Annotated in this window: 51 protein-coding genes, 1 tRNA gene and 1 pseudogene; 25 read left to right on the top strand and 28 right to left on the bottom strand. The window is 62.2% G+C overall.

The genetic code is table 11. From position 1 onward, the window contains the following. Positions 1-49 precede the first annotated feature (49 nt). The 15 genes from MU846_RS10845 to aspS form a co-directional block, all read right to left on the bottom strand. A tRNA-Lys gene (locus MU846_RS10845) sits at positions 50-124 on the bottom strand. A gap of 65 nt (positions 125-189) precedes the next feature. Continuing rightward, entirely contained in the window at positions 190-867 is a 678-nt protein-coding gene (queC, locus tag MU846_RS10840) for a 7-cyano-7-deazaguanine synthase QueC (RefSeq protein WP_246952610.1), read from the bottom strand. A gap of 25 nt (positions 868-892) precedes the next feature. Further along, positions 893-1534: a 7-carboxy-7-deazaguanine synthase QueE gene (gene queE / locus MU846_RS10835; RefSeq protein ID WP_246952608.1), complete on the bottom strand. Its 642-nt coding sequence runs from the start codon at positions 1532-1534 to the stop codon at positions 893-895. 58 nt (positions 1535-1592) lie between these two features. After that, positions 1593-2405 carry a tol-pal system protein YbgF gene (ybgF, locus tag MU846_RS10830; RefSeq protein WP_246952606.1) on the bottom strand — a complete coding sequence of 271 codons (813 nt, stop codon included), beginning with the start codon at positions 2403-2405 and terminating at the stop codon, positions 1593-1595. A 21-nt stretch (positions 2406-2426) separates the two neighbouring features. Then, positions 2427-3008 (bottom strand): peptidoglycan-associated lipoprotein Pal, encoded by a 582-nt coding sequence (gene pal, locus MU846_RS10825; RefSeq protein ID WP_246952604.1) that lies wholly within the window; start codon positions 3006-3008, stop codon positions 2427-2429. Positions 3009-3049: 41 nt separating this feature from the next. Then, a complete protein-coding gene (gene tolB / locus MU846_RS10820; protein ID WP_246952876.1) occupies positions 3050-4315 on the bottom strand; it encodes a Tol-Pal system beta propeller repeat protein TolB in 1266 nt (421 codons plus the stop codon). Positions 4316-4338: 23 nt separating this feature from the next. Further along, positions 4339-5103, bottom strand: coding sequence for a cell envelope integrity protein TolA (tolA, locus tag MU846_RS10815; protein ID WP_246952601.1), 765 nt, complete (start codon positions 5101-5103; stop codon positions 4339-4341). Next, positions 5103-5531: a protein TolR gene (gene tolR / locus MU846_RS10810; RefSeq protein ID WP_246952599.1), complete on the bottom strand. Its 429-nt coding sequence runs from the start codon at positions 5529-5531 to the stop codon at positions 5103-5105. The genes tolA and tolR overlap by 1 nt, the downstream gene beginning before the upstream one ends. After that, positions 5531-6223, bottom strand: coding sequence for a protein TolQ (tolQ, locus tag MU846_RS10805; protein ID WP_246952597.1), 693 nt, complete (start codon positions 6221-6223; stop codon positions 5531-5533). Before tolQ ends, tolR begins: the two co-directional genes overlap by 1 nt. 43 nt (positions 6224-6266) lie before the next feature. After that, the gene (gene ybgC, locus MU846_RS10800) at positions 6267-6689 is read right to left on the bottom strand and encodes a tol-pal system-associated acyl-CoA thioesterase (RefSeq protein WP_246952595.1); all 423 of its coding nucleotides are present in this window, start codon (positions 6687-6689) and stop codon (positions 6267-6269) included. A 16-nt stretch (positions 6690-6705) separates the two neighbouring features. Beyond that, a complete protein-coding gene (gene ruvB / locus MU846_RS10795) occupies positions 6706-7740 on the bottom strand; it encodes a Holliday junction branch migration DNA helicase RuvB (RefSeq protein ID WP_246952593.1) in 1035 nt (344 codons plus the stop codon). 64 nt (positions 7741-7804) lie between these two features. Beyond that, a complete protein-coding gene (gene ruvA / locus MU846_RS10790; RefSeq protein WP_246952591.1) occupies positions 7805-8425 on the bottom strand; it encodes a Holliday junction branch migration protein RuvA in 621 nt (206 codons plus the stop codon). After that, on the bottom strand, positions 8422-8940 hold the full coding sequence (ruvC, locus tag MU846_RS10785; protein WP_246952589.1) for a crossover junction endodeoxyribonuclease RuvC: 519 nt from the start codon (positions 8938-8940) through the stop codon (positions 8422-8424). The genes ruvA and ruvC overlap by 4 nt, the downstream gene beginning before the upstream one ends. A 270-nt stretch (positions 8941-9210) precedes the next feature. Continuing rightward, positions 9211-9951 carry a YebC/PmpR family DNA-binding transcriptional regulator gene (locus tag MU846_RS10780; protein WP_246952587.1) on the bottom strand — a complete coding sequence of 247 codons (741 nt, stop codon included), beginning with the start codon at positions 9949-9951 and terminating at the stop codon, positions 9211-9213. 68 nt (positions 9952-10019) lie between these two features. Beyond that, on the bottom strand, positions 10020-11795 hold the full coding sequence (gene aspS, locus MU846_RS10775) for an aspartate--tRNA ligase (RefSeq protein WP_246952585.1): 1776 nt from the start codon (positions 11793-11795) through the stop codon (positions 10020-10022). Positions 11796-12151: 356 nt separating this feature from the next. On the opposite strand from aspS, the gene MU846_RS10770 reads away from it, so the two are divergent. The 9 genes from MU846_RS10770 to MU846_RS10730 all read left to right on the top strand — a co-directional run bounded on the left by MU846_RS10770 (position 12152) and on the right by MU846_RS10730 (position 24355). Continuing rightward, positions 12152-12601, top strand: coding sequence for an HU family DNA-binding protein (locus MU846_RS10770; protein ID WP_246952583.1), 450 nt, complete (start codon positions 12152-12154; stop codon positions 12599-12601). A 249-nt stretch (positions 12602-12850) separates the two neighbouring features. Further along, on the top strand, positions 12851-14107 hold the full coding sequence (locus MU846_RS10765) for an ABC1 kinase family protein (protein WP_246952581.1): 1257 nt from the start codon (positions 12851-12853) through the stop codon (positions 14105-14107). Positions 14108-14157: 50 nt separating this feature from the next. Beyond that, a complete protein-coding gene (locus tag MU846_RS10760) occupies positions 14158-14451 on the top strand; it encodes a PA4642 family protein (RefSeq protein ID WP_246952579.1) in 294 nt (97 codons plus the stop codon). 222 nt (positions 14452-14673) lie between these two features. After that, positions 14674-15897 carry a hypothetical protein gene (locus MU846_RS10755; protein ID WP_246952577.1) on the top strand — a complete coding sequence of 408 codons (1224 nt, stop codon included), beginning with the start codon at positions 14674-14676 and terminating at the stop codon, positions 15895-15897. Positions 15898-15901: 4 nt separating this feature from the next. After that, positions 15902-16519 carry a class I SAM-dependent methyltransferase gene (locus MU846_RS10750; RefSeq protein ID WP_246952576.1) on the top strand — a complete coding sequence of 206 codons (618 nt, stop codon included), beginning with the start codon at positions 15902-15904 and terminating at the stop codon, positions 16517-16519. Between the two features lie 261 nt (positions 16520-16780). Continuing rightward, the gene (locus tag MU846_RS10745) at positions 16781-18019 is read left to right on the top strand and encodes a sensor histidine kinase (protein ID WP_246952574.1); all 1239 of its coding nucleotides are present in this window, start codon (positions 16781-16783) and stop codon (positions 18017-18019) included. Beyond that, positions 18016-18585, top strand: a complete 570-nt coding sequence (locus tag MU846_RS10740; protein ID WP_246952571.1) for a response regulator transcription factor — start codon at positions 18016-18018, stop codon at positions 18583-18585. The genes MU846_RS10745 and MU846_RS10740 overlap by 4 nt, the downstream gene beginning before the upstream one ends. Before the next feature lie 314 nt (positions 18586-18899). After that, on the top strand, positions 18900-20612 hold the full coding sequence (locus MU846_RS10735) for an autotransporter assembly complex protein TamA (RefSeq protein WP_246952569.1): 1713 nt from the start codon (positions 18900-18902) through the stop codon (positions 20610-20612). Between the two features lie 8 nt (positions 20613-20620). Then, positions 20621-24355 carry a translocation/assembly module TamB domain-containing protein gene (locus tag MU846_RS10730; protein WP_246952567.1) on the top strand — a complete coding sequence of 1245 codons (3735 nt, stop codon included), beginning with the start codon at positions 20621-20623 and terminating at the stop codon, positions 24353-24355. A gap of 92 nt (positions 24356-24447) precedes the next feature. Here the strand turns inward: MU846_RS10730 and MU846_RS10725 are convergent, their stop codons facing one another. Continuing rightward, positions 24448-24867: a PaaI family thioesterase gene (locus MU846_RS10725; RefSeq protein ID WP_371738881.1), complete on the bottom strand. Its 420-nt coding sequence runs from the start codon at positions 24865-24867 to the stop codon at positions 24448-24450. A gap of 117 nt (positions 24868-24984) precedes the next feature. Between MU846_RS10725 and MU846_RS10720 the strand changes: the two genes are divergently transcribed. Then, positions 24985-26700 (top strand): proline--tRNA ligase, encoded by a 1716-nt coding sequence (locus MU846_RS10720; protein WP_246952565.1) that lies wholly within the window; start codon positions 24985-24987, stop codon positions 26698-26700. Positions 26701-26842: 142 nt separating this feature from the next. On the opposite strand, the gene MU846_RS10715 is transcribed toward MU846_RS10720, so the two are convergent. The 3 genes from MU846_RS10715 to MU846_RS10705 all read right to left on the bottom strand — a co-directional run bounded on the left by MU846_RS10715 (position 26843) and on the right by MU846_RS10705 (position 29697). Next, a complete protein-coding gene (locus tag MU846_RS10715) occupies positions 26843-27727 on the bottom strand; it encodes an RpnC/YadD family protein (RefSeq protein WP_246952563.1) in 885 nt (294 codons plus the stop codon). A gap of 528 nt (positions 27728-28255) precedes the next feature. Next, positions 28256-28558, bottom strand: a complete 303-nt coding sequence (locus tag MU846_RS10710; RefSeq protein WP_246952561.1) for a hypothetical protein — start codon at positions 28556-28558, stop codon at positions 28256-28258. A 116-nt stretch (positions 28559-28674) separates the two neighbouring features. Beyond that, positions 28675-29697, bottom strand: a complete 1023-nt coding sequence (locus MU846_RS10705) for a DUF4062 domain-containing protein (RefSeq protein ID WP_246952559.1) — start codon at positions 29695-29697, stop codon at positions 28675-28677. A gap of 275 nt (positions 29698-29972) precedes the next feature. Between MU846_RS10705 and MU846_RS10700 the strand changes: the two genes are divergently transcribed. After that, the gene (locus tag MU846_RS10700) at positions 29973-30722 is read left to right on the top strand and encodes a ParA family protein (protein ID WP_246952557.1); all 750 of its coding nucleotides are present in this window, start codon (positions 29973-29975) and stop codon (positions 30720-30722) included. Positions 30723-30804: 82 nt separating this feature from the next. On the opposite strand, the gene MU846_RS10695 is transcribed toward MU846_RS10700, so the two are convergent. From MU846_RS10695 to MU846_RS10680, 4 genes are all read right to left on the bottom strand, one after another. Further along, entirely contained in the window at positions 30805-32478 is a 1674-nt protein-coding gene (locus tag MU846_RS10695) for an acyl-CoA dehydrogenase family protein (RefSeq protein WP_246952555.1), read from the bottom strand. Beyond that, entirely contained in the window at positions 32429-33094 is a 666-nt protein-coding gene (locus MU846_RS10690) for a TetR/AcrR family transcriptional regulator (protein WP_246952553.1), read from the bottom strand. Before MU846_RS10690 ends, MU846_RS10695 begins: the two co-directional genes overlap by 50 nt. A gap of 407 nt (positions 33095-33501) precedes the next feature. Further along, positions 33502-35154: a chaperonin GroEL gene (groL, locus tag MU846_RS10685; RefSeq protein ID WP_246952551.1), complete on the bottom strand. Its 1653-nt coding sequence runs from the start codon at positions 35152-35154 to the stop codon at positions 33502-33504. A 58-nt stretch (positions 35155-35212) separates the two neighbouring features. Then, positions 35213-35503 carry a co-chaperone GroES gene (locus tag MU846_RS10680; protein WP_246952549.1) on the bottom strand — a complete coding sequence of 97 codons (291 nt, stop codon included), beginning with the start codon at positions 35501-35503 and terminating at the stop codon, positions 35213-35215. 347 nt (positions 35504-35850) lie between these two features. Between MU846_RS10680 and MU846_RS10675 the strand changes: the two genes are divergently transcribed. From MU846_RS10675 to MU846_RS10625, 11 genes and pseudogenes are all read left to right on the top strand, one after another. Beyond that, a complete protein-coding gene (locus MU846_RS10675) occupies positions 35851-36609 on the top strand; it encodes an SDR family oxidoreductase (RefSeq protein ID WP_246952547.1) in 759 nt (252 codons plus the stop codon). Positions 36610-36686: 77 nt separating this feature from the next. Further along, complete coding sequence (locus MU846_RS10670) at positions 36687-36977, top strand: MGMT family protein (RefSeq protein WP_246952545.1); 291 nt, start codon at positions 36687-36689, stop codon at positions 36975-36977. A gap of 80 nt (positions 36978-37057) precedes the next feature. Beyond that, positions 37058-38434 carry an AmpG family muropeptide MFS transporter gene (locus tag MU846_RS10665; protein WP_246952542.1) on the top strand — a complete coding sequence of 459 codons (1377 nt, stop codon included), beginning with the start codon at positions 37058-37060 and terminating at the stop codon, positions 38432-38434. Beyond that, positions 38431-39306, top strand: a complete 876-nt coding sequence (locus MU846_RS10660; protein WP_246952540.1) for a ketopantoate reductase family protein — start codon at positions 38431-38433, stop codon at positions 39304-39306. Before MU846_RS10665 ends, MU846_RS10660 begins: the two co-directional genes overlap by 4 nt. Before the next feature lie 123 nt (positions 39307-39429). Beyond that, the gene (locus tag MU846_RS10655; protein ID WP_246952538.1) at positions 39430-41445 is read left to right on the top strand and encodes a TonB-dependent receptor plug domain-containing protein; all 2016 of its coding nucleotides are present in this window, start codon (positions 39430-39432) and stop codon (positions 41443-41445) included. Then, positions 41442-41999, top strand: a complete 558-nt coding sequence (locus tag MU846_RS10650) for a cob(I)yrinic acid a,c-diamide adenosyltransferase (RefSeq protein WP_246952536.1) — start codon at positions 41442-41444, stop codon at positions 41997-41999. The genes MU846_RS10655 and MU846_RS10650 overlap by 4 nt, the downstream gene beginning before the upstream one ends. Next, positions 41992-42390, top strand: coding sequence for a YkvA family protein (locus tag MU846_RS10645; RefSeq protein WP_246952533.1), 399 nt, complete (start codon positions 41992-41994; stop codon positions 42388-42390). The genes MU846_RS10650 and MU846_RS10645 overlap by 8 nt, the downstream gene beginning before the upstream one ends. Before the next feature lie 87 nt (positions 42391-42477). After that, entirely contained in the window at positions 42478-43788 is a 1311-nt protein-coding gene (locus MU846_RS10640; protein ID WP_246952531.1) for an ATP-binding protein, read from the top strand. 147 nt (positions 43789-43935) lie between these two features. Next, positions 43936-44649, top strand: a complete 714-nt coding sequence (locus tag MU846_RS10635) for a response regulator (RefSeq protein ID WP_246952529.1) — start codon at positions 43936-43938, stop codon at positions 44647-44649. After that, positions 44603-44984, top strand: a pseudogene (locus tag MU846_RS14760) (transposase); the annotation flags it as partial. The gene MU846_RS10635 and the pseudogene MU846_RS14760, both read left to right, overlap by 47 nt. A 633-nt stretch (positions 44985-45617) precedes the next feature. After that, entirely contained in the window at positions 45618-46022 is a 405-nt protein-coding gene (locus tag MU846_RS10625) for a hypothetical protein (RefSeq protein WP_246952527.1), read from the top strand. Positions 46023-46395: 373 nt separating this feature from the next. Here the strand turns inward: MU846_RS10625 and aceF are convergent, their stop codons facing one another. The 5 genes from aceF to MU846_RS10600 all read right to left on the bottom strand — a co-directional run bounded on the left by aceF (position 46396) and on the right by MU846_RS10600 (position 55185). Next, the gene (gene aceF / locus MU846_RS10620) at positions 46396-48135 is read right to left on the bottom strand and encodes a dihydrolipoyllysine-residue acetyltransferase (RefSeq protein ID WP_246952525.1); all 1740 of its coding nucleotides are present in this window, start codon (positions 48133-48135) and stop codon (positions 46396-46398) included. A gap of 29 nt (positions 48136-48164) precedes the next feature. Continuing rightward, on the bottom strand, positions 48165-50864 hold the full coding sequence (aceE, locus tag MU846_RS10615; RefSeq protein ID WP_246952522.1) for a pyruvate dehydrogenase (acetyl-transferring), homodimeric type: 2700 nt from the start codon (positions 50862-50864) through the stop codon (positions 48165-48167). Positions 50865-51228: 364 nt separating this feature from the next. Continuing rightward, positions 51229-52077, bottom strand: coding sequence for a regulatory signaling modulator protein AmpE (locus MU846_RS10610; RefSeq protein WP_246952520.1), 849 nt, complete (start codon positions 52075-52077; stop codon positions 51229-51231). Then, entirely contained in the window at positions 52074-52640 is a 567-nt protein-coding gene (gene ampD, locus MU846_RS10605) for a 1,6-anhydro-N-acetylmuramyl-L-alanine amidase AmpD (RefSeq protein ID WP_246952518.1), read from the bottom strand. Before ampD ends, MU846_RS10610 begins: the two co-directional genes overlap by 4 nt. A 226-nt stretch (positions 52641-52866) precedes the next feature. Then, positions 52867-55185: a DUF1631 domain-containing protein gene (locus tag MU846_RS10600; RefSeq protein ID WP_246952516.1), complete on the bottom strand. Its 2319-nt coding sequence runs from the start codon at positions 55183-55185 to the stop codon at positions 52867-52869. Between the two features lie 291 nt (positions 55186-55476). On the opposite strand from MU846_RS10600, the gene nadC reads away from it, so the two are divergent. From nadC to MU846_RS10585, 3 genes are all read left to right on the top strand, one after another. After that, positions 55477-56346: a carboxylating nicotinate-nucleotide diphosphorylase gene (gene nadC / locus MU846_RS10595; protein WP_246952514.1), complete on the top strand. Its 870-nt coding sequence runs from the start codon at positions 55477-55479 to the stop codon at positions 56344-56346. 173 nt (positions 56347-56519) lie between these two features. Then, complete coding sequence (locus MU846_RS10590; protein WP_246952512.1) at positions 56520-56663, top strand: hypothetical protein; 144 nt, start codon at positions 56520-56522, stop codon at positions 56661-56663. Between the two features lie 305 nt (positions 56664-56968). Further along, positions 56969-57346: a glycine zipper family protein gene (locus MU846_RS10585; protein WP_246952510.1), complete on the top strand. Its 378-nt coding sequence runs from the start codon at positions 56969-56971 to the stop codon at positions 57344-57346. The last annotated feature ends 325 nt before the right edge of the window (positions 57347-57671 follow it).

Below are 57671 nucleotides of genomic sequence, written 5' to 3'. Positions count from 1 at the left end.
GGCCGGAAACAACAAGGGCCCGCATGACTGCGAGCCCTCTGGAATTTGTTGGTGGGTCGTGATGGATTCGAACCATCGACCAATTGGTTAAAAGCCAACTGCTCTACCACTGAGCTAACGACCCGCCGAAAGAGGCGCAAATGATACTAATTTTTTACGGGATGACAAGGGTATCGTGAAAACTTTTATTCATTCACCCGAAACATAGCGCGTCGGATCGGCCACCGAAGCGGCTGCAAAGCCCGCCCGGCGCAGCCGACAGCTGTCACAGCGGCCACAGGCACGCCCTTGTTCATCGGCCTGATAACACGACACCGTGAGGCTGTAATCCACCCCCAACGAGGTGCCGGCGCGGATAATCTCGCCTTTGCTGAGATCCAGCAGCGGCGTTTCGATCAGCGGGGCACGGCCCTCGACGCCCGCTTTGGTGGCCACGGCGGCCAACGCACGGAAGGCATCGATGAACGGCGGGCGGCAATCCGGGTAGCCGGAATAATCCACCGCGTTGATGCCGATATAAATCGCGCCGGCATCCAGCACCTCGGCCAGGCCCAGTGCCAGCGAGAGGAACACAGTGTTGCGCGCCGGCACATAGGTGATCGGAATCCCATCGCTCTCTTCTTCCGGCACGGCCAGGCTGCTGTCGGTGAGTGCCGAGCCGCCGATGGTGCCCAGATCAAGCCGGATCACGCGATAGCTGGCGGCGCCGAGGCTGCTGGCGACTCGTTCGGCGGCGTGCAGCTCGGTGTGGTGGCGCTGGCCGTAATCAAATGCCAGTGCATGGCACTGGTAACCGGCCTCGCGGGCCATCGCCAGGCAGGTTGCAGAATCCAGCCCGCCCGAGAGCAGGACAACAGCGTTCTTCATGGCTCACCTTGTCAATAAACACCGCTCAGCGGCCGCGCGCATCTTCCCAGAGCAGCTTGTGCAATTGCAGTTGAAAACGCACCGGCAGGCGATCCTCAAGTATCCACTGGGCGAGCTGCGCCGGGGGTAGTTGCCCCCAAACAGGCGAAAACAGCACATCGCTGACACGTTCCGCCAGTTGGTGCTGATCCAGCTGCATGCGCGCCCAGTCGTAATCCCGGCGGCTTGCCAGCACGAACTTGACCTGATCGCTCGCCTTGAGCAGCTCGATGTTGCCCAGCCGGTTGTTGTGCATTTCTCCCGAATCGGGAGCTTTGAGATCCATCACCACGCTGACCCGTGGATCGACCCCGGCAAGATCCATGGCGCCGCCGGTCTCCAGGCTGACGTCATAACCGGCATCGCACAGTTGCGTCAGCAGTGGCAGGCAGTTGGGCTGCGCCAGCGGCTCACCGCCGGTCACTGTCACGTAGTGCGCACCGTGGCTGGCCACTTCCGCGAGAATATCGGTCAGTGTACGGCGGCTACCGCCCTGAAAGGCGTATTCGGTATCGCACCAGACACAGCGCTGCGGGCAACCGGTGAGGCGCACGAACACGGTCGGGCGCCCGACACTGCGGGATTCTCCCTGCAGGGAATGAAAGATTTCGGTGAGGCGTAATTCCACGATGTGACCGGCCGGCTTATCTGACAGAAGCGGCCATTCTAGCATACCGCGGTGGCCTTCACTTCAGCTGGTCGAGCATCCCCTGTGCCAGACGCGCCTCCGAGGTACCCTCGTATTGCTGCACGATCCGGTTGAGCGTAACGCGCGCCCGGTTGGTGTCGCCCGACTCCGCCTGCAATGTGGCAAGTTTGTAGAGCGCGGCAGGCACCTGGCTGTGATCGGGGTAATCATCCACCACTGTCTGGAACTGCTTCATGGCGCCGGCCCGGTCGGGTGTCGCCTGGCTACGATAGATTTCACCAAGCCAGAAGTGGGCGAACGGCCGGAATTGCCCTTGCGAATAATCGGAAAGATATTGCTCGAAGGCCTTGCCGGCCTCTGGAAAGTCTCGTGCCAGCAATTTTTCACGCGCCGCAGCATAGGCTGCCCGGTCGCTTTCAGGGCTGGCACCGTTGGCGCCACTGGCGCCGCTGCCATTGGCCTGCTCGGTGGCATCGGCTGCCGCCTGGGCAGTGGCGGATTGATCCAGCGAAGCTTCGGCCACCGCATTGATGCGGGTATCCAGATCCACGTAGCGTGCGCGTTCGGCTTCGCGGCCGCGCTCAAGCTCATGGCGCAGTTCCTCGATCTGCCCCTGCAAGCGTTGCAGCTCTTCTTCATATTGCTGCATCTGCTGCATCAGCATCATCACGCCGCCCTGGGGTTGTGCCGACAGATCCCGGGGTGACGCATCACCCCGGTTATCGGTAGCCGCCGACGACTGAGGCCGGGGATAAACCCGATCCTCGACCGTCAGCGGGCCGGTGGCGGCCTGCGCCTGCGCAGCCCCCGCCACCACCCCCAGCAGAAGGCCTGTAAGAAGGCGTTTCATGCCGGTTACACTTGCCATGCCTTACGGACGGCCAGAGGTGTAGTTCAGCTCGACACGGCGGTTTTTGGCCCAGGACAGCTCATCAGAACCACGTGCGGCCGGCTTCTCTTCGCCATAGGAAACCGTTTCCAGCTGCGATGCAGAGACACCCTGTACACGCAGGAACTGCTCTACCGCCTTGGAACGGCGCTCGGACAGAGCCACGTTATACTCGCGGGTGCCGCGCTCATCGGTGTGGCCTTCCAGGCGCACACGGGCATTGCGGTTGCTCTTCAGGTGGCTGGCGTGTGCACGCAGGGTGTCAAACGCGGCAGCCGGTACTTCCGAGCGATCGAAAGCAAAATAGATGATGCGGGAATCGGTGGTGCCGTCGTAGTGCGACGGGTGGTTGTGATAGTTCTCGGCGGTCAGCGGAATATTGCTGTAGTCCGGGCGCGTCGGGCGCTGCTGGATAACCGGCTCGGTGGTGGCTGGCGGTTGCTGCTCGACCACAGGCTGAGTGGTCTCATAGGTGTCTTCTTCGGTGGGCTTGCTGGAGCAGGCGGCAAGCATGGCTGAGGCCAGCAGAGCCACGAACAGTTTATTGAAAGTTGTGAGGCGCATGACAAAAACTCCTGTTGATTCCCATGAGATGTTAGATCCTTTCAGAGAAACGGCGACCACGCCGGCTCTCTGACTTCCCCTTCCTTCGATGGCAGGTTCACTTTGACGCGGCCATCGATGGATACGGCCTCGAGGACTCCAGTGCCACCCTCTTGCGTGCCATAAATTATCATAGTTCCATTGGGCGCAACACTGGGCGACTCGTCCATATTGGTACCGGTGACCACATTGAATGTGCCCCGTTTCAAATCCTGCACACCGATCTGGAAGCCACGATCAGTGCGATGCACGAACACCAGATGCCGTCCGTCGGGTGTAATGTCCGGGCGCGCATTATAACGCCCCTCGAACGTCAGCCGCCGCACACTTTTATCGCTCAGATCCAGACGATAAATCTGTGGCCCGCCACCTCGGCTTGAGGTGAAGATCAGCGAGCGGCCATCCGGCAGCCAGCGCGGCTCGGTATCAATGGCGCGGCTGTTGGTCTGCCGTGTGAGTTGCCCGCTGGCCAGATCCAGTGTGTAGATCTGCGGGTTACCATCTCGTGACAACGTCAGCGCCAGCTGCGCACCATCCGGTGACCAGGCCGGAGCGCCATTGATACCGCGCTCGCTGGAAACCACGCGCCGCTGCGAGGTGGCCAGCTCATGCACATAAATTTTCGGCAACCCATCGCTCTCAAACGACACATACGCCACATGGCTGCCGTCCGGTGACCAGGACGGGCTCATAATCGGCTCGCGGCTACGCAGGATCGTTTGTGCCCGATGCCCGTCAGCGTCTGCATATTGCAGTTGAAACGGGTAATCGTCACGCTCGTTCACCGTGACGTACAAAATCTTGGTGCTGAACGCGCCCTGAATACCGGTCAATTGCTCAAACACACGATCCGCGATCGAGTGCGCCACATCTCGCAACTGACCCCGCCCGGCGGTATAGCTGGCACCAAGCAGGCGCGCCCCGCGTGCCACATCGTGCAGCTCATACTCAATGCGGTATTCGCCTTCGCCCTGCGGCTGCACACGTCCGAGCACCACGTAGTCGGTCTTCATCACGCGAAAATCGCGCCAGATGATATCCTCACCACGCGACGGACGGCTGAGCAGATCGCCCACCGGCAACGGGCGAAACTGGCCGCTGCGGTGCAGATCCGCCGCCACGATGGCGGCCACGTCTTCAGCCGGTTGCCCGCCGCTGGCCTGAAACGGCACCACCGCAATCGGCACCGCATCATCCCTGCCCTGGGTGATCTCGATGACCAGGCTGGCGTGCGCCAGCGGTGTGCCCATCAGACTCAGCCATCCCATGACGATAATAGCTATCCACTGTCTCACAACCGCATATCCTCCGGCCGGAACAAAAAGGTGAATTCACGAAATTTTTCGAACGCCGCGCCGTCCGGCACCGGCAGCCGACCCGCATTTTTGACCGCTGCAACGGCTGTTCTATCCAGTGCCGCATCCCCGCTTGATTGCTGTAACGTGACACTGAGCACATCCCCGCCCGGGGCCAGCCTCACATTGAGTTTCACCTCCATACCATTGCGGGCGCTGGGCGGGCGTGTCCAGCGGCGCCCTACCGTGCTCTGGATAGCGGCCACATATTCTGCCGTTTCCGGGTCTGCTTCCAGACTGTCGCTGTCGCTCTGGGCGGGCTGCGGTGTCTGCTCGCTGGCGGCCTGCCGCTGTTCCGCGCGGGTGACTTCTTCCTGCGCCAGCAATTCGGTCAGATCAGGCTGCTCGAATGAGGGCGCAGGTGGTGGCGGCGTCGGAGCAGGCTGCGGCGCCGGTTCGGGTGCAGGTGCCGGCGCAGGCTTTGGCGCCGGTGTCGGCGCAGGCTTGGGCGGCGCAGGCTTCGGCGCAGGCGGGTCGGGCCGGGGCGGGGGCGGTGTGGGCCGGGGCGGCGGTTGCGGCGCGGCAGGCTTTGGTGCCGCAGGCTGCGGCCGCTCCAGCACCACCGCCTGTATATGCGGTGGCGCAGGTTTCGGGCGCCGCAGCTCCGGCGTGCCGGCCCAGCTGAACATCACCAGCCCGACCACCAGCAGGTGCAACAGCACCGACACCCCGACGGCGGGCAGCCCGTCACGCCAGTTCATCAGCGACCTGTCTCCGGCGGCTCGGTGACCAGGCCCAGTCGCTCGACGCCCGCACCCTGCAACGCCGACATCAGTTCTATGACTCGTCCATAGGCCACATCGGCATCACCTTCGACGAGAAATTGCGTTTGCGGCGCGTTACGCCGGATGCGCTCCACATGCCCGCGCACGGTGTCCAGTGATGCCGAACTTTGTTGGGATTCGCCTACGTTGATGAAGTAGCCGCCATCGCGCTTGACGGTAAGCACCACCGGTTCGTCATCGGTGGTGATCGGCTGGCTGGAGGTTTTCGGCAATTCCACTTGCAACCCCTGGGTCATCATCGGGGCGGTAATCATGAACACCACCAGCAGCACCAGCATCACGTCGATATAAGGCACGACGTTGATATCTGCCACCAGCTTGCGCGGCGCCCTTACCTTGACCATCAGGCGCCTCCCCGGCCGTGGGCCTGCCGATGCAGCACTGCGGAAAACTCTTCGGCAAACATTTCACATGCGCCCACCAGTTCGTCGGTAGCCGCCGCAAAGCGGTTATAGGCGACCACCGCCGGAATGGCGGCGAACAGCCCCATGGCCGTGGCGATCAGTGCTTCGGCAATCCCCGGCGCAACGACGGCCAGCGTGGCCTGGCTGACATTGGCCAGTGCTCGAAACGAATTCATGATGCCCCACACGGTGCCGAACAGGCCGATATAAGGGCTGGTGGAGCCCACTGTGGCCAGAAACGGCAAGGTACGATTGAGCCGCGACTGTTCCCGTTGCAGTGCCACGCGCATCGCACGCTGCGTGCCTTCCATCACGGCATCTGCATCGCGGGATGTTTTCGAAAGGCGCACAAATTCCTGAAAGCCGGCGCGAAAAATGGCCTGCTGCCCCGAGGCTTCACCAGGCTCCTTCTTGACTTGCTGATACAGCGAAGCGAGATCTTCGCCTGACCAGAAACGCGCCTCGAACGCGGCCCCGGCCCGGCGGGCACTGCCGATCACGCGCCAGCGCGTCCAGATCATCGTCCAGGACATCACCGACAGCACCACCAGCAGCAGCATGACCAGCTGCACGACCAGCCCGGCTCCGCTGATCAGGCTCCATATGGACATGGCGTCCGAGTCCAGTTGCATCTACCCCGTCTCCTTCGCTGTTCGCCTTGTGTGGCGGTTATGGTCAGCTTTCATGCTGCATGGCCTTTCGCAGCGCATCCGGTAACGCCCGTGGGCGCAGTGTCGAGGCGGTGACACAGGCCACCTTGATGCGCCCTTCGCACAACAATTCATCGCCCCGCCAGATCTGTTGCAGAAAATCGATGCCTGCTCTGCCGACGCGCTCCGCCAGTGCCGTGGCTTGCAACGCATCGTCTATGCGCGCCGGCCTGAGATAGCGCACCGTGCATGAATGCACCACAAACTGGAAATCGTCATGCGCCAGGCCGTAGTGCTGAAAACCAAGCGAGCGCAGCCATTCTGTCCGCGCTCGCTCCATGAATTTCAGATAATTGACGTAATACACGATGCCACCGGCATCAGTATCCTCGATGTAGACCCGCACGGGCAGGCTAAATTCCGGTGATCTGTGCGTGGCGTCGCTCATAATGTTGAAAACTGTGTTAAACGTCGAACAGTTCGCCGGCACCGGGCGATGACGGCGGGCGCAGCCCGAAGTGTCGCCAGGTGTGTTGGGTGATCTGCCGGCCACGGGGCGTGCGGTGGATGAATCCCTGCTGGATCAGATAAGGCTCCACCACATCTTCCAGCGTGCCGGCATCTTCGTTCAGCGCTGCTGCCAGGCTATCCAGCCCCACCGGCCCGCCGTCGAATTTTTCCATCATCATGCGCAACAGCCGCCTGTCTGTGCCATCGAGGCCGTGCGCATCGACCTCCAGCATATCCAGCGCCGCCCGCGCAATCTCTGCGGTAATGCGCCCATCGCCACGCACCTCGGCATAATCACGCACGCGACGCAGCAGGCGGTTGGCGATCCGCGGCGTGCCTCGGGCTCGGCGCGCCACTTCGGCAGCGCCATCGGCCTCCACTGGCAGGCCCAGAATATCGCAGGAACGTTGCACAATGGCGGCAAGATCTTCCACTGAATAGAACTCCAGCCGCTGCACAATACCGAAGCGATCACGCAGTGGTGCCGTCAACAGCCCGGCGCGGGTGGTGGCGCCGACCAGCGTAAAGGGCGGCAGATCAATCTTGATCGAGCGCGCCGCCGGCCCTTCGCCGATCATGATATCCAGTTGGTAATCTTCCATTGCCGGATAGAGAATTTCTTCCACCACGGGCGAGAGCCGATGAATCTCGTCGACAAACAGCACATCGCCCTGCTCCAGATTGGTAAGGATCGCTGCCAGATCGCCAGCTTTTTCCAGCACCGGCCCGGAGGTGCTTTTCAGTTCCGAGCCCATCTCGCGGGCGATAATATGTGCCAAGGTGGTTTTGCCCAGGCCGGGCGGGCCAAAAATCAGGGTGTGATCCAGCGCCTCGCCACGCAAGCGCGCAGCGTCGATGAATATTTCCATGCGTTGGCTGACTTTCGGCTGGCCGCGATAATCCGCCAGACTGGAGGGCCGGATGGCGCGATCCAGCTGCTCTTCTACGCCGCTGCCAGCTTCGGCGGATATCAGTCGTTCAGTGTCCATGGGTGCTGCCTTTCATGAGCGTCATGGGCGTCGAGTCGCAAGGGGCAAAAAAGAGCAAAGCGTTTCAGCGCGCCAGGTGCCGCAATGTGCTGCGAATCAACTCGGCGCTGTCCAGTGCGCTGCGCTCGGCATCATCCATGCCAGCCGTTATTTTCGCTACCGCCTGCTCCGCATCCTTGCCGCGATAACCCAGCGCTTCGAGCGCCGCAACGGCATCGGCCAAGGGCTGCGATGCCGACGGCGCCACTACCACACCCGGCCCCGGCGCAGGCGCACCATCAAGCCGGTCGAGGCGATCGCTCATTTCGATCAGCAGCCGCTCGGCTGTTTTCTTGCCGATGCCGGGCACGCGCACCAGCGAACGGGTGTCCTGCTCCTGAATACAGCGCACCAGTCGCTCGGCCTCGATCCCGGAGAGAATCGCCAGGGCCGTCTTCGGGCCGACACCGTTGACCTTGATCAGCGCCCGAAACAGCTCGCGCTCGAACCGATCCACAAAACCGTACAGCAACTGTGCATCTTCGCGCACCACCATATGCGTGTGCAGCACAATTTCGCTGCCCGGCGCGTGCTGCTGATAGAAGGCCGTCATCGGTGCCTCCACTTCATAACCTACCCCGCCCACTTCCACCAGCAACCACGGCGGGCGAGCGTCCAGCAGGATGCCTCTCAGTCTTCCGATCATCGAATTCTTCTTCTGCGAATGGCGGTAGCGCCGGCCATGCGAGCCAGGCTGACGCGCATGTGAGCGTGGCAGATGGCGATGGCGAGGGCGTCGGCAGCATCTGCCTGCGGCGCCTTCGCCAATCCCAGCAAATAACACACCATTTGCGCCACCTGCTGTTTTTCCGCACCGCCAGAGCCGACCAGCGCCTGTTTCACCTGGCGGGCGGAGTATTCAAATACGGGTATTCCATGCTGCACGACCGCCGCAATGGCAGCGCCGCGTGCCTGCCCGAGCTTGAGGGCGGAATCGGCGTTGCGGGCCATGAAGACTTTTTCGATTCCCACTTCCACCGGCGTGTGGCTGCCCACCACTTCATTGAGCTGTGCGAAAATCTGCCCAAGCCGGGGCGCGATCTCTTCGCCCTGCGTGGTGATGGTGCCACAAGCGACAAAGTGGCACTTCTGGCCGATCTGTTCGATCAGGCCATAGCCGGTGAACCGGGAGCCGGGGTCAATGCCTAGGATGCGCGTCATGCGGCATTGATACTCAACTTATGGACAGTATGCAAGGAACACATCCGTCAGCGGGCGAAACAGTTACCGCGCACAAGGCGCGAGCAGGAGCGCCTACTATAATATGGCGCTGCGGCGCGCCACCATAATACTGACCAGTGCTGACCAGTGCTGACCAGTGCTGGCCAGTGCCGGCAGCGGCCGATCTGCCCGGCACCATGCGCGCAAACTGTCCCTGCGGGCCAGCCACGGCCGCCAGTAACCCCCCGCCGCTGGCTTATCCTTCCCGACCTACCCTTCGAAGTCGTCTGGAAAACGCACGTTGGTATAAACGTTCTGCACGTCATCCAGGTCTTCCATGTGATCGATCATCTTCATGATCGTGGCGGCGGTATCACCATCCACCTCGGCTTCGGTGCTCGGGTGCATGGTGACCTCTGCATCCACCGGCGCAAAGCCCGCCGCCTTGAGCGCGTCCACCACTTCACCGAAGCTGCCGTCCGGTGTCGTGATCACGGTAATGGAGCCGTCGTCATCCACTTGCACATCTTCGGCGCCGGCTTCCAGCGCCGCTTCCATCAAAGCTTCTTCGTCGGTGCCCGGCTCGAACAGGATCTCGCCGCGCTTGCTGAACAGGTACGCCACCGAGCCGTTGGTGCCCAGGTTGCCGCCGTGCTTGGTAAACGCATGGCGCACATCGGAGACGGTGCGATTGACGTTGTCTGTCATGGTTTCCACCAGCACAGCAACACCGGCCGGGCCGTAGCCCTCATAGGTGATCTCGCTCATGTTGCTGGTGTCATCGTTGCCGGCACCGCGCTTGATCGCCCGATCAATGGTGTCGCGGGTCATGTTTGCAGTGAGGGCTTTGTCCACCACCGCTCGCAGGCGCGGATTGTCGTTAGGCTCCGGGCCGCCCAGCCGGGCGGCGACGGTGATTTCCCGGATCAGCTTCGTGAAGATCTTGCCCCGCTTGGCATCCTGAGCTGCCTTGCGGTGCTTGATGTTCGCCCATTTACTATGCCCGGCCATAACAACCTCTGCTTCCTGTCACTGAAATGCTTGATGAAAAACGGCCCGCATCGGCGGGCCGTTGACGCTTACTCGCCCTTGCGCTCGTCTTTGCGCAAGGCGATTCCCAACTCTCGCAGTTGGCGATTGCCGACCTCTGCCGGCGCCTGCGTCAGCGGGCAGGCCGCGGTCTGCGTTTTCGGGAAGGCGATGACATCGCGGATCGAATCACTGCCTGTCATCAGCATCACGATCCGATCCAGGCCAAATGCCAGGCCACCGTGCGGCGGCGCACCGTACTTCAGCGCATCCAGCAGGAAACCGAATTTCTCCTCGGCCTCTTCATCGGCAATGCCCAGCGCCTTGAACACCGCACGCTGCATGGCCGGCTCGTGAATACGGATCGAACCACCGCCCAGCTCGGTGCCATTGAGCACCATGTCATAAGCGCGCGACAACGCAGCACCCGGATCGGCCACCAGTGCCTCGGCGTCACAGGAGGGCTGTGTGAACGGGTGATGCAAGGCTGCCCAGCTGCCGTCATCGTCCTGTTCGAACATCGGGAAATCCACTACCCACAGCGGCGCCCAGTCGCCCTGCACCAGGCCCCGATCATGGCCCACACGAATGCGCAGTGCGCCGAGGGATTCGTTCACGATGCGGGCTTTATCGGCACCGAAAAAGATCAGATCGCCGGTCTGCGCGCCGGTGCGCTCAAGGATGCCGGCGATGGCTTCATCGGTGAGGAATTTCAGGATCGGCGATTGCAGGCCATCGTGGCCGGCCGCCAGATCGTTCACCTTGATATAGGCCAGCCCTTTGGCACCGTAGATGCTCACATATTTGGTGTAGTCGTCGATATCCTTGCGGCTGAGATCGGCGCCGGCGGGCACCCGTAGCGCGGCAACGCGACCTTTCGGATCGTTCGCGGGGCCGGAAAACACCTTGAAATCCACCCCGGCCAGCAGATCACCGATGTCGATCAGCTCCAGCGGGATACGCAGATCGGGCTTGTCGGAACCGAACCGGCGCATGGCCTCGGCAAACGGCATACGCGGGAATTCCGGCAGCGTCACATCCAGCATTTCGCGGAATACGGTACGCACTACGTCCTCGGTGATCGACATGATGTCCTGCTCGTCAACAAATGACGCTTCCAGATCGATTTGCGTGAACTCGGGCTGGCGGTCGGCACGCAGGTCTTCGTCGCGGAAGCATTTGGCAATCTGGTAGTAGCGATCAAAACCGGCCACCATCAGCAACTGCTTGAACAGCTGCGGCGATTGCGGCAGCGCAAAGAAGCTGCCCGGGTGGGTGCGGCTGGGCACCAGATAATCCCGAGCGCCTTCCGGTGTGGCTTTGGTCAGGATCGGCGTTTCCACATCCATGAAGCCGTGCGCTTCCAGCGCTTGCCGCACCACTGCGGTCAGGCGCGAGCGAAAGCGGAAGTTGGCCAGCACTTCCGGGCGGCGCAGATCAAGATAACGGTACTTCAAGCGCACTTCTTCGCCCGCTGCCGAGCGCTCATCCAGCTCGAACGGCGGCGTATCAGAGGTATTGAGCAATGTCAGGCCGGTGCCGAGCACTTCGATATCGCCGGTTTCCATACGGCTGTTGCGCACCGCTTCATCACGCAGCCGCACACGCCCCTGCACCTGTACCACATACTCATTGCGCACCTTGTCCGCACGAGCGAAGGCTTCTTCGGTATCCGGATCGAACACCACTTGCACCAGGCCGGCGCGGTCGCGCAGGTCCAGAAAAATCACACCACCGTGATCCCGGCGCCGGTGAACCCACCCACACAGGGTCACCTGCTCCCCATCGTGGGCAGCCCTCAAATCTCCGCAGTAATGGCTTCGCATAACGTCTGTTCCACTGAATCGTTCGGGCTCGCCACGGCGCCAGACGGCCGGGCGCGGAAAGGCGGCTAGTATATCCATTCACCCTGCCGGCAGCCATGCCGGCGCAATGACAGCCGCCCATTCGGCCGAAAGCGGCCCTCAAACAGGCAAAAACATCAAAAAGCCTTTGAAAATGGGGGCAAACTGCTTGCTGCCGTGCACACCTTCGCATATAAAAGGCCCAGAACACGCGGCTAGCGGCCCAGTGGCAGCAGCTGCTGTGGTGACGGCGCGGCACGCAAGCGTCATCAGCGCCAACTGTTCGCACGGAACCATACCAATTATCTCGGATGAACCAGACAGGGGTACCCAGACCAATGGCTGCAAAAACGAAAGCTGCTGCTGCGAAAAAACCGGCTGCGAAACCAGCTGCCAAGAAAGCACCGGCCAAGGTAGCTGCAAAGGCAACACCCAAGAAAGCCGCCGCGCCCGCCGCACCGCGCAAGCTCAAGGCAATCACCGAGCCGATGAGCAAAACCCAGATCACCGCCACGCTCGCCGAATCCACCGGCCTCACCCGCAAGCAGGTCACGGCTGTTTTTGACGAGCTGTCGAATCTGATCGGTGCGCATGTTGCCAAAAAGGGCGCAGGGCAATTCACCCTGCCCGGCCTGCTGAAAATCAACACTGTCAAGAAGCCCGCCACCAAGGCGCGCAAGGGCATCAACCCCTTCACGGGCGAAGAAACCACCTTCAAGGCCAAGCCGGCCAGCATCGTGGTGAAAGTGCGCCCGCTGAAGAAACTGAAAGACATGGCTGCCAGCTGATTAGCCTGCGCACCTTGAACAAAGGCGGCTTCGGCCGCCTTTTGTTTGCCTGCCGAATGTGCCGGCCAGCACCGCCGTTACCGCCTCGCCTGATGCCCCACCCAAGCCCGACAACCTGTGCCGGCTCCGCTGCGCGGCACGGCTCGCGACAGTGCGCACGATAATATATGTCGCTCGCCGGCGCGCTTGGACATGCCCCGGCCCTTGTGTCATAAAGGGCGGCCTGACCGGGGAGTTCAGATGTCTGCCATGACCGCACCGACTGTGCCCAGTACGCCACGCCTGCTCTGGCGCGCACGGGGGCGCTATGCCCGCGTGCTGGTCGCTTGCCGTCATATCCAGCAAGCGCTGTGGCAGCATCGCGATCTTTTGCGCAGCAAGGATGAACAGCAGCGGCTCCCCCTGCACGCCGACATTGCGCAGGCGCTGGCGGCGCTGTGCCGACATAACGGCGGTGCCTGGATCAAGTTTGCACAGTTTCTCAGTTGCCGCCCCGACCTGCTGCCTCCTGCGTACATCGAGGCGTTCGCGGCGCTGCGCGAAGATGCGCCGGCGGCTCACTTTGATGACGTGCAGCCTTGGCTGGAAGAGCTGCTGGGCAAGCAATGGGCCAGCCATTTCAGTGCTTTCAATATTATTCCCGTGGCCTCGGCATCTATCGCTCAGGTGCACCGCGCCCGCCTGAAGGACGGCACCGAGGTTGCCGTGAAGCTGCAACTGCCACGCGTGCAGGCCGAATTCACTCAGGATGCTGCCGCGTTACGCATGATTGCGCGGCTGCTGGCGCCGCTGTTTCGTGAAATCGACCTGCGCCAGATTGCCGAACAGCTGATCCGCACCACCGAGCGGGAGCTGGATTTCACCGAGGAGCTGCATCATCTGACTGCGTTTGCCGCCCTGCCACACGCGGCCGGCATCCGCGTGCCGAAAGCATTTCCCGCGCTATGCAGCCAACGCCTGCTGGTGACGGAGTGGATTCCGGGTGACAGCCTCTCCCATGTGCTGGCGCACTCGCCCCGGCGCGCAGCCACGCTGCTCACACGGTTGCAGGAAAGCACCTTGCAGCAGGTGCTGGAGTTCGGTCTTTTCCATGCCGACCCGCACCCCGGCAATTTCATTGCCACGCCGGACGACGAGCTGGCGATCCTGGATTTCGGCGCAGTCGAGCAACTCAGCGCCAGCGAGCGCGGGCATTACACTGCGCTGTTGCAACGGCTGCTGGGCCATAGCAGCGGCCCCCTGCTACCGCTGTTCGAGGCAGCCGGCTTCCACGGGCTGGAGGAGGCGCACCTGGCACAGCTCTCCGACGCACTGGTGCGTGCCCATACCACTGACAGCACGCTGGTCGGCAGTTTGCGCGCATTGCTGGACGAATTTCGCCGGCTGAATCTGGTCATCCCCGACCCGTTTGTGGCCATGGTCAGGGTGCTGATTGTGATCGGCGGGCTGACCACGCGGCACCAGATTCCATTCCAGTGGCCAGCGGGGCTCGCCGGGCAGAGTTGAAACTCCGGCCTCGCCCCGGAGATAATCACGCCCCCGAGCAGGAGGACACGATGAGCGAACGCAAAGACAAGAAGAAGGTGATCGGCGAGCCGATGACCGACGACCAGATCAGGATTTTCCTGGATACCCAGCCTGAAGCAGGCGTCGATACCGATTTCCATGTACTGCTGCGCGCCTACCGCAGCCTGCGCGAAGAAGATTTCGAGCGCTTCATCGGCTTTTTCGTTGCCAACGGCGGCAATCTGCAAGCCCGCGACCCGGCCGGCCGAACGCTGGCAGACATCATTTCCCGCCATACCCAGGCGACCGCCTATCTGCATGCCCTGGGGCACCAGAGCAGCTGATTGCTCACCGCCCGGCACTGCGCAAGCCCCAACATCCGCAGTGCCGATCGCCTCGCCCGAGTTTCTCGACCCGCCACCCGCCCGCTCGCCTGTCGCCTTGTGAGCGCTTTTCCGCCCGCCCGCTGTTCAAGTGCTGCCTGATTATGGCAAGGTTCAGTCTTGGCAACTTGCCTTTTGGTTTCACATAACAACAAATCTCATAACCAGAATAAGAGCCCGATCATGACCGTTACCCATGTTCCCGCCAGACCATTCTGGCTTGTGATATTGCTGACCTGTTGGCTTGGAGCGGCAGCTCACGCTTTCGACGACGAAGGCAATCTGGACGAAATGGATGAAGTCCGGCCGGGGGAACTGAGCTATGAAGATATCCCTGTCGATGACCGTATCTTCGAACGCCCCTGGACATCGGTGCCCTTCAACACCGCTTTTTTCGACTACACACCTGAAGAAATCGAAGCGCGCTGGGACGAGCTCATGGCCGGCATCCGGGCGCCCTTCCCCTCACCCGGATACCTGGAATACATGATTTCCAATTACCCGGAAATCGTCGAAGGTGTCGAAGCGTTCAACGGCGACTATGAGGAATTCAGCCGCCGTAACATCCACGTCTGGCGGCTGTTCCTGCGCGGGGATCTGCAACAGGCCCGCGAGGAAGGCATTCAGCTTGGTGTGATGGGGTTGTACCCGGCCATGTTCGCGCAAACGCTTTATGCGATTTACCTGAGCGAGCGGCAAACCGAGAAATACATGATGCTGCAGGATGTCGCCAACCGGGTGCGTGACAACTTCCATCTGCTTGATCGCGCCGAGAATGATCCCATTGCTGCCGAGCTGGTGGCGTTCACCAAGCTGGGGTACGCCTACGCGCTGGGGCGTATTGCCGAAGAATCACCGGTGCCGGTGATCGTGTTTCGCCGCTATATCGGCAAGATCAAGGGCGGTGCCGAAGAGGTGGTGGACCTGATCCCGGATCATCCACTGGGCCACGCTTTCCGCGCCGGTGTCGATGCCGGCATCATGCGCCGCGTCGGCCGCGCCACCGGTCGCATCACCTATGGCGCCCGCAGTACCGTGGTAGATGAATCATTCAGAAAAGCGTTCGAGATGGCGCCGGATATCCCGATTCTCAACTATGAATACGCCAACGCGCTGATCTACATGAGCCGCAAGCGAGATCTGGAACTTGCCTACGAATACCTGGATCGCGCCACGCACTTCACGCCGCAGTGGTCGATGGATGCGCTGGATACCATGTACGCGTTCAAACGCCTGCAGGAAGTGCGCCTGTTCGACCAGCATTACCGCAGCTTCCGCGCTTTCGAGCGCCACCGCCGCCGGTTCAGCCGCGTCACCGATCACAATCTCACCAACGTGCTGTCGCCGCCGCTGACGATGGATATGATGGAAAACCCGGAGCAATACACCTTGCCGCCATTGGAGTAACACTGTGGGCTGGTACGAGAACCATGTGTTTCCCCCGTTGCTGGACTGGGCCACGCGCCCGCTCCAGCGCACCCGCACCGAATTGCTGGCCGGCGCACGGGGCCGCGTGCTCGAACTCGGCGTCGGCACTGGTGCCAATTTCGGCAGCTATACTCGCGCTGCCACGGAAATTCACGGCATCGAACCCACGCCCGCCATGCTTGCCAGAGCACAGCGCAAGGCGGCATCCCTGCCTGAGCCACAACGCTTCACGCTGGTGGAGGCAGGCGCCGAAGCACTGCCCTACCCGGACGCACACTTCGATACCGTGATCGCCTGCCTGGTGTTCTGCACCATTCCCGATGCCGAAGCGGCGGCGGCAGAAGCCGCACGAGTGCTGCGCCCGGATGGCCAGCTGCTGGTGCTGGAACACGTCGCCAGCCACCGGCCGCTCATCAATCGGCTGCAACGGGGCATCAATCCGATATGGCGCAAACTCGCCTGCGGCTGCGAACTCACGCGCGATACCGCCGCACTGTTGCGCCGCCACGGTTTCAATCTCGACAACACGCGCCATTGGCAGCACCCGGCGCTGCCGGGGCTGATGGCCCAGGTGCTTTATGGCCGCGCCATGCGCGGCTAGCAGCGCTGTGCTGGCTGGTTAGCTGGTTAGCTGGTTAGCTGGTTAGCTGGTTAGCTGGTTAGCTGGTTAGCTGGTTAGCTGGTTAGCTGACAACAGGATAGGGCGCTGCCAAGATAACGCCATGTAGCTACGCCATGCGCGACCCACACGACACCCTGCGCGAGCGACTATACGAAGGGGCAATTTGCCGCACCCGTCTGGCGCACAAGCACACTCACCACCGCTACAATAGGCCACCAATTCCGGGCAAGAGAGCAGGCCATGACCCCCAGCTGGCAAGATCCTCGTACCTGGCGGCGGCGCCTGGTATTTCTGCGTGGCAGCCTGGTCACGCTGCTGGCGCTGCTGTATCTCGTCGCAGACTGGCACGCCGCCTCCCCCCTGCCCACTTTTCAGGTGGGCTTGTGGCTGGCCTTGCTGTGGCTGCCCTCGGTGGTCTTCCTGCTCACGCGCAACCGCCCGCCGCGCTGGCAATGGTGGCTGTGTGGCATGGAAGTGCTGGTCGATCAACTGCTGTTTCTTGCGCTGCTGCACCAGCTCGGCGGCTCCGCCAACCCGCTGGCGTTCTACCTGCTGCTGCCGGTATTGATTGGCGCGCTGGCGTTGCCATCCGCGGCGGCCGGCTTGCAGGTCGTGGTGGCGATCAGCGGCTACGGGCTGACCTTGCACTGGCATAACGTGCCCTATCACCATCCGCACCTGCACGCACTAACCAACGAGATTCACCCCGATCACGGGCTGGGCATGTGGCTTGCCTTTGCTGCCGTTGCCGTGGTGCTGACACTGCTGGGCCAACTGCTGCGGCAAGCACAGCAACGTGAGCAGCGCAGCCAGGGGACCGCACTCACCCTCGCCTTGCAGCGCGAGCGCATGTACCAGATCGGCGCCACGCTGGCCGACCGGGCGCATGAACTGAATACCCCGCTTTCCACCTTGCTGCTGATCAGCGAAGGCCTGGCAGAAGATCCGGCACTTCCGGAAAGCCGCCGCAACGATGCCCGCCAGATCGGCGAGCTGGCACGCCGCATCAGCATCTTGTTACGGCCCACGGCCCCGGACAGTGCCAGCCTGGCGCAACCACGGCGCTTGTCCACCCTGTGTGAAGAAGTGGCGCTGACACTGCGCCACCTGGCACCGACGCTGACTGTGCGCTGGCAAGGGCCGGCCGACCCGGCGCTGGCGCAAAGCAGCAGCTGGCAACGGGTGCTCGCCAATCTTGGCTACAATGCCTGTGACGCCGGTGCCAGCACATTGGATATCGCCTGCGTACAAACCCAGAGCGGCTGGCTCATTCAGATCAGCGACGATGGCCCGAGGCAGCCCGGCCAGCCCGGCCGGGAAGGGCTGGGCATTGGCCTGGCGCTGGTGGAAACCAGCCTCGCCGCACTGGGCGCCACTCTGGAGCTGACCTTCGAGCGCCAATGGACACAAGCACGCATCCAGCTGCCCCGGATATCGGGGGCACAGCCGGCGCCGGATTCACAGGGAGAGCCCGCGTGAGCACACCGCAGATGCTGATCATCGAGGACGACGACGCGCTACGCGACCAGTTGCAACGCGCGCTTGGCAGCCGCGGTTGGCTGTGCCATGCGGAAAACAGCGTGGCCAGTGGCCTGACACGCCTGGCCACCTTGAGCCAGCTGGACGCGGCGCTGCTGGATCTGAACCTCGGGGCCGACAACGGCCTGGCCCTGATCGAACCAATCCTGGCGCGCTTTCCCCGTTGCCGTGTGCTGATTCTGACCGGCTATGGCTCGATTCCCTCGGCGGTCGCCGCCACGCGACGTGGTGCCCATAATTACCTGACCAAGCCCGCCAGCCTGGCCGATATCCTCGCCGCACTTGATCAGGACACGGCGCAGCAAACGCCCGATCTTCCCGATGCGCCGCCCTCGCTGGAACGGCTGGAATGGGAACATATCCAGCGCGTGCTGGACGAACATGAGGGCAATATATCGGCCGCCGCTCGTGTGCTGGGCATCCACCGCCGCACCCTGCAACGGCGCCTTAAAAAACGCCCCAGCCCCAGCGATTACGCCCGCGACCGGAATCCGGCAAGCTCTTGAGCCCTGTACCTGCCGGCTGCCGACAGCTAGCGCCGAGCGCATAGACCCCGGCCTCCAGCAACGCACAAGTCGGCGGGCAGCGCGTGAGCGGCAAGGCGCGGCAGGCCCGCCGAATCAATTTTTTACCGTTGTCGCAACTGAAAAGCTGATACTTTGTCTCAGATGACTAGAATGGCCTTGGCGCTTCAGGTGCAGCCGGAAACGCCATTTCGGTGCCCCGGTTCGGGCACGCACTCGGGCATGATCGGCTTCGCGGGCTTGGCATGATTCGGTTTTTCAGACACATAGTCCGCGGCAGCGCAGCACCCTCTGTCGTGCTGCGAGGCATGTTGGTGCTCGGCCTGCTGTGCGTGTGCGCGAGCGCTCGCGCCGCCAGCCCGACGTTGCAGCTCAATGGTGTCAGTGGCGAGCTGCAAGACAACATCCGTGCCCATGTGACGATCAGCACCGAAGCCTGCGAGCTCGCCAGCTGGCGCGAGCGGGCGACCGTGCGCAATGCGCGACGGGCCGCTGACAACGCCCTGCGTGCGCTGGGCTATTATAGCGCCGAAATTCAGGCCGAGCTGATCCGCGCCGACGGCTGCTGGGCAATTCGGATGAACGTTGCCGCCGGGCCTCGCGTTACTGTTACCGAAGTGCTGGTCAGCGTCACCGGCAGCGCCGAGCAAGACACCGCTTTTCGCGATGCGCTGCGCAATCCTCTGGTGCGCCCAGGTGATCCGCTGCGCCATGATCTCTACGAGCAGATGCGCGGCACTCTGACTCGCCTGGCAGCCGATCGCGGCTACTTCGAGAGCCAGTGGCGTGCACACCGGCTGGAGGTGGATATCCCGCGTCAGCAGGCTCGCATCGTGCTGCATCTGGAGAGCGGCCCGCGCTATCAGTTCGGTGATGTGACGCTGGAACAGGACGTGCTCAACGACGATCTTGCCGCCCGCTTCATTCCGTTTTTGCCGGGCGATCCGTACGACAACCGTGAGCTGATCAGCTTGCAGCAAGCGCTCAACAGCAGCGGCTACTATGGCAACGTACGCATTCGCAGCGAGCCTGACAGCGCCGAGCGCCGCGTGCACGTAACCGCCGTCACGACCGCGCGGCCGCGCCATGGTTATCTGGCCGGGATCGGCTTTTCCACCGACACGGGGCCCCGGCTGCGGCTGGGTTACGAAAACCGCCGCGTCAATCGCGCCGGCCACCGCTATAACGCGGAAGTGGAAACCTCGCCAGTGCGCACCACCGCCGGCCTCAATTATGAAATCCCGATTGATCCGGCGCGTGAAAAAATCTCGCTCTCCGGCGGCTATCGCACCGAAGACACCGACACCAGTTTCAGTGAACGTTACCGGCTCGGTGTGGCGCATCAGATCGAGCTCAATTCCGGTTGGGTGGCGACTACTTCTCTGGAATTCGAACGTGAGCATTTTACGGTGGCGGACGTGCGCGATCGCACCGACCTGGTGATGCCCGGCTTCGAGCTGGCCCGCACGCGTTCCGATCACCCGATCTACCCCCGGCGCGGCTGGCATCTGGGCGGCAAGGTGCGCTTTGCGGAAGAAAACTTTCTCTCCAGCGTGACCTTTGTGCAGTTTCGCGGCCGTGCCCGCCTGATTTTTCCGGCCCTTGGTGGCCGCATTCTCACCCGCGCCGATCTGGGCGTGACCGAAGCCGACGAGCTGGTCGAATTGCCCACCTCGGTGCGGTTTTTTGCCGGCGGCGACGCCAGCGTGCGTGGCTACGCCTACGAGAGCCTGGGCCCGATCAATGATGATGGCGAAGTGATCGGTGGCCGCCACATGTTCACCGGCAGCATCGAATACGATTATCTGTTCCTGCCTAGCTGGAGCGTCGCTGTGTTTGCCGACGGCGGCAATGCGTTTGATACCGTGGACAGCTTCGAGCCCGTCTACGGTTTCGGTATCGGCATCCGCTGGCGCTCCCCCATTGGCCCGATCCGGCTTGATGTAGCCCGGCCCACGGATCACAGCGACAATTTCCGCATCCACGTCAGCATGGGGCCAGACCTGTGAGCGCGGCAATGATCCGCTTGTGGTTGCGCCGGCTGCTGATACTGGCAGGCATCCTGGTGTTGCTGCTGGTGATCGCCCTGCCGCTCGCGCTGGGCATCGCCATGTCCCGTGAAGCAGGCAGCCGCTGGCTGCTGGTGCAGGCCGCAGCCTATGCGCCCGGCGAGCTGCACATGGACAGCGTTCAAGGTACTTTTTTGCGCGGGCTGGATGTGTACGGCGTGCATTACCATCTGTCGGCCGTGACGATTGAAGCCGACCGGCTGCAACTGGCGCTGGCGTGGCCTGCGCTATTACAGCGCCGCGTCAACGCCACGGTACTGAAAATCGACGCATTGGCGATCACGATGCACGGCACGGAAACAGAGGCCACCCCGGCGGACGACACGCCGTTCGGCCTGGCCGATCTGCCCGATATCCGCTTGCCTGTGGAGATCGCCATTCCGGCTGGCGAGGTCAACGGCTTCACCTTCACGCCCGCCGGCGGCACGCCGATCCGGCTGGATCAGATCCTGCTGGCGGGCAGCACCAGCGCCGATCATCAGTTGCACCTGCAGCAATTGCTGGCACGCCAGGGCGATTATCATGCCTCGCTCAATGGCCGGCTCGGACTGCTTGGCCCGTTCCCGCTCGATGCCTGGCTGGACTGGCAAGCGCCGCTGCCTGCGGCGGCGGCCGAGGCGCTGGGCACCACCGAATCTGCCCACGGCGAAGCCCGCTTGCAGGGTGATGCCGCCACGCTGCGCTTGCGCCACCGCCTGCGTGCGCCACTCGCGCTGGAAACCGAAGGCCAGCTGGCGCCGTTCGCTGCACCGCTACGGTTTGAACTGGCCAACCAATGGGCGCCCTTTACGCTGCACCTGCCGCCCGGTTCTGACGGTGCTGCCACGGAAGAGCCGGGCATTGAAGGAACGATCACCGAAAACACCGGTACGGAAAGCGCTCACACGGACGGAGAAGACAACGCAGGTAGTGAAGGCAACGAAGACAAGAACCCCGAAGACAGCAACCCTGCCCGCACCCTGGCCGTAGCGGGCGGCACTCTGGCGGTGGCCGGCTCACCCGATGCCTACCAGCTCCAGCTGGCCAGCGGCACTCAATTGCCCGACCTGCCCGCGCTGACCTTCACGCTGGCCGCCGAGGGCTCCACTCAGGGCTTGCAAGTGCAAGAGGCCACCGTGCAGGCCGGTCAGGCCACCGCGCAGCTACGGGGAGAGATCGAATGGGCACCGCTGCTGCGCTGGGATCTGGCCCTGGCCGTGCAAGAGTTCGATCCCTCACTCATTCTGCCCGAGCTGCCCGGCACGCTGGCGCTGCGCGCTCAGACGCAGGGCCAATTGCGCGAAAGCAAGCTGGCCCTGGCAGTAGAGCTTAAGCACCTCAGCGGCACCCTGCGCGGCCAGCCCGTCGGTGGCAGTGGCAGCGTTGCCCTGAGCGACACCATGGCGCTGGAGAGCGACCTGCAACTGCGCGCCGGCCGCAACCGCGTCAGCCTGCGTGGCCGCGCCGCCGAGACACTGGATATTCGGCTGGATATCGTCGCCAACCAGCTCTCCGCGCTGTGGCCCGGCTTGCGTGGCCAACTGCATCTGGACGGCCGCCTGCACGGCACACGCGCCCTGCCCCGGCTCGATGCGACCGCTAACGGCCAATCGCTGGGCTTCGGCGCTTGGCAACTGGCCCGCCTGGCACTTCAGGCCGGGGCCAGCGATCCGCTGAACGAGGAGGCTGCGCAGCTTGATCTGCACCTGACGCTCGATGACCTGCAACACGGCACCGAGACGCTGCTCGATAGCGCCGAGCTGCGTGGCCGGGGCAGCGCGGCCGATCACCGCCTGCACTGGCAGCTCAGCGCGCCGGGTGACGGTCTCTTCAATCCGAGCTCCAGCGCTCTTTCCAGCACTAACTCCAGCACAGGTTCCAGCAGTCTCTCCGGCGCCGTGCAAGGCGCGCTGCACGATCTGCGCGCCTGGCAAGGCCAGCTGCAAAGCCTGGCCATCGACAATCCACTCGCTGGCCAATGGCAGCTGGAGCAGCCCGCCGCGCTCGCGCTATCAACCAGCGCCGCGCAACTGGCCCGCGCTTGCCTCGTTTCCGACGGGGGGCGGCTGTGTGCCGAGGGCCAATGGCAGAGCGACGGTGCCAGCCAGGCGCGGCTTGATCTCGACACCATGCCGCTGGCGTGGCTGGCCCGCGCCCTGCCGGACGATGCCGCCGCGATCGACGGCAGCCTGAGCCTGCACGCCGAATATCACCGCCAACGTGGCGGCCAGGCGCAGGCCGGCAGCGCACGACTGACCATCAGCCCCGGCAGCCTCACGCTTGCCAGCGGCGACGACGATCCGTATCAGATCCGCTGGCAGGGGGCGGATATCACCGCCACCCTGGAAAACACCCGCCTTGATGCACGCGCCACCCTGCATCTGGATGACGACAACCGCGCCCAGGCCCGGCTCGGTGCCGCCCTTGCCGGCCCGCAAACCCGGCTGGACGGCGCGCTGGACATTCTGGTCGATGAACTGCGCTGGCTGGAATTGTTTATCCCGCAGGCCCGACAGATTACCGGCCGGATACGCGGCAATCTGGTGCTCGGCGGCACCATCGCCGCCCCGGTTTTCAGCGGCCAGTTGCGGCTGGAACAAGGTGGCACGGAGATCCCCGATCTCGGCCTCGCCCTGACCGATCTCAACCTGCTGGTAGGCGCCCGCCCGGACGGCACCCTTGACGTCAGCGGCGCTGTCCGCTCCGGCCCCGGCCAGCTCGGCATCTCCGGCACCCTGGCCACCCGTGGCCCCCAGCCCTGGCCGTTGCAGCTGGCCATTCAGGGCGAGCGTTTCCAGGCAGTGCAGACACCGGAGGCCCGTGTGCTGATCAACCCGGATATCACCGTCGAGCTGCGCGGCAACCAGTTGGTGATCCGGGGCGATATCCTCGTGCCGGAAGCGCAATTCGAGATCAACACGCTGCCGCAACAGGCCGTCACCACGTCCAGCGATGAAATCATCGTCTCCGAAGATATCGAGCAAACCTCGCCCTGGGATATCGACACCGAAGTGACGGTCCGGCTGGGTGAGCTGATTACCTTCGAAGGCTTCGGCCTCAGTGCCCGCTTCGGCGGTGGTGTCCGCATCGAAGACAAACCCGAGCGCAGCACGCGGCTCACCGGCGAAGTGCGCATTCTTGACGGTCGCTACCGCGCCTACGGGCAGAACTTGCGTGTCGAGCGCGGCACACTGATCTTCCAGGGCGCCCCCGACAACCCCGGCCTGGATATCGTCGCCGTGCGCACCATCCCTGCCTACGATGTGCGTGCCGGGCTGATCGTCGGCGGCACCCTGCAAGACCCGCGCTCCCAGGTGTTCTCCGAGCCGGCCATGGAAGAAACCGAAGCCATGGCCTATCTGCTCACCGGCCGGCCGCTCAATCGCGCCTCCGACAACGATGCCAACATGATCGTGCAGGCCATCGCCCGCTACGGCATCGAGCGCGGCGAATTCATCACCGATCGTCTCGGCCAGACTCTGGGGCTGGAAGTGGGCGTGGATACCGAAGGGGAATTCGAAGACACTGCCCTGATGCTGGGCAAGCAGCTTTCGTCACGGCTTTACCTGCGCTACAGCGTTGGCCTGTTCGAGGCTCTTTCCACCGTCATGTTGCGGTACACCCTGACCAGCAGCCTGAGCCTCGAAACGCGCTCAAACGCAGAAGAACAGGCCATCGATCTGATTTTCCGTACCGAACGGTAGCCACCGGCACATCAAGGCAGCGGCACGTGCGCGAGCAGCACCAGGCACAGGCCGGCTCTTCTGCACAGCCGCGCCAGCCTCATGCGGTATGGCTAGCCGCTGGCAGGGAGCGCGTAAGTGCCGGTCACATGCGCTACCGGCTCCTCCTCCCCCTCGCTGTAAAGCCACACCTCCAGCACCACCGAGCGGCGCCCGAGGCGGATGATATTGCACTCCGCCAGCAAATCCCGCGGCGCGGGCCGACGCAGAAAGTTGATATTCAGGTTCTGCGTGACGGCCATTTCCAGCCGCCCCAGTTGCCCGAGGATCGCCGCATACATGGCGGCATCCGCCAGCCCCATGATCGTCGGGCCGGACAATGTTCCGCCCGGACGCACCGCCGAAGCGCGGAACGGCTGCCTGACTGTCGCCTTGCCGCCACCTGCCTGCTCCACCTGAATCCCGGTTTCGGCGGCCGCCGGCAAGCCATTCACAATCAGCTGCTGCACCGCTGCTGCATCCAACGCCATCATTGTTCCCCTTCTGCAAACTGCCCCGCATGATACCCGCCCGCCCCGGCCTGCACACTGTGCTAACTGCCCGCCAGTGCTTACAATGGCCGTTTTTCACCGACCTTCAGGAAACTGTGCATGCGTGCCTCCCGTTATCTGCTTGCCACCGTCAAGGAAACACCCGCCGACGCCGTGGTGATCAGTCATCAGCTCATGCTGCGTGCCGGCATGATCCGCAAGCTGGCGTCAGGTCTATACAGCTGGCTGCCAACCGGCCTGCGCGTATTGCAAAAGGTAGAGCAGATCATCCGCGAAGAAATGAACAATGCCGGCGCTCAGGAAGTGCTGATGCCGGTAACGCAACCGATCGACCTCTGGGACGAATCCGGTCGCGCCAGCAATTTTGGCCCGGAGCTGCTGCGCTTTACCGATCGCCATGGCAACGGCTTCTGCCTCGGCCCCACCCATGAAGAAGTCATCACCGATCTGGCGCGCAACGAGCTGCACAGCTATAAACAGCTGCCGATGAATTTCTACCAGATCCAGACCAAGTTCCGTGATGAAACCCGGCCACGTTTTGGTGTCATGCGCTCGCGTGAATTCATCATGAAGGACGCTTACTCCTTTCATCTGGATCACGCCAGCCTGGAAGACACCTATCAGATCATGTACGACGCCTACTGCCGCATCTTTGATCGGCTCGGCCTGAATTATCGTGCCGTGGCCGCTGATACCGGCTCCATTGGTGGATCCGGCTCCCACGAGTTCCATGTGCTGGCGCAATCCGGCGAAGACGCCATCGCCTTTTCCGATTCATCCAGCTATGCCGCCAACGTGGAGCTTGCCGAAGCCATTGCCGAGGGCGAGCGTGCGGCGCCTGAAAAGCCGCTTCAGCTGCAAGACACCCCCGGCGCCAAAACCATTGCCGATCTGGTCAGCCAGTTCCAGCTGCCCATCGAGCGCACGGTGAAGACGCTGGTGGTGGCCGCCAGCGAGGCAGCCGGCGGCGGCCTGATCGCGCTGCTGGTGCGCGGCGATCACGAACTCAATGAGCTGAAGGCAGAAAAGTTGCCTCAGGTGGCTGCCCCGCTGCGCTTTGCCACCAATGAGGAAATACGGGAAGCCATCGGCGCCGGCCCCGGCAGCCTGGGCCCGCTCAATCTGCCCATTCCTTGCCTGGCCGATCGCAGCGTGGCGGTGATGAGCGATTTCACCGCTGGCGCCAATATTGATGGCAAACATTATTTCGGTATCAACTGGGAGCGCGACCTGCCGCTGCCCGACACCGCCGATCTGCGCGATGTAGTGGAAGGCGACCCCAGCCCGGACGGCCAAGGGCGCCTGACCATCAAGCGTGGCATCGAAGTCGGCCACATCTTCCAGCTGGGCACCAAGTATTCCGAAGCATTGAAAGCCACCGTGCTGGATGAGAACGGCAAGAGCCTGCCGATGCCCATGGGTTGTTACGGCATTGGCGTCACACGAGTTGTCGCCGCTGCCATCGAACAGAACTTTGATGAGCGCGGCATCATCTGGCCCGAGGCCATCGCGCCGTTCCAGATCGCACTGATTCCGGTGAATCTGAAGAAAAGCCCACGCGAGCGCGAACTGTGCGAGCAGCTCTATCGACAGCTCACCGAAGCGGGCTTCGAGGTGCTCTATGATGACCGCGAAAAAGAACGGCTGGGCGTGAAGCTTTCGGACGCGGAACTGATCGGCATTCCCCACCGCGTGGTAGTCGCCGAACGTGGCCTGGATGACAACACCGTGGAGTATCGCGCCCGGCGAGAGAGCGAGAACACACTGGTCGCGCCCGATGCCATCGTTCAGTTCCTGCGCGATCGGCTAAAGTAATGCTCGCGCATTGAGCACCGGCGGTGGGCGAGCATCTGCGGTGGGGCAAGCGCTTGTGGTGGGTAAGCCTCTGCGGTAGATAAGCTCCTGCGACAGACAAGCCCCTGCGGCGGGTAAGCCGACCGGCTACCCGCTGCACACCTCAACTGTCGCGCCGCAGGCGCTGCACCTCATCCAGCGGCAGCCCTGTGGCTGCGGCGATGGCTGTATCGTCCAGCGCGGTCATGCGCATCAGGTTGCCTGCTGTTTCGCGCCGGGCGCGCAGGCTCCCTTCCTCCATGCCTTGCTCCATGCCGCGCCGGATGCCCTTTTCCAAGCCGATGGATTCGTATCGCTCCGCAAATCCCGCCATGACACGGCCCTCCTCCTGGTAGTATTGCTCGAAAAGCGTCCGCTCATTATTGGTAAGCTCGGCATAAATGTCGATAAACGCAAAATACTTGACGCGCCTGTCCGGGTGCTTCTCCAGGCTGGCAAGGCCACGGATGGCGCTGGCATACATGGCCAGCTTCAGTTCCGGTGGCCAGCGCATGTTCAGCAGGTTGAGCCTTGCCACCAGATTATTGCTGTTCACATACTGCTGCCCCTCAAGCTCCGGCAATACACAGCGGATATAATTTACCGTTATATAGTCGCGGATCTCGTTGCCGAGGATGATTTGCGCAGGCACTTTGCGTGCCTGCCGCAGAAACACCACCACCGGCACCACTCGGTCTGTCTTCAGCAGCTCCGCCAGTGACAGGCAATATCGCCCCAGCTTGTGAACCGAAAATCGTGCCGGGTCGGTATGCTGCTCCACCACGAACAGCAGGGCTTCGCGTCTGCCGTCCGGGCACTCCAGCAACAGCGGGATATCCAGTTCCAGAAATCGATCGCTGAGCCGGTCCTTGAGCTGTTCTTCCCGCAGCGGCGTGAATACCACCCCGTCGTCAAGGCAAGCAGCCTGCTCCGGCGCAAACAGCGCCCGTGCCTCGCGCGGATAATCCAGCACGAGATTCTTGAAGTTCTGATCATGACTGCTTGGCATTGCGCCCCGTCCCTGGCCGCTGACAAACCCCGATACTGACGCCACACAGACGGTTCGTCTGTCAGCCAGACCGGACAAAGCGCGTAAGAGAATGCCGCAGAGAAACGTATGAGATTGTCCAACCGACGAAAGAGCTGAATAGAATACGGCCGCACCGCCATCCTGCCTACACGCTGCCGACCCCATGCGGCAGTGCCCACAGGAGATACCGGGAAAACATGCCCGCCGAGCAGAAACAGCCACGCAAGCACTTTTTTAGCCCTTCTCCCCGTGCAGAATAGCCGCAGGCTCACTCTTCGGACCAGCCTGCAGCTGTTCTGCGCTTCGCGTGTCCCACAAGGAAGAGGAGAGCAAAAAGAGCGGTTTTTGGACAACCCGTTGGTGCTTTCGCGGATATCGGAAAAGCCTCCACAGAAATCGACGATGAACCTTTTATAGCCCCTCTCCCCTTGTGGGAGAGGGGTTGGGGAGAGGGGGGAGATTATGGCAGGAAATATATACCCGGCACCTGATCTGGAACGAAACTGGCTAGCGCTCGGAATCTTTCTTCTGTGTATTTTTTATGGAAATTTCTACTGAAGATAATTTAAAGCAATACAACATGTAGCTGGCATCGTGAAAGCTGAAAATCCATCGCCCCCTCTCCCCCAACCCCTTATTCGCTTCGCTCACTCTTCGGGCCAGCCTGCGGCTGTTCTGCGCCTCGCTTGTCCCACAAGGGGGGAGGGGAGCAAAAAATATCGGTATTCTGGACAACCCATTGGTGCTTTCGCGGATATCGGAAAAGCCTCCACAGAAATCGACGATGAACTTTTTTGCATCGCCGCGCATGCCTGATCCGGAAACGATGATTCTTGCAATCAACAGGCGTGCACACGGCCTCGGCTCCAGCCGGGATAGCCATCACAAGATAACCACATCACAGGATAGCGAGGCGTAGACGAAACCTAGCGCTTGCGCACCAGCAGTTGTGTCATGGTCTGGTCGCCCAGCGGGGTCAGTTGCCAGCTCACCGTATTTTGCCCCGGCGGACGTGGGCACTTGCGGATCAACCCCAGCGCACGCAGCTGCACCTTCACCTGATTGAAACTTTCTGTCTCAAGCGCGATATTGCGCACCGCGTGAGCTTTCGGCATCGACTGTTGCACGTCGGCGAGCGCCCGGCTGGCGAGCGCTTCTTCAAGTGCTTCACGCATTTCCGCCTCCGAGACTTCCTGCAGCATCTGCGGCGCCAGGCAACCGATAATCGCATCCCAGCTCATTTGCGTCTGCGCTGCCCCGGCCTTGCAATCGCCCTTGATATAGATATCGCACCGGTAGCGCAGTGCCACGGTGTCGGCGCCACGTGCCAGGGTTTCCAGCGGCGGCCGATAGCCGGCCACCAGCTCCTCTTTTTCTCGCTCCAGCTCGGCGACGCGCTGCGTCAGCCGCTGGACTTCAAGCCGCGTCATCGCTTCCGCGGCCTCGCCTGCGCGCACCCAGCCGCTGGCAGGATGCTTGATCACCATTTGCGCCATCGCCTTGCGGGCGACATCACCAAGATCGTCAGGGCTATGCCAGAACCGGGTCAGGCACTTGTTTTGCAGCAGTTGACGAAAATCATTGAAGCGCACCTCGCCCTCGCGGGTGGGCTCACGCTGCTCCGGTGGCAGGAAATCAGGGGAATCATGCAGCAGCGCCAGCATCGGTTTGCCCTTGGTCGCGGCGTAGACGAATTCCCGGTGGGTATACGACAGCCCGATCGGCGACAACGAACCGTAGCGGCCACCCACCAGCACCAGATAGTAATCACACTCGTTGATCACCTTCTGGATCGCTGGCCACTGGCTGTCCGCGCCGCCAGAATGCAGCTCCATGCCAGTCGGTATCATGCCCATGCCCAGCAGCGAGAGCAGCAACGACTGCCGCGCCTCCTGCAAATCCGCGTAGGTCGAGCTGATAAACACCTGATATTTGCGTTCGGTAGTCAAACGGGCCCGGCTCCTGTCCGAGTAGCCTGTTGTCGAGGCAGAGTGCGCCGGCCAGCGCGCTTGTCACCGGCGGCGCCAGCATTGTGCCAGAATCATGCGGCGCGGTACCGGAGCCATGCATCACCCCACGCAGCGCGCCAACCGGCAAGCAGTGTAACGCAGTGGCTCGGGCCGGGCGAGCCGCCGCCTTTGCCCCCTCCAGCGCAGCAAGGCACTATAGGCTCCTGTTTCTGAGCCCTCTGCCCCTGCGGGGAGCGCTGCGAACGGAGATCAGCATGAAAACGGTTGCCTTCTACAATCTCAAGGGTGGAGTGGGCAAGACCTCCGCCGCCGTCAACATTGCCTGGCATGCGGCGCGCTGGAAGTATCCTACGCTGCTGTGGGATCTTGATCCTCAGGGCGCAGCCAGCTTCTACCTCGGCGTGGAGGGTGCGCGCAGTTACAAGGCCGGCTCACTGGCCAGCGGCCGGCAAGCCGCCAGCAGCCTCACGGTGCCCACCCGCTGGCCGGGGCTGGATGTGATCCCTTCCGATATCACCCTGCGCAATCTGGATATCAAGCTCGCCGAAGCCGGTGGCGGCAAGCAGCGCCTGCGCCAGTTGCTGGCGCCCCTCAAAGCTGAATACAGCCTGGTGCTGCTGGATTGCCCGCCCACGCTCAGCCCGGTTGCCGAGCATATCTTCGCCGCCGCCGATTACCTGATGGTGCCCGTCATCCCGACGCATCTGTCTGTGCGCGCGTTTCAGCAGGTGCTTGATTGGGTGGAGCAGAAGCAATATCGCCGCCTGGAAGTGGTGCCGTTTTTCAATATGGTCGACCGCCGCCGCGTGCTGCATCTGGAGATGCTGGTCAAGCGGCCGGCAGTGATGCGCAACGGCCTGCAAACCTCCATTCCTTACGCGACGCACATCGAGCAGATGGGTGAACATTGCGCCCCGGTCGGTGAGTTTGCCCCGCACACACCCGCCGCACGTGCGTTTCGCAATCTGTGGTTCGAGATGGCAGACAAGCTACAGCTTCAGTGATGGTTCTGCTCGAAAACCGTTGCGGGCGCCCGCGAACGGAGCACTGCACCAGCGTGGCGTCCATGCCGCCGCTGGCGCGGGCTCAGGCATCCTGACGGCCGCGCTCGATAATGGTGCGTACATCCAGGCCACGCGGCAGGGTGCCGTACTGTCGATCGCCCAGGCCGCCGAGTCGCGAGGCAATAAAGGCTTCTGCCACGGCACTGTTGCCCGCTTGTACCAGCAAACCCGCCTGCATGGTCAGCGCCAGCTGATCCACCAGATGCCGGCCGCGATATTCCGCCTCGTCCAGATCAACGAACTCGTCCTGCAAGGCTTTTACCGCACGATCAAGGCGTGCATCCGCACCGGCACTTTTCGCCAGCTCCGCAAACCAGGCATCCAGCACTGCGGGGGTTTTGCCTACTGCACGCAGCACATCAAGCGCCTGCACATTCCCCGAGCCTTCCCAGATCGCATTGATAGGCGCGTCCCGGTACAGTCTCGGCAAAATGCAATCCTCCATCACGCCGTTGCCACCGATGCACTCCATCGCCTCATAGGCATGATGCGGCGTGCGTTTGCAGATCCAGTACTTGCCGACTGCCGTGCCCAGGCGCATCAGCAGTTGCTGTTGTGCATCGTCCAGATGATCCAGCGCCTCGGCCATGCGCAAGGTGATCGCCAGCGAGCCTTCCAGCTCCAGCTGCAAATCCGCCAGCACATTCTGCATCAACGGCTGATCGATCAGCGTTTTGCCAAAGGCGCTGCGGTGCGCAGCATGGTGAATCGCCTGTAGCGTTGCCTGCCGCTGGCTGGCCGCCGAGCCGATCATGCAATCGAAGCGCGTCATCGCCACCATCTCGATGATGGCCGGCACGCCGCGCCCTTCTTCACCCACCATCCAGCCCAGTGCTCCACGCAGCTCCACTTCCGACGACGCATTGGAGACGTTGCCCACCTTGTTCTTCAGGCGCTGCACCTGCACCGGGTTCTTGCTGCCGTCCGGCCGCCAGCGCGGCACCAGAAAGCAGCTCAAGCCACGCTCGGTTTGCGCCAGCATCAGGAATGCATCGCACATCGGCGCCGACAAAAACCACTTGTGGCCCACCAGCTCGTACGCTTCGCCCGGCCCACCGGCACCCAGCGCATAAGCACGCGTAGTGTTGGCGCGCACATCCGAGCCGCCCTGCTTCTCGGTCATACCCATGCCGATCGTCAGCGCCTGCTTTTCCATATGCGGCACGTTGCGCGGGTCATAGTCTCTGGCGTGCACCTTGCCCAGCCACTGCTCGGCAATGGCAGGCGTCAGTTGCAAGGAGGGCGTGGCCGCAAAGGTCATCGTCACCGGGCAGCAGTGGCCGGATTCCACCTGGCTGTGCAGGTAGTATTTCGCCGCTCTCACCACTTGGGCACCCGGCCGGGGATCAACCCATGGGCTGCTGTGCAGGCCCTCGGTAAGCGCCAGCTTCATCAGTTCGTGATAAGCCGGGTGATAACGCACCAGATCAATGCGATGCCCGAAGCGGTCATGGGTATCGAACTGCGGTTTGAATTCGTTGGCGCGGTAGCCCCACTCGATCACATCGGGCCGGCCGCACACCTCACCGTAACGCTGCAAATCCGCTTCGGCCCAGCTGCCGCCATGCCGCGCCAGCCCTTCGCGCAGCGCAGTATCGCCGGCAAACAGATTGTGGTTCTCCAGCGCTGTGCTCTGGTTGAATACCTCATGCGTGGCCGCGAGCGCGTCCGGGCGCAAATCCATCGGTTTGGTCATGATCATTCTCCTGTTCAGCCAGCCTCGCACCCGTGGCGCGCAGGCAAAAAAGTGTCAGTTCGTGAATCACCGGCTCATCGGCTTGATGATCCGCCAGCGGGCCGACCAATGCCTCCGCCAGCGCACCGACCAGCGCCGCAGCCGCCAGGCGCGTCGGCTGAGGCGGCAGTTCACCAGCACGCAGCCCCGCAGCAATCACCTGCTCGAACAGCTCGGCATAAGCCGCCCGATAGCGCAGGCGCTCCGCATCCACTGCCGGATCAACTGGCTCGGCAATCAGGCCCCATGCCAGCCGGGGCGCACGCAATGCCCGGCGGGCAAAGCAGCCGATGGCTGCTCGCAGGCTCGCCACCGCATCCGGCTGGCCTGCCAATGCCGCCGCCACCGCTGCTACCTCGCGCTCCGTTGCACGGCGAAATACCTCCGTGGCCAGCTCATCCTTGGCGCGGAAATAACGGTACACCGTCCCCACACCCATGCCCGCTCGTGCCGCCAGGGCCTGCACCGTGAGCGCAGCAAAACCACCCTCGCGCACCAGCGCCTCGCCGGTGGCAAGCAGCAGCTCCCGCTGCGCCGCCTTGTGCTCCCTGACCTTGCCTGTTTCACGGTACGCCATAGCTGAATCCATATTCACTTCTTGGCCAAGTGAATCACGATTCAGCCCTATGGAGCAACTAGTTCACGTGCCACTGGCGCACCTCAAGCGGACGCGAGGACGCAGAACAGCCCAGTTCGCCTCGCTGCGACGGATTCTGTGCCGAGCACCGCAGCGACGTGGCAGCTGCTCTCTCGGTGGCGCGGCCATTGGCGGAGCTGCCAAGCGTTGCTGTGGCGCGGCCGCAAGGTTGCACCGTGGTCATAAAGGCGTGCCAGAAGGGAGCCGAACACGGCCAGAGAAAGGGAAAAACGGGGCAAAAACAGGGGAAATCGGCAAAAAAGAAAGCCCCGCGAGGTTCAGCTCGCGGGGCTGTCTGACGGCGCCTTGCGGCGCCGAGGGAGCGGTATGACCGCGTAGCAGGGCGCTTACATCATGCCGCCCATGCCACCCATGCCGCCCATACCACCCATAGCGCTCATGTCCGGCCCGCCTTTGTTATCTTCAGGCTGGTCGGCCACCATGGCTTCGGTGGTAATCATCAGGCCCGCGATGGACGCAGCGGCCTGAAGCGCGGAACGGGTCACCTTGGCCGGGTCGATGATGCCCATGTCGAGCATATCGCCGTACTCACCGGTGGCAGCGTTGAAGCCGTAGTTGCCGTCGCCGTTGCGCACGGTCTGCACCACAACCGAGGCTTCTGCACCGGCGTTGCTGGCGATCTGGCGCAGCGGTGCTTCCAGCGCACGGATTGCCAGAGCAATACCCACGTTCTGGTCTTCGTTGTCACCTTTCAGGCCAGCGATATTGGCCAGTGCGCGCACCAGCGCCACACCACCGCCCGGTACCACACCTTCTTCCACCGCTGCGCGGGTTGCGTGCAGGGCGTCGTCAACGCGGGTCTTCTTCTCTTTCATTTCCACTTCAGTGGCTGCGCCAACCTTGATCACGGCCACGCCGCCTGCCAGCTTGGCCACGCGCTCTTGCAGCTTTTCGCGATCGTAGTCAGAGGTGGATTTCTCGATCTCGGCGCGGATCTGCTCAACGCGCGCCTTGATGTCACCTTCGTTGCCAGCGCCGCTGACGATGGTGGTGTTTTCCTTGTCGATGTTGACCTTCTTCGCGGTGCCCAGATCTTCCAGGGTAGCGCTTTCCAGGCTCAGACCGACTTCTTCGGAAATCACGGTGCCACCGGTCAGGATAGCGATATCCTGCAACATGGCCTTGCGACGATCACCAAAGCCCGGCGCTTTCACTGCCGCGCACTTGATGATGCCGCGCATGGTGTTCACTACCAGCGTGGCCAGCGCTTCGCCTTCAACGTCTTCAGCGATAATCAGCAGCGGCTTGCCTGCTTTGGCAACGGCTTCCAGCACCGGCAGCAGCTCGCGGATGTTGGAGATTTTCTTGTCAACCAGCAGCAGGTAGGGGTCTTCCAGTTCTACCGCCATTTTTTCCTGGTTGTTGATGAAGTACGGGCTGAGGTAGCCGCGATCAAACTGCATGCCCTCGACGACTTCCAGCTCGTTCTCAAGGCTGGTGCCCTCTTCAACGGTGATCACGCCTTCCTTGCCCACTTTTTCCATGGCGTTGGCAATGATCTGGCCGACGGAGCTGTCGGAGTTGGCGGAAATGGTGCCCACCTGCTCGATGCCTTTCGAGGTTTCGCACGGTGTGGACAGCTTTTTCAACTCGGCAACCACGGCGGTGACTGCCTTGTCGATCCCGCGCTTGAGATCCATCGGGTTCATGCCGGCAGCAACCGACTTCAGACCTTCGTTGACGATCGCCTGCGCCAGCACGGTGGCGGTGGTGGTGCCGTCACCGGCTTCGTCGTTGGCTTTGGAAGCAACTTCCTTCACCATCTGCGCGCCCATATTCTCGAACTTGTCCGCCAGCTCGATTTCCTTCGCGACGGAAACACCGTCTTTGGTGATTACCGGCGCGCCGAAGGATTTTTCCAGCACCACGTTACGGCCTTTCGGGCCCAGCGTTACCTTGACAGCATCAGCCAGAGTGTTGACACCACGCAGCATGCGCTGGCGAGCTTCGTCACGAAACAGAACTTCTTTAACGGCCATCTCAAATTCCTCAACTTAAATTCGGGGGTATATACGGCAACAGCTGAAACGTGCCGGATCAGCCTTCGACAACGGCCAGGACTTCGCCCTCGCCCATGATCAGCAACTCTTCACCATCGATCTTGACGGTGTTGCCGGAGTACTGGCCAAAGATCACCTGATCACCCACCTTTACGTCCAGCGGCCGGACATCACCGTTCTCGGCGATCTTGCCCTTACCCACGGCCAGCACTTCACCACGGGCCGGCTTTTCAGCCGCAGAACCAGGCAGCACGATGCCGCCAGCGCTCTTGGTTTCTTCTTCAGCGCGGCGAACCACGATGCGGTCATGCAAAGGACGGATTTTCATTGCCTCTGTTCTCCTGTTGAGGTTCAAGCAAGTTGCAGTTTTCAGTGGCAGCCTGGAAGCGCGCCGGCCTGTCGGCCCTGGCACTCTCCCCGACCCAGTGTTAGCACTCTCTATGAGCGAGTGCTAATCATAGTAACCCGCCTCGGTGAGTCAAGAGGGCCGGGCCTCGCCTGCCGCACCGGGCAGCTGCGCTGTAGGTAGGGGCGGCAGCGCCACTTTTCAAGAGGCCGCCGGGGGCGGGCATCTGCTTTGCTGCGGGCGCGGTTGGCAATGTCATTGCAGGCCCGCGCCACAGGCCGCCATAATGCGGCCACCCTAAACATGCTGTTTAACGAGGAAGCCAGCCGATGGACGTGAAAGACAAGGTCATCGTAGTGACAGGGGCCGGCCGTGGCCTGGGCCGTGCCATTGCCACAGGGTTTGCCCGCCAGGGCGCCAAGCTCGCCTGTGTGGATCTGAATCAGGCCGATATCGACGAGACGGTAAACCAGTGCAAGGCCGCTGGCGGTGATGCCCGCGCTTATCTCGCCAACGTCGCCAAAGAAGAAGACGTGATCCAGCTGTTCAATAATGTCGTGGCGGATTTCGGCAGCCTGCACGGGCTGGTCAACAACGCCGGCATCACCCGCGATGGCCTGCTGGTGAGAGCCAAAGACGGTGAAATCAGCACCATGAGCCTGCAACAGTGGCAAGCGGTGATCGACGTCAACCTGACCGGGGTGTTCCTGTGTGGCCGCGAAGCCGCCGCGCACATGATCCGCCTGGGTGTCGAGGAAGGCGTGATCGTGAACATCTCGTCGCTGGCCCGCCATGGCAGCTTTGGCCAGAGCAACTATTCTGCCGCCAAGGCCGGCGTAGCGGCCATGGCCGAGGTGTGGGCCAAAGAGCTGGCACGCTATAACATCCGCACCGGTGCGGTCGCGCCCGGCACCATCAACACCGACATGATCGCCGCGATGAAACCGGAAGCCCGCGACCGGCTGGTGGGCGCTGTGCCGCTCAAACGCCTGGGCGAGCCGGAACACATTGCCATGAGCGTGCGGTTCATTTTCGAAAACAGCTATTTCACCGGCCGCTGCATCGACACGGACGGCGGGCTGCGCTAGGTCAGGCGGCGCCAGGCCAAGCCGCAGCCAGGCCAAGCCGCAGCCAGGCAAAGACGCACCGAGCAGAGACGCGACAGATGGAAACAGGCTCCTTCGAACAGGCGGTGTGGCAAATCGTCGGCGCCGTGCCACCGGGCCGTGTGTGCACCTACGGCCAGGTTGCGCAACTGGCCGGCTATCCGCACCATGCACGGCACGTCGGCCGTACGCTGGCGCGGCTGCCGCCCGGCTCGAAGCTGCCGTGGCACCGCATAGTGCGCGCCGATGGCCGCCTGCCGCTCGGTGACGAACAGGCCACACGGCTGCGTCGGGAAGGCGTGCCGGTGCTGGCCGGCCGCGTACGGCTGACCCTGCTCGGCTGGCCGTGACCGCCCGCGCACAGGCATACTTGGCGGCTTGTGCTGCTCTTTCCATGTCTTTCTTTCGCCCCCTGTGCTGAAGGCTGCCGATGCGACCTCGTTTATTCCCCAACCCTGCCAGCAGGCTGAAAGGCTATTTTTCGCGGCGCATGCTGACGCTGCTGGCACTGGGGTTCGCCAGCGGCCTGCCGGCGCCCTTGGTGTTTTCCAATCTGTCGCTCTGGCTGCGGGCGGAAGGCGTCAGCCGCACGGACATCGGCCTGTTCGCGCTGGCAGCCACCCCCTATGCCATCAACTTTCTCTGGGCGCCATTGATCGACCGCCTGCGCCTGCCCTGGCTGACCGATGCCCTGGGCCAGCGCCGTGCCTGGATTCTCCTGAGCCAGCTATTGTTGATGCCGGCGATCTTGTGGATGGCGTTGACCTCGCCTGCGGATCACCTGTTCATGATGGCGGTGGCAACATTGATGGTCACCACCGTCAGCGCCACCCAGGATATCGGCGTGGACGCCTACCGCATTGACGTGCTGGAGGCGGATCAGCTTGCCACCGGCTCATCTGTGGCGATCTGGGGCTGGCATCTGGGCGGCACCGTGATCGGCGGTGCGGGCGGGCTTTATCTCGCGCACGCCTTTGGCTGGAGCGTGGCGTATCAGGTGCTCGCATTAGCAGTGCTGATCGGCATTGTGGCGACCCTGCTCGGCCCCCGGCCGGCGGTGCGCGTAACGGCCGCCATCAGCGACGAGGAAGCGCGCACCCGCGCACGTTTTGCGCAAACCATGCCGCCCCGCCGTGCGGCGGTGATGGCCTGGTTGCACAACGCCGTCATAGCACCGTTTGCGGAATTCGCCCGCCGCGATGCCTGGGTGCTGATTCTGGCTTTCATCTTTTTGTTCAAATTCGGCGACGCCATGCTCGGCCGCATGTCCGGTGTGTTTTATCAGGAGCTTGGTTTCGAGCTGGATGAAATCGCCGATGTCGCCAAGCTGTATGGTTTTGCCGCCAACATGCTGGGCGTCATGGCGGGCGGCCTGCTTGCCCATCGCCTTGGCTTTCTGCGGGCGCTGTTCGTGGCCGGGCTGCTGGCCGCCGCCACCAACCTCACCTATTCCGCGCTGGCCATGGTCGGCCAGGAGCGCTGGATGCTGATGATCGCGGTGATCTCGGACAACTTCACCGGCGGCCTGGTAACAGTGGCGTTCGTGGCCTATATCTCCAGCCTGTGCAACGTCGCCTACACCGCCACGCAATATTCCCTGTTGTCCTCGTTGGGCAATCTGTCACGCATCTGGCTCTCCGCCTCCAGCGGTTATCTCGTTGACCGCCTTGATGGCGACTGGGCACTGTTTTTCATCATCACCGCCGCACTCGCTCTGATAGGCCTGCCGCTGCTGTGGCTGCTGATCCGCCGCTTCCCCCTGCCCGCCGACGCTGCGCAGCCCGGCGCCGTGAGCCCGCGACCATGAGCCTTCACTGGCATATTCTCGGCGCCGGCAATCTCGGCACACTGGCAGCGTTCTATCTGCGCCAGGCGGGTTTTTCCATGTGCCTCGCCGGGCGCCCGGAGGCGCCACGCCGGCTGACATTTCCCGACGGGCGCAGCCATGATCTGCTCCTGCCCGGCGATGACGGCGCGCCGATTCGCTATCTGATTCTGGCCACCAAAGCCGCACAAAGCCTGCCGGCGTTGGCGCCGCTGCGACCACGGCTCGGCACCGGCACCACGCTGGTTCGCTTGCAAAACGGCCTGGGCAGCCTCGACCATCTGCCGCCGCCACATCCCCACATTATCGACGCCGTGGCCAACAGCGGTGCCTGGCGCGAGCCGCTGCCCGGCGGTGGCGAACACATCCATCTGGCGGCCGAAAACACCACCCTGCTAGGTGATGGCCACTCGCAACCGCCGAGCTGGTTTGGCACGCTGGCCGACCATTGGCCGCAATTGAGCTGGCGCCCGGATATCCGCTTGCAACAATGGCTGAAGCTGTCACTCAATGCCGTCATCAATCCACTGACCGCACTGTATGATTGCGACAACGGCGCACTGCTGGCCGATAGCCGCCTGCAACCACGCTTTGGCGCCCTGGCAGAAGAAATCGACGCGCTCGCCCGCCACCTGCTGCCCGAGTGGCCCGGCGAGACAGCTGCCCGGGCGCGAGCGCTGGCACAGGCCACGGCCGGCAACACGTCATCCATGCGCGCAGACGTACGCGCCGGGCGCGCCACCGAGATTCACTACATCAACGGCTATCTGTTGCGCCAGGCCGAACAGATCGGCATGGCACTACCGGAGCACCAGCGAATCGTAGCGGAAATCCTGGCGCTGCATCGACCCTGATCCGCCAACGACTCTGCTACCATTGCACGCCCGGTTGTTGGCCACAGCGAAGCGGGCTTTAATCGCTCATAGCCTCATCGACTTTCACCGGCCGCCCCGCGCAGCCTGACGAGGAATTACAGGATGTTCACACCTGCAGCACCCTTTCCCTTCCGGCCTGTTGCGGCCTTCGCCCTGGCCGCCACCGTCATCAGCACACCCGCCCAGGCCGAAGCGCCCGGCCAGTTGCAGCCGGTGCACGTCAGTGCCTCGCGCACCGGCGAGCAGACCGCGCGCCTGCCCGCCGGCAGCGTGGTGCTGACGCAAGACGACATCGCCCGCCTGCCGGCCCGCGATCTGGCCGAGGTGCTCGATACTGTCGGCGGCCTGCACGCCACGCGCTACTACGGGCTGGGCGACAGCCGGGTTGCCGTGGGCATGCTCGGTTTCGGCGAGAATGCCACCGCCAACACGCTGGTGCTGCTCAATGGCCGTCGCCTGAACGATGTGGATCTGACCGGTGTCGATTTCTCGGCCATCCCGCTGGCGATGATCGAGCGCATCGAAGTGATCCCCGGCAGTGGTGCAGTGCTATATGGCAACGGGGCGTCGGCCGGCATCATCAATATCATCACCCGTGAAAATCCCGACACCGGCGGCGGCATCAGTGTTACCGGCGGCAGCTTTGACACACGCATCGGCGATGCCTGGGGCGCGGCCAGCAATAGCCGCAGCAGTATTCTCGGCAGCGTGCGGGCACACAACAGCGACGGCTATCGCGACAATAACCGCATGCAGCAGCGCTCCGCCTTTGCCGACCTGCGCCACCGCCTGGACGACACCACCTTTTACCTCACCGCACAGGCCGATACGCAAAAACTCGGTATCCCCGGCGGGCGGCTGGTCAGACCCGGCGTCACCAACGAATTTCGCGATGACCCGGAAGGCACTGCCACACCGCTGGACTGGGCCGAACAGGATGGCGTGTATGTGATGCCGGGCGTCGTCATCCATACGGAGGCGGTCAATATCCATCTTGAAGCCGGCGCACGCCGCAAGCGGCAGGAATATTATTACGACTTCAGTGGCGCCCCTCATTATGGTGAAACGGAAATCACCGGCATGAGCCTCACACCCCGCTTGACCGGCACCGTGCAAACCGGCCCGGTGCGCCACGACTGGACAGCAGGCTGGGAGCTTTATCACAGCGACTATGAATCCGACACCGCGGACAGCCCGGCCAATATCGGCAACCCCACGGGCACCAAGGATATCGAACAGCGCATGGAAGCCTGGTATGCCCAGAGCACCAGCCAGCTGACCGATACACTGCATCTCACCGCTGGCCTGCGCACGGAAAAGCTCACACAACAGACCGAAGAAACATCCCAGTTCGGTAACGGCGCCGAACGCACCAGCGATCGCTATGAGATCTATGAAGCGGGCCTGACCTATTTCCCGGCGCCGACGCTGGCGCTGTTCGTCAGCGGCGCCCGCAACGCCCGTGTGGCCACAGTAGACGAGCTCTCGCCAGCGTTTGGCCTGGGCACCCTGCGCCCGCAAACCGGCAAGCTCTACACCACCGGGCTACGCTGGCAGGAAGGGCCGCAACGCTCCGCGCTCACCTATTTTCGTGGCCGCTACGAAAACGAAATCATTTATGACCCCGGCGCCGGGCCCTCTGGCGGCAACGTGAATCTGGACGACGATACCCGCCGTGACGGCTTTACGCTCAACAGCCAGTGGGCACTGGACGATGGCCTGTGGCTGACATTCAACGCCACCCTGCAACAAGCGCGCTTTGTAAACGGCCCCTACGCCCGCAACGATGTGCCCGGTGTGCCGCGCCGCAGCGGCTACCTGCAATTCGACTGGCGCGCACTGGACTGGCTGCAATTGAGCGTGGCGCAGCGCTATGTCGGCAAGCGTTATATCGGTAATGATCTGGCCAACAATTTTGGCGAGCGGCTACGCAGCTACCGCTGGACAGACCTTTCCGCAACCGCCCGTTACCAGCAATTTTATCTGCGCGCAGCCGTGCACAATCTTCAGGATCGCAACGTCACGGATATTGCGTTTCTCGATCCCACCGGCGCGAGCTACACCACCTACCCCCTGCCGGGCCGGCATTACATGGTGGCAGTGGGAGCCGAGTTTTGAGCACCGACAAGCACCGCATCAGCCGCGTTACCACCCGCACCGGCGATGGCGGCGAAAGCGGCCTCGCTGATGGTTCGCGCCATTCCAAGGATGCGCCGGTGTTTGCTGCCATGGGCGATCTGGATGAATTGAACGCTGCGCTGGGCGTGCTGCGCAGCCATGCCTTGCCGGCTGATCTGGATGCCCCGCTCGATGAAGTGCAGCAACGGTTGTTCGATCTCGGCGCCGAGCTTGCCGTGCCCGGCATGCTACGGCTGACGGATGGCGACCCGGAAACGCTGGAGCACCACGTCAATGCGCTCAATGACGAGTTGCCGCCGCTCAAGGAATTTGTCTTGCCCGGTGGCACACCGGCAGCGGCCTGGTGCCATATGGCACGCACCATCGCCCGGCGCGCCGAGCGGCAGCTGGTGCACCTGCACCACACTGTGCCGCAAAACCCCGCCAGCATTGCCTATCTCAATCGGCTCTCGGATCTGCTGTTTGTCCTCGCCCGTGCCCTGAACCTGCGGCACGGCCACCCGGAAACCCTGTGGCGCAATCCTCATGGCTAAGATCAGCTCACTGCTTCGCACCCGTTTCCTGCGCTTCCGCAAGGAAGTCATCGTGTTGTGGTATGCCTTCCGGCACCCGGCCACCCCTGCCTATCTCAAGGGCCTGAGCGTGCTACTGGCACTGTATCTGCTCAGCCCGATTGATCTGATCCCCTTTGCGGTGCCGATTCTCGGCCTGCTGGATGATCTGATCATCGTGCCCATGGGCGTGAGCTTCGTGGTGAAAAGACTGCCCGCGCCCGTGCGCGAACAATCCGAGCAACAGGCCACCCGATGGATCGGCCAATATGTGAAGCGGCCACTGCTGTTTGCGCTGGGCGTGCTGCTGGCACTGCTGCTGTTCTGGGCCGGCGTGTTCTGGCTGATCCTGCATTTCTGGTTCGGTGCCTGACGACCAATATGAAAAAACTGTGCAGGCCCGCCCGGCCTGCCAGTGCTGCGCTATCATGCTGGCACTCTCGCCTGATTGAGCGTTGCCATGCACAGCATCCGCACCCGGCTTTTTCTCGTTCTCTCTGCCACCGGCATGTTTCTGGTGCTGGCCGCTGCCGCGCTGTATCAATTCAGTTTCGAGCACGCCTTGCAGGATTACCTTGAAAAGCGAGAGCGTCACCGGCTCACGGAATTCAGCGAGCGCCTGAGCGAGTATTACCAGAACGCTGGCGGATGGCCTGCCGGCGCCGAGACGCCACCACCGGGGCTGCGCGTGCCGCGACATATGGTGGTGCTTGACGAGCAACAACGCCCCATTGCCGGCGCGCTGACGCCATCTGCCGAGATCAGCTACCTGCCTATCGAGGCCAGTGGCCGCATTGTCGGGCAGCTGGGTTATCGCCCACGTTCCGACGTTTTCACCGATGGCATCGATCGCAGTTTTCAGGCGCGGCAGTGGCACACCTTGCTGCTCACCACCTGCATCGCCCTGCTGGTGGCGCTGCTGGGCTCCTGGATCATCTCGCGCTATCTGGTGCAGCCGCTTACCGCTATCGCGGCGCTGTCGCGGCGCATGGCCAACGGCGATTATTCGCGCCGGCTGGATACGCAGCGGCGCGATGAACTCGGCGCCCTCAGCCGCGACATCAACCATCTGGCCGCCAACCTGGAAGATGCCGCCCTCGCCCGCGACCGCTGGCTGGCCGATATTTCACACGAGCTGCGCACGCCACTGGCCATCCTGCAAGGCGAAATCGAAGCGCTGGTGGACGGCATCCGGCCCGCAGACCCGAAGCGCCTGGCCTCGCTCCACCATGAAATCCTGCACCTGCGCCGGCTGATCGATGATCTGCATGATCTGGCGCTGGCGGATGCCGGCACACTGCGCTACCGCATGGCCTCACTGGATCTGGCCGAGCTGATCGCCGAGCAGGCAGCCGTTTTCCGCGACAGCTTTCGCCAGCGCGAGCTGACCTTTCAGGCCCATGCAGGCACGCCCTTGCCCATCAACGGCGACGCCACACGCCTGCGCCAGCTACTTGCCAACCTGCTCCATAACAGCACCAAATACACCGACCCCGGCGGCCAGGTGCGCCTTGCCGCGCAACGTAACGGCACCGAGATCGAACTGACGCTGGATGACAGCGCACCGGGCGTGCCGGAAGACGCTCTGGAGCGCTTGTTCGATCACCTGTTTCGATCAGAAAGCGCTTCCCGCAATCGCGGCTTTGGTGGCTCCGGCCTGGGCCTGGCGCTGGCGCGCCGCATTGTCGAAGCACACGATGGCCAGATCAGCGCCAGCGCCTCGCCGCTGGGCGGGCTGCGCATCAGCGTGCGGCTCCCGGCCAGTCGATAACTGCGCGGGTCGCCGCCTTGAATATTGCAAACGCTCGCAACGCCAAGGTGAGACGAATCGATGCGTCCGATGGAAGAACCGAGGAAAGACGCAACGGAAAAATGCGACGGAAACCGGCACTAACAAGTTGCGAAAAAAGGGAACGCCATGAGCAATCAAATCCTGATCATCGAAGACGAGCCCAAGATCGCGAGCCTGCTGTCGGATTACCTGCAACACGCAGGCTACCAGGCCACGGCCTGCCACACCGGCGAGGACGGCCTGGCCCTGTTGCGTGACCAGCCTTTCGACGTAGTGCTGCTGGATCTGATGCTGCCCGGCATGGACGGGCTGGAAGTCTGCAAGCAGCTGCGGCGTTTTTCCAACGTGCCAGTCATCATGATTACCGCCCTCGTCGATGAAGTGGATCGGCTGCTGGGGCTGGAGCTGGGGGCCGACGATTATATCTGCAAACCGTTCAGCCCCCGGGAAGTGGTGGCCCGCGTCAAAGCCATGCTGCGCAGAGTGCAACTACAGAGCGACGGCAGCCCCGGCGATACCGGCGGCTTGTCACTGGATGAAAACCGCGTTCAAGCCATTTACCAGGGGCGTTCGGTGACATTGACCCTGGTCGAATTTGCCCTGCTCAAAACACTGGCGGAACACCCCGGCCACATTCGTTCCCGCCAGCAGTTGATTGATCGCATTTATACCGACAATCGCGTGGTCAGCGACCGCACTGTCGATAGCCATATCAAGAAACTGCGCCGCAAACTGGCGGAGGCTTTCCCGGAAACAGAGTTTATCCACTCCATCTATGGCGCAGGTTACCGGTTTGAAGCCAGCCCGGTGGAGCAGGAGGAAACGCCGGGGCCATCGTGATGCGGCGTGGCCGGCATTGTATCCGGTCGCCTATCTGATGCGTGATGAACTCGAACCTCGCGGGTTTTACCGTCGCTCTGGATCAACGAAAGCCAGGATAGCGGGTGCCACGAAGCTGAAAAAAGCGGCACTGCTGCATTAGCCCTGTTTGCGCGGCGCGGCTGACAAATTACCTCCACGGCATCTTGTCGCGTTGTCGACATCCGTTGAACACCAGCATCGTCGAGAGCATCAATAACACCATCAAGGTGATCAAACGCCGGGCCTACGGCTACCGGGATCAGGAGTATTTCTTCCTCAAAATCCGTGCCGCCTTCCCCGGTATTCAGCGATGAAACTTTTTTTAGCCCCTCTCCCCTTGTGGGACAAGCAAAGCGCAGAACAGCCGCAGGCTGGCCCGAAGGGTGAGCGAAGCGAATAAGGGGTTGGGGAGAGGGGGAGATTATGGCAAGAAATATATACTCGGCACTTGATCTAGAATGAAACTGGAAAACGATCAATATTTTTTTGTCTATGGAGTTTTCATCAAATTTCTACTGAAGATAACTGAAAGCAGTGCAACATGTAGCGGGCATCGTGCCAACTGCATGTTCGTCACCCCCTCTCCCCCAACCCCTCTCCCACAAGGGGAGAGGGGAGCAAAAAGATGATTTTCTCACCCTTGCGGCCCGCCTGAGGCTGTTCTGCGCTTCGCTTGTCTCGCCAGGGATAGAGCAGCAAAAAAAGATTGGTATTTTGGACAGGTGCTTACGCGGATATTGTAAATACCTCCCCCGAAATGACGATGAATATCTTTTCCCTGTTTGTCGTGCTGCTCGTTGTTATAATTATTGCGCTTTCTTCTGCTGGGGCTTCCGCCAGGCAACTGCTGCACTCTTTCGCATTTGCTGCATATTGCTTGCACACTGCAAACGCAGACTGAACCTGTCGCATCCACTGATGCAGAAATTCAGACAGGAGCAGTAAGCATGAAACCCACCTTGAGAACTACCCTGATCGGCGCATCCCTGCTGGCCCTGCTTGCCGCCTCCGGCGCCAGTGTTGCCGGCCCCCGTGACGGCGAACGGCGCAGCCACGCAGAGCGCTTTGCCGACACCTTGCAACTGGATGACAATCAACGCCAGGCCATGGCCGACATCTTCCGTGAGCAGCGCCTGGCACAGCAGCAAGTGCGCGCCGAAACCCGGAGCAAGATCGCCAGCATCCTGTCCGCAGAGCAGAAGCAGACGCTGGCCGAGCTGCGCGCCAAGCGCGAGGCAAGATGGGAGGAACGCAAGGCACGCATGGAGGAACGTCGTGAAGCCCGGGCGGAACGTGGCGAGCGCAGTGAGCGCGCCCACCGTGGCGGCCATCACGCACGTACGACGCGCTGAGCTGCCAGCGCTCGTCGTAGCTGGCTTGAGCCGCAGCTTCAGGCATTATCGGTAGAGATAGACCGGCGGTAGAGACAGACTGGCGGTAGAGATAGCCAGTAGTAAAAATACACCGGCGGTAGAGATGTACTATCGGTAAAGGTGCATCCGCAGTAGAGAAGCCCCGCCAAGCCAAGCCAAGCCAAGCCAAGCCAAGCCAAGCCAAGCCAGTATCAGCGTTTACGATACATGCAGGAAAAATCCCGGCCTAAAGCCGGGATGACGAACGTGAAGGGAACCTGGCGCTGCGAGTGCCCCGGATTGCTCCGGGGCACCTGCGTTCAGCTGGTGCAATAGCTGAGGTCGCTCAAGTAGCTAACGTAGCTGGGCACACCTAGAGCAGCGCTCTGCGCATATCCGCCAGTACCGCAGCAAGGAAAGTGGTAAAGCGTGCTGCATCGGCACCGTCGATAACGCGGTGATCGTAAGACAAGGATAACGGCAGCATGTCACGAGGCTCGAAGCCTTCGCCGTTCCAGACCGGCTTTTTCTGTGTACGGCTGACGCCCAGAATAGCCACCTCCGGCCAGTTCACGATTGGCGTAAAGGCGGTGCCGCCGATGCCGCCCAACGACGACACACTAAAAGTCCCGCCCTGCATTTCCGCCGGCGACAGTTTGCGGTTGCGGGCTTTTTCCGCCAGCTCGCCCACCTCGCGGGCAATATCCACCACGCCTTTGCGATCCGCATCCCGCACCACCGGCACCACCAGGCCATTTGGGGTATCCACCGCCACACCAATATTGATGTAGTGTTTCTGGATCAGTGCTTCGCCACTTTTTTCCAGTGAACTGTTGAAGTGCGGGAATTCCCGTAACGCCACGGCACAGGCTTTTACCAGAAACGCCAGCATGGTCAGTTTCACGCCTGATTTTTGCAGCCGCTGGTTTTCACTCTGGCGGAACGCTTCCAGCGTAGTGATATCCGCCTCGTCAAACTGCGTGACGTGGGGGATCGTCAGCCAGGCGCGATGGAGGTTGCTGCCGGCCACCCGGCGCAGTTTGTTCAATTCGATACGTTCGGTTTCGCCGAATTTGCTGAAGTCCACTTCTGGCAGATCAAGATCGAAACCACCGCCAGACGCGGCGGGCCGCTGGGTCAGCAACCCTTTGACGTGTTCATGCACGTCGTCTTTTATGATCCGGCCTTTATCGCCAGAGCCTTTGACCTGCGCCAGATCAACCCCGAGCTTGCGGGCCAGCTTGCGCACCGCCGGCCCGGCATAGACTTTGGCCGAGGAGGGCTGCCGGCCGCTGTCCGCGTGTGACGACGCTGTGCCAGTGGGCGCACCCTCTCCCGAAACCTGAGCCGAAACCTGCGCCGGAACCTGCGCCTCCGTGCGCTGCTTTTTATCCGCAGAAGATTGCTCTTCCGCATGATCTTTTTCAGCTTTTGCCACTGATGCAGCCGGCGGCTGTGCCTCGGCATCTGCGCCGCTGGTTTCAAGCTCCAGCAAGGCGTCGCCGCTGCTGAGCTTGTCACCCACTTTGGCGATAATCGCTTTTACCACGCCTGTTTCCGGCGACGGAATTTCCAGCGATGCCTTGTCGGATTCCAGCACGCCGATAATCTGCTCCTGCTCAATACGGTCGCCCACATTGATATGCAGCTCGATCAGTTCGGCACCTTCGATATCGCCCAGATCAGGCACAGGAACCACCTTCACTTTGGCAGGCGCTGCCGGCTGCCGTGCTGAAGCAGCCGGGGCTTCATCCTGCTCTGCGGATGCATTTTTCTGTGCTTCTTCATCCTGGGCTTTCTCATCCGGCGAGCTGCCCTGCTTCGATGCTTCATCAGCCTCAGCGGCCACAGCAGTGCTACTTTCCGTTTCGGCTGCGCCGGTATCCACTTCCAGCAACGGATCGCCTTCCTGCACACGATCACCGGCTTTCACCAGCATCTTGAGCACCTTACCGCCCAGCGGCGCCGGCACCTCTACTGTCGCCTTGTCGGATTCCAGCACCACAATAGTGTCTTCGGGATCAATCTGATCGCCGATCTTTACCGGCACCTCGATCACATCAACAGGATCGCTGCTTCCTGTGTCGGGCACCTTGATGATTTCAACGCTCACGCGCCACTCCTTCTTTTGGAAGTTGCCGTTCAGGCCCGGGCCGGATAGACCTTATCCGGGCTGATGCCGAATTTCTCCAATGCACCGGTGACTACAGAAGCCTCCAGCTCACCCGCGTCTGCCAGCGCTTTCAACGCGGCAATCGTCACGAAGCGGCGGTCGACTTCAAAAAACTCGCGCAACTTCGCTCGGGAATCACTGCGCCCGAAGCCGTCCGTGCCCAGCACCTTGTACGGCGCTCGCACATAAGGGCGTATCTGATCGGCGTAGATCTTCATATAATCCGACGCCGCGATGACCGGGCCGCTACGGTCCGCCAGGCATTTTTCCACCCAGCACTGGCGCGGCGCAGCCTCGGGATGCAGCATGTTCCAGCGCTCCACCTCCAGGCCCTCGCGCCGCAGCTCGTTGAAGCTGGTCACACTCCAGACATCGGATTCGATCTTGAATTCCTCACGCAAAATATCGGCTGCCGCTTCGACTTCGCGCAAAATAGTGCCCGCACCCAACAGCTGCACGCGCTTCGGGGCTTTCTTCGCTTTCGAAACCCGCCCTTCGTGCAGCAAATACATGCCCTTGCGGATGCCCTCTTCAGCGCCCTCCGGCATGGCAGGGTGGGTGTAGTTCTCGTTCATCAGCGTGATGTAATAGAACACGCTCTCCTGCTCGTGATACATACGCCGCAGGCCGTCTTGCAGGATCACCGCCAGCTCATAGTTGTAAGCCGGGTCGTAGCTGATGCAGTTGGGCACGGTACTGGCCAGCACATGGCTATGGCCGTCCTGATGCTGCAACCCCTCGCCGTTAAGGGTGGTGCGCCCTGCCGTAGCACCGAGCAAGAAACCCCGTGCGCGCAGATCGCCTGCCGCCCAGGCAAGATCGCCGACGCGCTGAAAGCCGAACATGGAATAGAAGATATAAAACGGCACCAGCGGCAGATTGTGGTTGCTGTAACTGGTGGCAGCCGCCATCCAGCCGGACATGGCACCCGCCTCGTTGATGCCTTCCTCCATGATGCGGCCTTTGGTGTCTTCACGGTAATACATCACCTGGCCGGCATCTTCCGGCTCATATTTCTGGCCGCCGGAAGAATAGATACCCAGCTGCCGAAACATGCCTTCCATGCCAAACGTCCGCGCTTCGTCGGGCACAATCGGCACCACGCGATCGCCAATGCCTTTTTCGCGAATAATGGACGACATCATGCGCACAAAGGCCATGGTCGTGGACAGCTCACGCTCACCACTGCCTTCCAGAAAATTGCTGAACAGGCTCAGCTCCGGCACCGGCAGTTTTTCCGACAGGCGCCGGCGTGCCGGCAGGCTGCCGCCCAGCGCGGCACGGCGCTCGCGCAGATAGCGCAACTCGGGGCTGTCTTCATCCGGCCGATAATACGGCAGGTTTTCCAGCTCCTTGTCGGAAAACGGCATGTTGAAGCGATCCCGAAAACCCTTGAGGCTTTCCAGGTCCAGTTTTTTCATCTGGTGCGCTTTGTTCACGGCCTCGCCCGCACCAGTGGCGTAACCCTTGATCGTCTTCGCCAGGATCACGGTCGGCTGGCCAGTGTGGTTCACCGCCGCGTGGTAGGCGGCATACACCTTGAACGGATCATGGCCACCCCGGTTGAGCGCGTAGATTTCATCGTCGCTCATGTCAGCGACCATTTCCTTCAGCTCGGGATATTTGCCAAAGAAATGCTCGCGGGTGTAGGCGCCGCCGTTTTTCTTGTACGCCTGGTATTCGCCATCCACACACTCTTCCATGCGGCGGCGCAGCTGGCCTTGTTTGTCTCGCTCCAGCAGCGGATCCCACAGCCGGCCCCACACTACCTTGATGACGTTCCAGCCGGCGCCCCGGAACAACCCTTCCAGTTCCTGAATGATCTTGCCGTTGCCGCGCACCGGCCCGTCCAGCCGTTGCAGATTGCAGTTGACAACGAAGATCAGGTTATCCAGCCGTTCACGGCCGGCCAGCGACAGCGCGCCGAGGGATTCCGGCTCGTCCATCTCGCCATCGCCGAGAAATGCCCAGACTTTACGGTCCTGCTTCGGGATCAATTCGCGGTTTTGCAGGTACTTCATGATGTGCGCCTGGTAAATCGCCTGAATCGGGCCCAGCCCCATGGACACAGTGGGGAATTGCCAGAAATCCGGCATCAACCAGGGGTGCGGATACGAGGGCAGGCCCTTGCCATCGACTTCGCGGCGGAAGTTATCCAGCTGCTCTTCGGTGATACGGCCTTCCAGATAGGCGTGCGCATAAATGCCCGGCGCCGAGTGCCCCTGAAAGTAAACCAGATCACCGCCGTGCTCCTCGGAAGGCGCTCGGAAAAAATAGTTCATGCCAACGTCATAAAGTGTCGCGGCCGAGGCAAACGATGCAATGTGCCCGCCAAGATCGTCATCGTTGAGATTGGCGCGCATGACAGTTGCCAGCGCATTCCAGCGCACCAGCGAACGGATGCGCCGCTCCATGAACATGTCACCGGGGAGCGGCGCCTCGTCACGGGGCTCGATGGTGTTGATGTAGGGGGTGGTCAGATCGGTGCGGTGCAAGCCCTGCTCGTGGGCCACATCCGCGAGGCGATTGAGCAGCCAGGAAGCGCGCTCCGGCCCGGCCTCGCGTACCACCGAGGCAAATGCCTCGAACCATTCACGGGTTTCGGCGGCGTCGGTGTCGTCAAAAAAGGTTGTCAGTAGCTCATCTTCAAAGATGCCACGCTTGTTCATCGGCAGTGCGTCCCTCTCACGTTACCCGGGTTGACCGGGCATGGACTGGCGATATAGCCGGGGGTCACCCGGCCATCGGCGAATTCAGGATCGGCACGCAGGGTGGGCGCGCCTTGCCCTCTATCCTGACGGAGTGTGACTCGCGGGTCAACGCAACAAGCAGCGAAAGCTGTTTCAAATCAATCAGCTACCGACAATAAAAACACGCCCCGCGACACCCGCTGGCATCACGTTTTGTCGTGGCGGCGCTTTGCAGGGATACCGTTTTGCTTAAAGAGTGCTCTGTATAGAGAGCGCATCACCACGCCCGCCTGCACTACGCTGTCACTGTTATATAGCACGCTCAGGGGAGCTGCTCTGGCGGCTAACCGGTCAGCACTGTCCACAAGCCGCCCAGAATCAGCCATATCGCCAGACACCGAAGCAACAGGCTTTGCAATGCCTCCAGGTGCGCAACGCCCTGCTCGGCGGTGATTATCGGCGGCGTTGGCATATCCAGGGCGGCCGCGGCGGCGTCGTTCAACAACGCCTCGCTGTTGTCCAGTTGCCAGATACGCTCTTTCACCGCCTCTGCCACCCGCCCGAAGTGCCCGGCCAGCGCCAGGCAAAGCACCAGCAACCGGGCTGGCATCCAGAACAATGCGGTGTGCATCGTCCACGCCGGCCCCTGGCGATCTTCGTCGTCATTACGCAGCAGCGCCAGATTGAGTTGATACAGCAGCGCCGCCCAATAGCCCAGCGTCAGCAACCAGAATATCGTGGCAAACAAATGGCGCGCGTCCTGTTGCAGAATGCGACGCGACAGCGCAGTGAAGTAACCTTCATCCAGCGGGCTACCGGCCATGCCAAAATGGGCCTCGGCCCCTTCCGCCAGCCGCTGCGGATCATTCATGCGGCTACGCACCAGCAGATCGTCCACCTGGCGGAATTCGCTCTCCCCACCGAGCAGCCATAGCAGCAGCAGCGTGCCGGCAACGAATCCCGGCAACCCCCACAAGATGCTGTGTAACAGCGCAAGCAGCAGCGCCACGATCAGCACTGGCAGCGCCACCAGCAACAGCCAGCGCGGCACGCCGGCCAGCCCCACCGGGGCTACGCGCGCGCGCCAGCGCTCCAGCACCATGCCAACGCGGTGGCGCTCCACCAGCCACGCCGGCCAGGTGAATTCCAGGCGCCGTAATACCAGCACCAATAGCAGGATCAGGAATTTCATGATTCTCGCCCCTCCTCCGCGGCCAGCATCCGTTGCAGCCGCTGCCAGTCAAATGCCGGGCCCGGATCAGTCTTGCGGCCCGGTGCAATATCGCTATGCCCGACTATCGCATCTGCACCGATGCCGGGATACGCCTTTCGCAAAGTCACCACCAGCGCCGCCAGCCGGTCGTACTGCGCGTTGGTGTAGGGCGTATCATCCGTGCCTTCGAGCTCGATGCCGATAGAAAAATCGTTACAGTTCGCACGCTCGCGCCAGACAGAGCGCCCAGCGTGCCAGGCGCGCCTGTCGCAGGCCACATACTGCCGCACCGCGCCATCGCGCCGTATCAGAAAATGCGCCGACACTTGCAGGCTGACAATACTGGCGAAATAAGGATGCGCCTCGGCCTTCAACCGATTGGTGAACAGATCATCTATATGAGGGCCGCCAAATTCGCCAGGCGGCAGGCTGATGTTATGCACGACAATCAGCGAGATATCCTGTGGAACCGGCCGCTCGCCAGCATTCGGAGAAGGTATATGGATGGCCTGATCCAGCCAATGATCTGTCAGTGTGAGCACGCCATATCCAGAAGGGTTGGGCCCGCACGGGGCACGCCCCGCGCAAACTGAAACACGGTCGACAATACACGACAAAGGAGCGCCAGTGGAGAGCACCTATCGAGAATGCCTGTCAAGAGCGCCCAACGAGAGCCCCCATCAAACACCTATCGGGAGCAACCATCAAGAGCGCGGATAGTGAGTATGGGCCTGATTAAAAGCACAGCCCAGAAGCGCCATAAGCGCCTCAGCGCTGGCTGGCGCCCTGCCGTTTGCGCAAGTCGCCGATCACAGCCTCCAGCGCCCGATCGAACAACGCCCCATCCTCGACGAGCTTGGCGCTCCCTTGCTGCAACGCGACAGCGAGCGTCATGGCGCTGTGCTCGCACACCTTGATGCCGCGTCGATTGATAAACACCAGCTTGCTGCCATGGCGCAGATTGGCCGCCAACCGGCAGCGCTGCGCCTGGCCATCTTCGGTAAACTCCACCCATTGGCCAGTGCGCATGCCCCGCAGCGCCCGCACCTGGGGATGATCTTCCGGCAGCAGCTCCGCCTCGGCCACGGCAACGGCGGGTGCCTCTGCCGGCGCCGGCTCCGGTGCAACCACCTCACGGGCGGTATCCAGCCCTTGCAGCAATTGCTGGTGCAGGGCCTGCAAACCGGCCAGCATCTCGCGCATTTCCAGCGCATCAAAGCTGATCCGCTCCAGGCCCTGGCGCAGGCTGTTCAGCAGTTTCGGGCTCAGCGTTTCAAGCTTTTTCAGCTCCTCGTGCTCACGGTGCGGCAACACACTCCAGATCACGGCATCCACTACCCGCACATCCCGTGCCCACGCCTCGCCCGCTTCACCTTCACGCAGGCAAGTGAGATACAGCACCTGTTGCCAGCCCTGCCTCAGCAGGCGCACCGCCAGCCCCGGCAAGGCGCGCCCGGCCAGCCGCTGATCCAGCACGGCAGCCACCGCAGCACGCGCCGCCTCGGCACGCGCACGGCCCTCTTCCACCTCACGAATGCGCGCCTCGACACGCTCCGTGTGCTGCACCTGCCGTTGGAAGAAATCACCAAACTCGCGCAACAACTCGCCGAACAGGGCGGCATCATCATCGTAGTCATTGAGGATGCGGAACACGGCTTCCTCGATGGAGAGATACAGCTCGTCATCCGTGCCCTGCACCGGGCTCCACTGGGCGCCGGCACGCGCCAGCAGATTCAGCAACTGGCGGGCCGGGTGTTCGTCGTTGCTGAAAAAGCCCTTGTCGCTGATCGCCACTTTCAATAGCGGGATCTGCAACCGTCCGATCAGCGCCTTGATTTCGGTGGCCAGCCCCTGGTCATCAAGAATGAAATCGAACAGCATCGAAACCAGGTTGATCACATCATCATCAGCCTGCTCAAGCGCGTGCACACTATCGCTGCCGTGCTCGGTTTCCAGCAGGCTGGCCAGCTCGGCCCGCACGTCGATCTCTTCGGGCACTGCAGCCTGCTCGCGCGCCTCCAGCGACGATTCAAGCCGTTGCAGCCGGTTGAGCAAATGCACCAGATCGGTGGAATCCACCGGCGCAACCTGGGTGCCCGGCGCCAGCGGCACACCGTTTACCACCGGCACGTTGTTGTGCATCACGGCAATATTGCCGGGGCCCTGGAGGCTGGCAGGAATGACCGGGGGCATGGCCGCTGCCGAATGCCCAGCCTCGGCCGAGGCGGCAAAATGCGGCGCACCACCCGTGGGCCGTAACGTGGACAACAGCTCCTGCAACAGCCCGAACATCTGATTCTGCTCGGTGGCAGCTTCGCCTTCCGTGGCCGGCCCCGCCGGGCCGTGAGCGGCCGCAGGCGCGTAGGCACGCCCGGCCGGGCCGCGCACCGGGCGGATCGGCGGCGCCTTGATCTCCGGTAGAATGCCTGCATCAATCAGGCATTGGTTGGCCTCGCTGACAACCAAACCGATCTCCGCCAGCACCATGCGCTCGAACAGCTTGAGCACAATGAGAGCGCTGCGGATATCCAGATCAAGCTTGTCCACACACAGGCGGAAGCACTCCGCCACCTGACGCGGCTCCAGCGGGTTGCGCCGCTCGCCAAATTCGTGGCGGCCTTCGAAAAGATATTCCAGCCGATGATTGAAGATGCGCAGCTGCTCGTCACAGCCACCCCGCGCCTTGCGGGCCATGTTGTCGATGGCGACGCCGGTTTCCACCTCGTCTTCGTTGACCAGCGCCAGGCTGTCGATGTCGATATCGTGATTGCCCAGCACACCGCCGGAATGATCCACCGCCAAGGCCCGGAAACTGTTGTGAAGCGCCTGCCGAAAGCCCGTCTCCAGCCCGGCCCGTTTGACGCGCAGCTCGCGCATTGCATCAAAATAGCGGTCGCGCTCGCCTTCCGCTGCGGATTCCGCCAGATCGAACAGCCGATCATCAGCGCCATCCAGCATCCCCGCCAGCAGGCGTGCAAGCAGCTCCGTAGTACGCTGCTGCACCTTCTCTAGCGGGCGTGGCAGCGCAACAGGGGTGGCATCCGGTGTGCCCTTCCTGACAGATTCCAGCCGGGCGACCTTCTTCATCTCAAGCTCCAGTGGCTTACGCGGGCAGGATTACCCCCGCCCCGCAGCGCCGGTACAAGCATCTCCGGGATAACCAGAACCCTAGCACGAACTCATCTAAATGAATTATGAACAGGTTAGCAGACCAGCCTAAAGTCGTAGATACGCGACGGACGGTAGCCCGGCCACACCAGCCACAGACAACTTCGCATAGAAAACAACCTGTTACAGCCAGATCCGGCGAGCATCTGCGCTCCGCTGGCGCATCGTGCTACCCTTGCGCCCCTCTGTTTTACTGACCGAGCCAGCACCATGACCAAAACTGCAAACCTCACGCCCCCCACCCTGCCAGAATGGGCCCGCGCTGATCTGCCCCGCCAGGTAGAAGCCGCCCTGCAAGAAGATATCGGCAGCGGCGACATCACCGCCGAGCTGATCCCCGGTGAGGCAGAATCCAGCGCACAGATCATCACGCGGGAAGACATGGTGCTGTGTGGGCAGCCATGGGTAGATGAAGTGTTTGCGCAACTCGGCGGCCCCGCCAGCCTTGATTGGCAGCACCAGGACGGCGAGCGCGTCCGAGCGGGCGAGACGTTAGTGAAACTACAAGGCCGCACGCGCACCCTGCTCACCGGCGAGCGCACGGCTCTCAACTTTCTGCAAACGCTTTCTGCCGTGGCCACCAGCGCCCGCCGCTACGCTGACCTGGTAGCCGGCACCGGTGTGACGCTGCTCGACACCCGCAAAACCCTGCCGGGCCTGCGCACCGCACAAAAATACGCCGTGCTGTGCGGCGGCTGCGGCAACCACCGCATCGGCCTGTACGATGCCTTCCTGCTGAAGGAAAACCACATCGCCACCCACGGCTCGATCGCCGCTGCCGTCGCCCAGGCGCGCACCTTGTACCCGCAGCGCTGGGTAGAAGTGGAAGTGGAAACCTTCGAAGAGCTGGAACAGGCTGTCGCCAGCGGCTGCGATGTGATCATGCTGGATAACTTCAGTCTGGAAGACACCCGCGAAGCCGTGCGGCGCGTCGGCGGCAAGGTGAAAATCGAAGCCTCCGGTGGCATCAACGACGATACCCTCGTCGCCGTGGCCGAAACCGGGGTGGATTACATCTCCATCGGCAGCCTGACCAAGCATATCCAGGCGATAGATTTATCCATGCGGGTCGTTGGCTGAAGCAAGCACAGAGGTGACGCCTGTCGCTTTTTCGCACAATTGCCCTCCCCAGGACAGGCGGCTAATATTTAGCCATGGCACACGCACACCTCCCCCCATGTGAGAGGCTTGTCACCACCGACGACAAACCTCTCCTGCAGGCCCTCATCTGGCAAGGCCGGCCTCCCCGCGCCTTGTCAGAAGAGGAGGCGCTGGCCATCTATGAACGCAATTGGGACTTTGCCGGCCTGCTCGCCACCCCCACCGAGGCAGAACTGGCCTTTATTCGCCAACTGGGCAAACGGCACCGGAGCTGGCTGGCAACAGCCACGCTGTAAACCCGTGCCCACCTCGCCCAGCCATCCCCGTCATCAGCGCATTCTTCGTGTATTGCAGTGGCTCAATGCCGATTTGCTGCGCACGCGACTTGTTAACTGCCTCCGCCCACTCCCTTGAAGCCGGACCGGGCAGCCCCGGCATTGATCACAGCTGCTGCGGGCAGATATTGAAGGCTCCCCCCCGCGAATGGCGCTCATGCGGCTTTTCGTGGCCACATCGCAAATGTAAAAGGCTTCTGGCGCACCGAACCCCGCGCAACAACACCGGTCATAAAACAGACAAATGCTGAATCGGGAGGCCCGTCATGCCAGCACGCCAGATTACGCCGCCGCTCGCCTTGCTGTTCGGTGCGCTCCTGCTGGTCAGCGGTTGTGCTTCGACCAAACGTGTCGTCGTCGATGACAAGGGCATTGATCAAGCTGCCTATCAACAGGATCTTGCGGAATGCGAAGCTATTGCCGATCAGGTTTCCACCGGCCGTGATGCGGCAGGTGGCGCTGTAGGTGGCGCGGTCATCGGCGGTGCATTGGGCGCAATCTTTGGCAACAGCAGCACCGCTGGGCGCATGGCAGGCGGTGGAGCCGTGGTTGGCGGCGCCAGCCGCGCCGGCAGTGCTGAACAGGAAAAAGGGCAAGTGCTGAGAAACTGTTTGCGCGGGCGGGGTTACCGAGTGCTGAACTGAGGGCCGCGCTCGCTATATCGTCTGGATTTTGACCGTCGCGCTTTCATCCGTCATTCAGGGCTGGTTCATAACGTGCATATGGACCAGGCCAATATACTGCGGCTGTCTCGCCCAAGGCCGGCGTGCAAGCACTACGCCGTAAACCAGGTGGCGTGCCCGCTGGTAGCGCCTTTCACTGACAATCAGCATCGTCATCCTCTTACACAAGTTGCTCGTTTTCGCTGACAGACAGCTCTCGCCCCCTCACGCATCATCCCTCTCAACAGGAGCTTCACCAGAGCCAGGGATGACTCGCCATGTCACAAAGCCACGACCAGAATTTCAA

Origin of the sequence: Alcanivorax quisquiliarum, assembly GCF_023051175.1 — a bacterium.
In the GTDB taxonomy this organism is placed as follows: Bacteria; Pseudomonadota; Gammaproteobacteria; order Pseudomonadales; family Alcanivoracaceae; genus Isoalcanivorax; species Isoalcanivorax quisquiliarum.
Note: the sequence above shows the minus strand (reverse complement) of the source record. Positions and strands in the feature narration are given on the sequence as shown.

Excerpts from the sequence above, each read along its gene's own strand:
- queC (WP_246952610.1), bottom strand. The coding sequence starts at position 867 with ATGAAGAACGCTGTTGTCCTGCTCTCGGGCGGGCTGGATTCTGCAACC.
- ybgF (WP_246952606.1), bottom strand. The coding sequence starts at position 2,405 with ATGAAACGCCTTCTTACAGGCCTTCTGCTGGGGGTGGTGGCGGGGGCT.
- pal (WP_246952604.1), bottom strand. The coding sequence starts at position 3,008 with ATGCGCCTCACAACTTTCAATAAACTGTTCGTGGCTCTGCTGGCCTCA.
- tolB (WP_246952876.1), bottom strand. The coding sequence starts at position 4,315 with ATGGGATGGCTGAGTCTGATGGGCACACCGCTGGCGCACGCCAGCCTG.
- tolA (WP_246952601.1), bottom strand. The coding sequence starts at position 5,103 with ATGAACTGGCGTGACGGGCTGCCCGCCGTCGGGGTGTCGGTGCTGTTG.
- tolR (WP_246952599.1), bottom strand. The coding sequence starts at position 5,531 with ATGGTCAAGGTAAGGGCGCCGCGCAAGCTGGTGGCAGATATCAACGTC.
- tolQ (WP_246952597.1), bottom strand. The coding sequence starts at position 6,223 with ATGCAACTGGACTCGGACGCCATGTCCATATGGAGCCTGATCAGCGGA.
- ybgC (WP_246952595.1), bottom strand. The coding sequence starts at position 6,689 with ATGAGCGACGCCACGCACAGATCACCGGAATTTAGCCTGCCCGTGCGG.
- ruvB (WP_246952593.1), bottom strand. The coding sequence starts at position 7,740 with ATGGACACTGAACGACTGATATCCGCCGAAGCTGGCAGCGGCGTAGAA.
- ruvA (WP_246952591.1), bottom strand. The coding sequence starts at position 8,425 with ATGATCGGAAGACTGAGAGGCATCCTGCTGGACGCTCGCCCGCCGTGG.
- ruvC (WP_246952589.1), bottom strand. The coding sequence starts at position 8,940 with ATGACGCGCATCCTAGGCATTGACCCCGGCTCCCGGTTCACCGGCTAT.
- MU846_RS10780 (WP_246952587.1), bottom strand. The coding sequence starts at position 9,951 with ATGGCCGGGCATAGTAAATGGGCGAACATCAAGCACCGCAAGGCAGCT.
- aspS (WP_246952585.1), bottom strand. The coding sequence starts at position 11,795 with ATGCGAAGCCATTACTGCGGAGATTTGAGGGCTGCCCACGATGGGGAG.
- MU846_RS10770 (WP_246952583.1), top strand. The coding sequence starts at position 12,152 with ATGGCTGCAAAAACGAAAGCTGCTGCTGCGAAAAAACCGGCTGCGAAA.
- MU846_RS10765 (WP_246952581.1), top strand. The coding sequence starts at position 12,851 with ATGACCGCACCGACTGTGCCCAGTACGCCACGCCTGCTCTGGCGCGCA.
- MU846_RS10760 (WP_246952579.1), top strand. The coding sequence starts at position 14,158 with ATGAGCGAACGCAAAGACAAGAAGAAGGTGATCGGCGAGCCGATGACC.
- MU846_RS10755 (WP_246952577.1), top strand. The coding sequence starts at position 14,674 with ATGACCGTTACCCATGTTCCCGCCAGACCATTCTGGCTTGTGATATTG.
- MU846_RS10745 (WP_246952574.1), top strand. The coding sequence starts at position 16,781 with ATGACCCCCAGCTGGCAAGATCCTCGTACCTGGCGGCGGCGCCTGGTA.
- MU846_RS10730 (WP_246952567.1), top strand. The coding sequence starts at position 20,621 with ATGATCCGCTTGTGGTTGCGCCGGCTGCTGATACTGGCAGGCATCCTG.
- MU846_RS10725 (WP_371738881.1), bottom strand. The coding sequence starts at position 24,867 with ATGATGGCGTTGGATGCAGCAGCGGTGCAGCAGCTGATTGTGAATGGC.
- MU846_RS10720 (WP_246952565.1), top strand. The coding sequence starts at position 24,985 with ATGCGTGCCTCCCGTTATCTGCTTGCCACCGTCAAGGAAACACCCGCC.
- MU846_RS10715 (WP_246952563.1), bottom strand. The coding sequence starts at position 27,727 with ATGCCAAGCAGTCATGATCAGAACTTCAAGAATCTCGTGCTGGATTAT.
- MU846_RS10710 (WP_246952561.1), bottom strand. The coding sequence starts at position 28,558 with ATGCGCGGCGATGCAAAAAAGTTCATCGTCGATTTCTGTGGAGGCTTT.
- MU846_RS10700 (WP_246952557.1), top strand. The coding sequence starts at position 29,973 with ATGAAAACGGTTGCCTTCTACAATCTCAAGGGTGGAGTGGGCAAGACC.
- MU846_RS10695 (WP_246952555.1), bottom strand. The coding sequence starts at position 32,478 with ATGACCAAACCGATGGATTTGCGCCCGGACGCGCTCGCGGCCACGCAT.
- MU846_RS10690 (WP_246952553.1), bottom strand. The coding sequence starts at position 33,094 with ATGGCGTACCGTGAAACAGGCAAGGTCAGGGAGCACAAGGCGGCGCAG.
- groL (WP_246952551.1), bottom strand. The coding sequence starts at position 35,154 with ATGGCCGTTAAAGAAGTTCTGTTTCGTGACGAAGCTCGCCAGCGCATG.
- MU846_RS10680 (WP_246952549.1), bottom strand. The coding sequence starts at position 35,503 with ATGAAAATCCGTCCTTTGCATGACCGCATCGTGGTTCGCCGCGCTGAA.
- MU846_RS10675 (WP_246952547.1), top strand. The coding sequence starts at position 35,851 with ATGGACGTGAAAGACAAGGTCATCGTAGTGACAGGGGCCGGCCGTGGC.
- MU846_RS10670 (WP_246952545.1), top strand. The coding sequence starts at position 36,687 with ATGGAAACAGGCTCCTTCGAACAGGCGGTGTGGCAAATCGTCGGCGCC.
- MU846_RS10665 (WP_246952542.1), top strand. The coding sequence starts at position 37,058 with ATGCGACCTCGTTTATTCCCCAACCCTGCCAGCAGGCTGAAAGGCTAT.
- MU846_RS10660 (WP_246952540.1), top strand. The coding sequence starts at position 38,431 with ATGAGCCTTCACTGGCATATTCTCGGCGCCGGCAATCTCGGCACACTG.
- MU846_RS10655 (WP_246952538.1), top strand. The coding sequence starts at position 39,430 with ATGTTCACACCTGCAGCACCCTTTCCCTTCCGGCCTGTTGCGGCCTTC.
- MU846_RS10645 (WP_246952533.1), top strand. The coding sequence starts at position 41,992 with ATGGCTAAGATCAGCTCACTGCTTCGCACCCGTTTCCTGCGCTTCCGC.
- MU846_RS10640 (WP_246952531.1), top strand. The coding sequence starts at position 42,478 with ATGCACAGCATCCGCACCCGGCTTTTTCTCGTTCTCTCTGCCACCGGC.
- MU846_RS10635 (WP_246952529.1), top strand. The coding sequence starts at position 43,936 with ATGAGCAATCAAATCCTGATCATCGAAGACGAGCCCAAGATCGCGAGC.
- MU846_RS10625 (WP_246952527.1), top strand. The coding sequence starts at position 45,618 with ATGAAACCCACCTTGAGAACTACCCTGATCGGCGCATCCCTGCTGGCC.
- aceE (WP_246952522.1), bottom strand. The coding sequence starts at position 50,864 with ATGAACAAGCGTGGCATCTTTGAAGATGAGCTACTGACAACCTTTTTT.
- MU846_RS10610 (WP_246952520.1), bottom strand. The coding sequence starts at position 52,077 with ATGAAATTCCTGATCCTGCTATTGGTGCTGGTATTACGGCGCCTGGAA.
- MU846_RS10600 (WP_246952516.1), bottom strand. The coding sequence starts at position 55,185 with ATGAAGAAGGTCGCCCGGCTGGAATCTGTCAGGAAGGGCACACCGGAT.
- nadC (WP_246952514.1), top strand. The coding sequence starts at position 55,477 with ATGACCAAAACTGCAAACCTCACGCCCCCCACCCTGCCAGAATGGGCC.
- MU846_RS10585 (WP_246952510.1), top strand. The coding sequence starts at position 56,969 with ATGCCAGCACGCCAGATTACGCCGCCGCTCGCCTTGCTGTTCGGTGCG.